Source organism: Hungatella sp., assembly GCF_046966825.1.
Genome location: NZ_JBKVCZ010000053.1, coordinates 1 through 42,961, shown reverse-complemented (window position 1 = coordinate 42,961; position 42,961 = coordinate 1). Strand labels below are relative to the sequence as shown.

Below are 42,961 nucleotides of genomic sequence, written 5' to 3'. Positions count from 1 at the left end.
AGACAAAGAAAATCGCGGATAAAAAGGTCGCGGCGGAGAAGCTCGAAGATAAGAAGCCAGAGACAAAGAAAATCGCGGATAAAAAGGTCGCGGCGGAGAAGCTCGAAGATAAGAAACCAGATACAAAGAAAATCGCGGATAAGAAGGTCGTGGCAGAAAAGATCGAGGATAAGAAGCCAGAGACAAAGAAAATCGCGGATAAGAAGGTCGTGGCGGATAAGATCGAGGATAAGAAGCCAGAGACAAAGAAAATTGCGGATAAGAAGGTTGTGGCGGAGAAGCTCGAGGATAAGAAACCAGAGACAAAGAAAATCGCGGATAAGAAGGTCGTGGCGGAAAAGATAGAAGACAAGAAGCCTGCGGCAAAGAAAATCGTGGATAAAAAACCAGAGGTGGAAAAGATCGAGGATAAGAAGCCTGTGGCAAAGAAGATGACCGAGAATGAGGCAAAAAATAAAGGATTAGAAGTCTGAAGCTTATGAAATTACCTGAATGAAGCCCAGGGCGAAAACGGCTGAGGGACGGTAACATGAGAATTGATTTGATTGGAGAGATATAAGAATATGATCACTGGCAGTTCGAGCGCGAGTATTCCGGAAGAATCTCTGGCGGCCCTGCAGCAGGAGGTCCAGCAGAATTTAGAACAGCTGAAGCCTAACGTTATGCTGGAGACGATGAAAGGCTGGATTCCGGGACTGATCGCATTTGGAATCAAGCTGTTGATTGCACTGGCGATTTTTGCCGTTGGTTCCAGAGTTATTAAAATTATTTACCACATGCTGAACCGTTCTTTTACAAGGATGGATATGGAGATCAGCTTAAGGAAGTTTTTGCTGTCCGTGCTGAATGCGACCATGTACTGCCTGCTGGGCTTCATCATTGCCGGGCAGATCGGTGTGAATTCCGCTTCCATTGTGGCACTGCTGGGATCGGCCAGTATCGCCGTAGGCCTTGCCGTCCAGGGAAGCCTGGCGAACTTTGCCGGCGGGGTATTGATCCTGATGATGAAACCATTCCGGGTTGGTGACTATATTGTCTCCAAAGATGGTGAGGGAACGGTGCATACCATTGGTCTTGTCTATACGGTATTGAATACGGTTGACAACAAGCAGGTTGTAATTCCCAACGGAACGCTGTCCAACTCGCCCTTAACCAATGTGACAGCTATGGACAAGCGGCGTGTCGATATTAAAATCGGCATTGGTTACAGTTCGGATTTGAAGCGGGCAAAGGAGATTCTGGAGCAGATTTATGTAAATCATCCTTCCATCTTAAAAGAGGAATCTATTGATGTCTATGTGGACGAGCTGGGAGCCAGTTCTGTCACGATCGGCGGCCGCGGCTGGGTTGCCACGGAGGACTATTGGTCAACGAGATGGAATATGATGGAACAGATTAAGCTTCGTTTTGATGAAGCGGGAATCGAGATTCCGTTTAATCAGCTTGATGTGCATATAAAAAACGGAGATGCAGGATAGTTAAATGCGGAATCCGGATGTTAAAAAAGTAACAGGAGGGGCGCTTCCCAACGGTTCAGAACCGGCGGGCGGTGGCCCTTTCCTGCATTTACCATAGTGCGGGTGGGGAGACCGGCCTTCAAAAGATTGCTTTTTCCAATGCGCTTTGTTATACTCAGAAGAGCATACTTTTTAATGAAAAAATAATTACAGATACTGGCCGGAAAGGAATTCCGGCGAAGGAGTGCGGATGATGAAACGAGCATCGGTCGTAAAACGGTTCGGGCTTTGGGCTGCGGTAAGTTTGGTGATCATGATGATGTCAGTGCTTTGCATCACCTCGATGGCTGCGGAGAGTCAGCCGCGTGTGCTTCGTGTAGCATTTTGTGAAGCAAAAGGGATTACAGAAAAAAATCCGGATGGGAGCCGCCATGGGCTGGTGATGGATTACCTCAATGAGATAGCCAAATATACCGGATGGGAGTATGAATTTATCGATACAACACCGGATGCTATGCTCAAAGGCTTTGCTGAGGGAGAGTATGAACTGATGGGAGGCAATTATTATCTTCCTGGCCTGGAAGCGTATTATGCCTATCCGGACTATAATATTGGTTACAGCAAGTCGGTTATTTTTGCGCGCGAGAACGATGATACTGTGCAGAGCCATAATCTGAAATCATTGAATGGAAAAACCATAGGAGTTTATGACCGCGCTGTTGAAAATGTCCGCCGTTTAAAAGAATATCTGTCCATGAACGATTTGGACTGTACACTGAAATACTATTCTTACGAGCAGCTGGTGGACGGGAACCTCTATTCGTATTTACAAGAGGGAGATGTAGATTTGCTGCTGGGAAACAGTGTGGAACACAAACAGGGTATTCGGGCGGTTGTTTCTTATGATTCGCAGCCGTACTATATCGTGACGAATGTGGGAAATCAGGAAGTCCTGGACGGCCTTAATATGGCTATGGCAAAAATTGCGGATTCCAATCCTGATTTTGCATCAGAACGCTACGCCGCCAATTTTCTGAATGCATCATCTGTCGATATTCGTCTCACAAAAGAAGAAAAGGACTATATCCGGCAGAAGGGCAGCGTAACGGTGGCCATGCCTTATAATTTTCATCCGCTGACCTGCGAAGATCCGGACGATATGCATGATGGATTGACGTATGATATTTTAAAAGAGGTCGCTGAGTTTACCGGGCTGGAGTTTAACTATGTTTCCACCGACTCTTATGTTAAAGCAATGGAACTGGTGCGCCAGGGAAAGGTGGATATACTCGGATTTTATCTGGGGGATGAAGTGGATTCACTGAAACAGAAGATGGTGCTGACGGCTCCGTTTGCCAGTATGAACAGTATTATCGTACGCAACAAGGCGTCCGGCTTTCCGGGAAGCGAGCTTGTGGGAGCAGTGATTGAAGGAAGAGAGCTGCCAAAGAGCATACGGGCTGCCGAAGTGAAGAGTTATCGCAACATCAATGAGGCTTTGAAGGCGGTGAACCGTGGAGAGGCAGATTTTGCATACGGTCTGGCCACATACATGGAACACGAAATTCAGAAAAGTCATTTTGCCAACGTCGTACCTGTGACGCTGATTAATGACCGCATGGATATCTGTTTGGCAATGGCAAGACCGGCAGATCCGGAGCTGCTGACGATTATGAATAAGGCAATCAACAGCATACCCAGCGACAGAAGTGCGGAGCTTCTGGATCACAATATGGTTTCCGCGGGTACGGGCGTGCTTTCCATAACAGAGCTGATTTATGCCAACCCCATGATGTTTGTGGGGGGGTTAACTGCGATTCTTCTGATTCTGGTTACTGTGATTCTGTGGGTCAATCGTGTCCGGGTGAAGGCCGCAGTTATGCAGAGCGATTTAAAAAAGGCTGAGGCGGAGAGCCGGGCGAAGGGCGAGTTCCTCTCACGCATGAGCCATGAACTCCGGACCCCTATGAATGCTGTAGTAGGTCTGGCGGATCTGGCCGGGATGACAGAGGGGGTGCCGGAGAATATCCGGGAAATGCTTGTGAAGCTCCGGGCCTCTTCCCATTATCTGTTGGATCTGATCAATGATATTCTGGACATGAGCCGCCTGGACAGCGGGATGCTGACAATCGCCAGCGAGCCCTTCTCTCTGGAACGTATGCTGAATGAGCTGCGGACAATGATGGAGACAGACGCGAACAGGCGCGGCCTGAATTACCGGATTGAGACAGATATTTCTCATGGTGGAGTGACCGGTGATGTCATTCGTCTGAGACAGGTTCTGACAAATCTGCTTTCCAATGCGTTCAAATTCACCCCGGAGGGAGGCACTGTGATTCTTCGGGTGACGGAGAAGCCGGGCCCCGGTGAGAATGCGGTCGGTGAGAGTGCGGTCGGTGAACAGGTAGTCTGTGAGAACGCGCCCTGTAGAAGTGTGGTCTATGAATTCCAGGTGATTGATACTGGCGTGGGCATTGATCTGAAAGACCAGACGCGTATTTTCGATACCTTTGAACAGGTGGGGACAAATTATGCCAAGAGCCAGGGAACCGGACTTGGTCTGCCGATCAGCTACAGTATTGTGCAGCTGATGGGCGGAGAACTGCGGGTGAAGAGCGAACCGGGTCACGGCAGTGAATTTTATTTTACGCTTACGCTGCCTGTTGGCAGCCCTGTATTCGATGGAGGGAGCGTGAACGAATCCCATGTCGGAGAAGAGATGTTAAAGGAAGTCAGGATTCTGCTTGCGGAAGACAATGATTTAAACGCCGAGATCGCTCTTCAGCTTCTGGAACTGAAGGGCGCGGTGGTGAGCCGGTGTGAAAACGGCAGGCTTGCGGTGGAACGGTTTAAAGAGAGTGATCCGGGAGAATTCCAGGTGATTCTCATGGACATTCAGATGCCGGAGATGAACGGCCTGGAGGCGACGCGGGCCATACGGGCCATGGACAGGCCGGACGCGGCCGCCATACCCATCATAGCCATGACAGCAAATGTATTCAAAGAGGATGTGGACGCGGCAATGGAAGCCGGTATGAGTGGATTTGAAGGCAAACCATTGGATGTGGAACATCTTTATCTCCAGATTTGCCGGCTGCTGGGACTCGAGGCAGACGGATTGAAGAGTGAATAGAAGAAAGAACTGAGGCTTAAAAACAGTAAAAACCCCCGTTTTGGAATGTTAAATTCCCAAACGGGGGTTTTGTTGATTGGATCGTGAGACGGTATCCCCTCTTTACGGACGGGATTTCCCGCCTATTCGGCGGAGATTCCGCTTTCTTTCTGCATCTTTTTGTAAAAAAACAGCAGGTGGTTCATGTGAGCTGTGCTTCTCTGGAATCCGCCGCTTCGATTTCTGGCTGTCCAGAGAGAGTAATGAATCTTCAGTATTTCGTCCAGGTCATCGAAGAGTACCGCCATCTCCCGGGAAAATGCTTCCGGATCGTCCCGGAGTACGGTCATCGTATGATACAGATGCAGTCCATGGCGAACCATACGCAGGCCATTTGTCATCTCTGCGCGAATCAGTGCGGCATCGGCGCAGGATAGGGATATATCGGAAATTTCCGTCTCCACCCGGTCCAAATACTCTTTCATAGCTGTAAAATCAATTCGAATAGCCGGTTCTCTCGGCGGAATGGAGTTCGTCCGCGCAATGTTGGCGGAAAGTGTCAGGAGCCGCTCCATTTTTGCATCAAATTCCTCTATGGATTCAAAGGTGTATTTGCTGGACATGACTGCGAACGCCAGCGTCGTGTTGTACAGCGGCGCATGTTCCAGGTGGTAATAATTGCCCAGATCCCAGGCGGTCTGGAAGGCGTTTTCAGCGGGGCTCTCATAGATGAAACGGTTGCAGAACCAGGCAGTTAAATCGGAATCACTTTCAGGGCCAGTCCAGGAGCAGGCAGCAGTATAGGCGAATCCTGGATAGCTGGCACTCAAGTACTGCCAGTGGCCGAGATCGCCCCAGTCAGTTGTGATAATACCGCGCCCGCCATATTGGATGGCACAGGAGGCAGCATCCCGGATATTTTTCGCCATATTGTCGGAGCGGCCTGTTAAGGAACCCCAGGAGCTGGTTCCGGGGCAGAGGCAGTAGTTTAAGCCAGTTTTCTGCATCAGTTTGGCATGGTCCTCAAAATGGGCGTCACCCTCATAGATCCAGTCCAACAGGACCGCATCCTTTGGAAAACGGGATACACAGTCCGGGTGATGCAGAATCTCATCGCCCCACATGAGCATCTTCCTGCCCTGTGAGGTGCAGTAATCATGAAGCTTTTCCACATATTCAAAGTACAGGCTCAGACGGCCTTCCTTTTCTGCGGCCTCCTTATTCTTTCCCATGCCCAGTTCGAAGGGCTCATCCATGTTGACGTTGATGTAGCTGGAGACGGAGGCCTCCATCAGCGTGCCCAGGAGCGTTTCCGCCAGTTCAAAGCTTCGGCTGTCGCGGACATCCAGAGTCATCGGCGGCCGCCAGAAGAGATTTTCAAAGATATAGCCGTCCTCGCATTCAGCCAGGCTGCGAAACTGCGGTTTCTCCAGCCATTTCTCCATGTGTCCCAGAACATTCTGATTGGGGACGAGATCGATAAAATGTGCCCTGGCATACAGGGAAAGTTCACGGAATTCCGCTGGAGTCATGGGCGTTTCGTTGGTGAAGAGGTAGTGGAAATCCTCGTAATCGAAGCTGAATCCCTCCATATACATCTGAAGATGGTTGATTCTCATGGAGGCAAATAAATCAATCAATCTACGAAGTGTCTCCATGGAAGGTATCTTGTCACGACCAATATCCAGCATGATACCCCGGACAGAAAGGACCGGCTCATCTGCAATCTCTGCACATGGAAGGGTACCGCCTGCCTGGGCAGCCAGCTGAACCAGCACACCCAGTGCGTAGAAGAATCCGGCGCCGTCCCCGCAGGAGATCCGTATACCGGAAGGAGCGATGTTCAGCTGAAAGCCTTCCGGCGCACACGATACGTACTCGGCTGTCAGCGTGATCCCTTCCGGCGAAAAACCACCTGGAAATACAGAAGCCAGAAGCGGGGCTGGATCGAAGCCGGCAGCCCGGCAGGATTCCTCAATCTCAGGCGCTGTTGTCACGGAGCCGTAGCTGGTGCAGGACAGCGTATTGTGATAAAACGTGCATTGTTTCGGTGATGGGAAAATTCGGTACATTGTAAATACCTCCTAACATTTATCAAGGTGAGAGACGGATAGCGGCAGCGGGAACCAGTTTACGGAAAAAAGTGGGGAGGACGGATCTCGGCCATAGAATGAGGCCGGAGAAAACAGGAGGTCCACCGCTTCCACATCGTTCAAACAGAGATCCGGCGTGTCACAGCATGGCTCTATGGTGATAACTCCGGAAGAGACTGCTATGGCAAATGTGGGCCTGCCGCCGATTTTCAGCGCGAGACGGCCGTCAGTTAAAGGCTCTGTCTCGGATTTGATGGAAAGGAAGAACCGAATCGCGTCGCTGTAGTTGATAATCCGGTAATTATCTTCTTCCCGCACCGAAAAACGCTCATAGAAACCGGATACTCCCCGGATTCGTTCCGTATCATAGGAAGGGACCGCCAGCGTAAATGATTCGCAGCCGTGGAGTGCGGACCATGCTTTCAGAGTCGAGAAGAGCAGCGTTTCATCCGATAGAACCAGTTCGTAGACATGGTCCTTTGTGCCGCAGATGTAACCGGCTGCGGGCGCTGCGGGCTGTGCGGATTTTTGCGGATCCGAGGTACTTGCTGTCTCTGGGTTTTTTTGGAGAACCGGGGAACCTGCCGGGTTCACAGTTTCTTCCAACTCCACTGCGTACAGGTTACTGCCCCAGCTGGTGCAGATATCAAAGAAATCCTGAACGGAGCGGACTGTGTGTACGGGAAGCTCGGAATACATGCGGCTCATTTCCCTGATCCGTTCGGTATCTTCGGCCGCGACCAGGCGCAGTGTGAGCGGGATGTCAGGATAACGGGCCGCACAGTGGCGGAAGTTATCCTCATTGAAACGGTATTCCAGATAGTGGCCGCCGGGCTCGTAGCCGTAATACTGATAGCGGTGGCGCCTGCCGTCCAGAATGCTTAAGGTGATACCCTGGCGTTCCATATCTTCGGCAGCCATGACCATCAGCTTCTTCATATAGCCTTTTCCGCGGCTGTAAGGATGTACGGAGACACTGCCCACGGTGGCGCAGGTGATCGTATGGCCGCCATGCTCCAGGGCGATAGGGAGAACACAGACGACGGCGCTTATCTTGCCGTCCTCTTTCGCCAGATAGTGGCACCATTCGGTCTGGCGGTCCGCACCGTAAAGTTTGGGTAAGAGGGTCCGGAAGTTATGAGGGACCCGGTGCATGCTGAATACCATGTTGATAAAGTCCAGAATCTCCGGAAGTTCTCCAGGCTGGCCCTTGCAATAGACGGTCATGAGGCAAATCTCCTTTCTGTTTCGAAGCTGTTATCCTGTTGCTGTTATCAGGTTGCACCAAAAGAATAAAATATTCCTAAAAGTATGAAAAAGACATAAAAACAGATTAAAATTTAGATATCATCCATGTTAGCACAATTTGGGATGTAACACAATATAAAAGTAAAAAAATCAAAAATATTAGGAATGTTCCATAAGATGTAGCGGGTAAATACGGCATATTGACTATATTGACAGAAGCTGAAGAAACGTGTACGATAAAGAAAAATATTAAAAAAAGTATGAAAAAGGAGATGCAATATGTCAAAGATTGTATTTATCCCTTTGGATGAGCGGCCCTGCAATTACATTTATCCGGACTATATCGGGAGAATGAGCGGGCTGGAGCTGAGTATGCCGCCAAAGGAGATTCTGGGAGACTTTAAAAAGGAGGCTGACGTAGAGGCTGTCTGGGAATGGACAAAAGGACAGTTAAAAGGAGCTTCCCATCTCGTGGTATCCATGGATATGCTGCTGTACGGAGGGATTGTGCCGTCGAGGCTCCATCACCTGCCGGACGCGGTCTGTGCCAAACGGCTGGAGCGTTTAAAGGAGATCAAGAAGCTGGAGCCGGGGATTCAGATATACGGCTTTCAACTGATTACCCGGGCACCGGCAAGGGACGGCAGCGGGGAAGAACCGGATTATTATGAGGATTATGGCTACCGCATTTTCCGTTACGGCGTGATCCGGGATAAGGAGTCGGTGAAGGCGGCGTCTCTGGAGGAACTGGAAGAACTGGAGACCATCTGCCGGGAAGTGCCGGAGGAATACTTAAACGACTTCTTAGAACGGCGCCGTATCAACTTTAACAACCATATCCGTTCCATCGAATTGGTGGAGGAGGGTGTCATCGACTATATGATTATTCCTCTGGACGACTGCCGGGAGTACGGTTATGCTCCCTCTGAACGGAAAAAACTCAGCTCCGTTATGGCAAAGAAAAATCTGCTTTCCCGTATTGCCATGTATCCGGGGGCTGATGAGATCGGCTGTACACTGCTTGCCCGGGCGGTCAACGGGCAGAGCGGTCTGGCGCCTGCCGTTTACGTCGATTACTCCTCCCTGCGCGGAAAGACACAGATTCCATCGTATGAGGACCGCAGTATCGGTGAGACGGTTTTGTCCCACCTGCTGGCAGCCGGATGCGGCGAGGCAGAGACGTCTGCGGAGGCGGATTTCGTACTGGCGGTCAATCCGCCTACACCGTTCAGCTTAAAGCTGGAAAAGGAAATCCTCACCGACGACATTATTCTGGAGAGTGAGCGGAACCTGTCTGCATTTCTTGCAAGAATCAGGAAATACAGGAAAAAAGGGCTGGCAGTGGGAATTGCCGACTGCGCGATTCCCAATGGGGCCGACCGGGCGCTGATGCAGTTTCTATACGAGCAGGACATGCTGAAGGAGCTGGCCGCCTACGGCGGATGGAACACATCATCCAATACCCTTGGAACGGTACTGTCCCATCTGTGCGCGTGGAACGCGGCGGAGAAGCTGGGGCGCTTATCAGAGGCGGTGCGGGATGCGTCCGAAGAATTCCTGTTTTTCCGATATCTGGAGGACTGGGGCTATATGGCTGAGGTGCGCAGAGACGTGACCGATCATCTGACGGATATTGATCCGGCTCTGAACCGTCTCGATTTAAGAGATAAGGAGCCGGTCGTTCGGGAGATTGTGAAGAAGCGGCTGGAAGAGTTTCAGGCGAAGTATTTTCCGCAGGAACCGTACCGGTTTGACCTCTGGATGCCGTGGAACCGGATGTTTGAGGTTGAGATTCATTTAGACTATATAGATGAGTTGTGAAAAAACAAAAATATCATGTATAATTGATGGGATAAGAAGATGCGGTATTTAAGAGAGAACTGCCCTGGCAGCCAAATCGCTAAAATACGCATCTTCCATCATTTGCAAAGAACCCTCAATGGAACTGATGCTTAGGGACGGGCACAGCTCCCGGATATCCTGCTTATGAAATCTTCCGATTTTGCTTTGAGTTGCTTTTCTTACCATATCAATCGCAGGTAATTTGGTCTCAACAATGGAAAATCTATCTTCAAAATCCTTATATGCCGCCAGTATAGTACCAAGCAGGGATTTGCCCCGAGAATCATAAACGGATTCATTCAGGGGGGCTTATGAAAGAAAAATCAGGACAGCCCGAGGCGCGGTTTGATTTTTTTGCGGTAGTAGATTCCCATACAGACCGCGGCGGTTCCCCAGGTAACGGGATAGCCGAGATACAGTGTGTAGATGGATGGGAAGAGGGGTATCATGATGGTCAGCCACAGGATTCTGAGTCCGCATAAGTTCAGGATAGACAGAAGCATGGTGCTTAACGTGTCCCCTGCGCCTCTGGCGGTTCCGATCAGGATCTGGCAAGTAATCAGCAGAATATAACCCGGTCCGAGAACCTGTCCCATCATGGCTCCGAAATGGACGACCTCCGGGTCGGAGGTGAAGAGCCGGAGCGGGCCTGCGCTGAAGAAGCAGAGCAGGATTCCCATGGCGACTGCGTAGACGTTGCCAAGCCACAGAAAGCTTTTAAAGCCCTTCTTTACACGGTTAAACTTTCTCGCCCCCATGTTCTGAGCGATGTAGGTGGTCGTGGTCAGGGACAGGCAGTTGGCCGGGAGCAGAGCAAAGCTGTCTACCTTCCCGTAAATGTTGCTGCCAGCCATGGCCAGGGAACCGAAGCCGTTCAAATAGCTCTGTACAATGACATTGGACAGGGAGGTAATGGCGGTCTGAAGCCCGGTGGGAATGCCGAATTTTAATATCTTTACCAGCATGGCCCGATCGGAACGTATCTGTGAAGGTACCAGACGGTATATGTCATCGGTATGAGTCAGCTTCCATAACACACAGACAGCCGAGACCAGCTGGGCGATTAAAGTGGCCAGCGCAACCCCCAGCACGGCCATGTGGAAGACGGTGACAAAGAGTATGTCCAGCACCACGTTGACTACAGAGGAAAGGCAGAGATAGTAGAGCGGATGCTTCGTATCTCCCGTCGCCTGCAGCGTACCGGCTCCCATATTGTAAAGGATATTGAACAGTGCCCCGAGGAAATAGACGCGCAGATAGAGCGCCGCGTCGGGAATGACCTCGGCCGGGGTGTTCATGGCGGTTAAAATAAGGGGGGAGAGAAGACAGCCTGCGATAGAAACCAGAATTCCTCCCAGGATACAGAACCAGAAGGACGTATGGACGGCTGAGTGAAGACGGGTGCCATCCCCTGCGCCGTAATACTGTGCGATGATGATTCCCGCACCGGTGGTCAGGCCGATGATGAAACCGATGAACAGATTGATAATCTGGGCGCTGGCGCCGATGGCGGCCAGCGCACCGCTGCCTACGAAATTGCCTACGATAAAGGAATCCGTGGTGTTGTAAAGCTGCTGGAACAGGTTCCCGATGATGAGGGGGCCTGTAAACAGCAGAATCGACCGGGTGATGGGCCCTTCAGTCAGTGAAGTTGATGAGCGCTCCTTCATAATACTGTCTCCCGCGTGCCCTGTCAGGTCTGGTCGCTGTCAGAAGAATCGGACTGGCTGCGGCTGATTTCGAGGTAATTATAAAAGGTGAATTTGCTGATTCCCAAAAGTTCGCAGATCTGTTCCCCGGATTTTGTGATGAGGAACGCGCCCTTCTGGTCGAGAAAACGGATAAATTCGATCTTCTCGTTTTTGTTCATCTCCAGGGCAGGCTTTCCGACCTGTTCCTGTCCCATCTGAATCAGATGGCTGAGAAGATTGTTCACGTCGGGAGCGAAAATCTCCTCGTCGTTGGATGTAAAGTTATCAAATTGGTTGAACTGGCGTAAATAGCCTTCAAACTGAAGCGTCTCCGTGATATCCAGATTCACACAGATCGATCCGATGACGTCTCCCTGATCATTTTTAAGATAAATGGATGAGGAGCGCAGGATCTTTCCATCCTGTGTAGTGGTAACGTAGTTAAAACGGTCCCCATCCAGCACGGTGCCCCGAAGGACCTCCAGTCCTAAGTTGCTTCCGCAGCCGCCTATGGAACGGTGCGTAATGTCTCCGTTGCGGATATCGACAATGGTATGGTTGTAATCCTTCGTGAGATCGTGGAGCACGACTTCACATTTGTTTCCAAAGTGCTGTTCCACTAATGTGAGGAGCTGCTGAAGTACGGGCATAATTTCATCAAGGGTTTTCATCGTATCACCTCTCAAATATGAAAAAAAATAAGAATATAGTTCCAAATACTGTTTGTAAATTCAGTATATCATATGAAAAGTTTTCTAACAACAGAAAAATCAGAAAAAAAGTATGAAGATTACACCGGAATCTAATGGTGCAGATGTGTCCCGCAGCTTTCACCGATAATCAGTTCCGGGGGGAAGGTGATGCGGGCGTTCTCGGTGGAGCCCTGGACGGCCTGGATCAGGGTGCGGACGACCATCTGTCCCCAGCGGCGGCTGTGGTGATGGATGCTGGTGAGGCGGGGGATCGTATAGTCGGCGAAGTAGAAACGGTCGCAGCTGATGAGGGCCACGTCGCGCGGGACTGAGAGACCGTGGTCGGCGAATGCGCGGATGGCGCCGAGGGCCACATTGTCGTTCATGGTGATTACGGCGGTAAATGGCGCATTTCTGGATATAAGGGCTTCGGCGGCCTGGTATCCATCCGGGAGATAGTAGTCGGAGAGGGATATCAAATCCTCACGTATCTCGCGGCCTGATGCGGCGGCAGCTTTTTTGTATGATTCCAGGCGGGTCTCTGTAATGGTGACGCCGGGCTGGCCTCCGACGAAGGCGATATCTTTATGTCCCAGTGAGGAGAGATAGTTGTAGGCAGTTGTGACGCCGCTTCCGTTCTCTGAGTCTATAAAAATGCAGCCGGCGCCGGAAATCTCGCGGCCCGCCGCCACGACGGGGAGCGAGGCTGAAAGCCTGTTCAGCGCCTCTTTATAGGCGGGAGTGATTTCGACCATGTCCAGCTGTCCGCCGATGATCAGAATTCCATCCACCTTTTTATCCATCATCATACGGAAATATCCGGTCTCGTCGATCGGGGCATCTCCGTGGTGAAAACGGGTGTTGCACAGATAGACGGAGTATCCCTCCTCAGCGGCGCATCTCTGGACTTCCTGAAAAATGGTCGCAAAATAAGGATTGGTGATATCCGGCAAAATGACACCCAGCGTCATGGTTCTCTTCGATATTAACCCGCGTGCGAGTGCGTTGGGCGTAAAATCATATTTCCTGACAACCGCCTCGATCCGGGCTTTTTTATCAGCGGAGACCGGTACTTTTCCATTTAAAAAACGGGAGACGGTGGCGACCGAGACGCCGCTTTCCTGGGCGATCTGGGTAATTGTAATTGTTGATTTCATAATCTGCCCCTCCTAAAGATCTGATTGTTTCCCACGAATAAAGAACCGGGGGTCCTCCCAGTATATCACGAACGAAATGAAATTGCAATGAAACCCTTTTCACAAAAATGCAGGGTCAAATTTATGGAATATCACGAATTGACAAGCGGATAACCGGATGGTATTGTAAAAATATGAAAACCTTTTCATAAAATTCAAGTGTAGAAAGGGAATAAAGGTCATGAATACGTATCTGGGAATGGATTATGGAGGAACGAAGCTCATCATCGGAGAGGTCCGGGAGGATGGCGAGCTTCTGCGCTACAGGAGATATCCGACCGGGCTGACCGGGCAGGAGGAAATAGCGGCTCATCTGCTTCAGTGTCTCGATAACTATGTGGCAGAGGAAGCCCCGGGGGACAGAATCCGGGGAGCGGGTATCGGCATTGTAGGGATCAGCGATTTCAGAAATGGAATCTGGCATTCTGTGAATCATGAAAAAGGAATTCCAATTCCTTTGGCGCAAATGGCTGCCGATCGGCTGGGAGTGCCGGCGGGTATTGATAACGATGTCAGGAGTGCGGCGACGGCGGAGCTTCTGTGGGGCGAGGGAAAGAACTGTTCCGATTTTATCTATGTGAATGCGGGAACGGGGCTGGCTGCCGGATTCGTGATAGACGGAAAGGTGCTGCATGGGGCCCACTGTGATGCGGGGGAAATCGGCCACATGGTTGTGGATTACAGGAGCAGCAGAGAGTGTGTCTGTGGACGAAGGGGCTGCTGTGAACTCACAGCTTCCGGAATCGGAATTCATAAAATGGTCAAAGAGAGGCAGGCGGAGGCTCCGGCGGAACTCCTGGAGCTGGGACGGAACGGAAGATATCCGGCGGCGGCCGTATTCCGGATGGCCAGGGAGGGCAATGATTTCTGCCTTTCCATTGCGGAGGAAGCCGCTGCGGTGCTCAGCTGTACCATTATGAATCTGGTGCGCATGTCAGATCCCGATATGGTGGTGGCCGGAGGCGGCCTGATGTCAGATCTGTGGTTTTTCCAGCAAGTGGAAAATCTCCTGGAGAAAGTGACCATGCGCCACGTATCAAAAGGATTCCGGGTATCCGGCTTCGATGCAGCCTTTTCCGGTGTAATCGGTGCGGCGGCCGTAGGGTGCCTGAAGGCAGAACAGTTGGAAAAGGGAACGAATAAACAGCATTTAATGACAGGAGAATAAATCATGAAGATAACTATTGCAGAAAATGAAAAACAATTTGACGAAATCGCTGCCTGGAGAATTATCGGGCAGATTCTGGAGAAGAAGAATTCCGTAATCGGCCTTTCCACAGGGCAGACGACTACAAATATGCACAGAATTGTCAGCGAGCTGTATGAGCTCCATCCCTTTGACGTCTCGGAAGCCGTGTTCTTTAACGTAGATGAACTGACGAATCTCCCGCGGAGCTATGCGGGCAGCTGCTATGCCATGATACGCAGCCAGCTGCTGGACCATTTGGGCGTGCCGGATGAGCGTTTTTTAATGCCGCTCACAGAGAGTGATGATTTTGAACTGGAAAGCAGAAAATTTGAGGACAGTATCAGAGAACACGGCGGTGCGGATCTGCAGATACTGGGCATAGGCTGGAATGGCCATATCGGGATCAATCAGCCGGGAACACCGTTTGGCAGCGATACCTGGGTATCTCCTATGGACGAGATATTCGAGGCAAGGGTAAGAAGAGAGACGGGAGTGCCCGACGGACACGAGCTGGGCGGCCTGACACTGGGGATCAGGACGATCATGCAAAGCAGGCGGATCGTTCTGGCGGCAAAGGGAGCGCATAAGGCGGAGATAATAAGACAGGCCCTGCAAGGACCTGTGACTGAAGCGGTACCGGCCTCCATTCTTCAACTGCATCCGAACTGCGAGGTGCTTTTGGATCGTGAGGCAGCCAGTATCATGTATCATAAGTCCTTGTGCATATAGCACCTGCTATCCACACGATTGTAAGCTTTACAGAAATATAAATCCCGGACTCCCGGCGAATTGCGGAGTGATGACAGAAAGGATGGAATATGCGGATGAATGCAGAGTTTCAGCAGGAACTGATGGAGAGCGGTTACATACACAGACCGCTGCCTCTCCACGAGGAAGTATCTCTGGAACAGACGGAGAGAGAAAAAAAGGTGACGGCGAGGCGGGCCGTGTGGAGCGGAGACGGGGAGGGCTGCTGCGGCAATCCTGTGTCCATGGAGCGCGGAACGGTGGAAACTGTCCTGATAGAAGCGGAAAATATGCTGGCTATGGAGGCCCCTCTCCTGTGCCCGTGCTGGCCCGAAGGGATGCCGCAGGATGGCGACTGCTCATATTACGGCCATATTCATGCGGCATTTCCGGTGAAGGAGGCGGACTGGACGTCGTTTCACCGCGTACGCGCCCTGATCAGGCCGGAGTGCGACGGATCGAGAACGGTCAGTCTCTCCATGTATCTGGAAAATGACGGAGAGCGCAAAGTGCCGGATCGGTACCGTCGACAGGGTTTTCACATGATGAACCTGAGTAATCACCAGTGGAACGACTGTATCTGGGAGTTCCCATCTCTGCCCAGGGACTGCGTGAGCGGATTTGGATTTCGCTACCGGATCAATGGCCGGGATACCGCCAGCGGCGAGAACGCCGTCTTCTATGTAAAGGAAATCTGGCTGGAGGCCGTGGAAAATCCGGGAAAGGAAAGCGGATGGCTCCCGGAGTCAAATCAATTCTGCTATTCCACCTGCGGCTATGAGCCTGATGCGTCTAAGAAGGCGGTGCTGGCTGCGGGGACGGAGACGGATACATTTACAATTGAGGACCGAAAGGGACAGATTTGTCTGGAGAAACGTCTGGAAAATGTGGCCTGGAGGGGAGAAAACTTCCAGATCGCGGACTTTTCAGAGCTGACGCAGGAGGGGGAATACCGAATCTGTGCAGGCGGTACGGCCGGAGACTGGTTTCCGATAAGGGACGGTGTTCTGGAGGACGTAACGTGGAAAGGGATAAACTTCCTGTTCTGCGAGCGGTGCGGCTATCCGGTTCCGGGCAAGCATGGCCTCTGCCATATGGACACATACGCGGAGCATAAAGGCCTGAAGCTTCCCTACTGCGGCGGCTGGCACGACGCGGGCGACATGTCCCAGCAGACGGTCCAGTCCGCGGAGACTGTAGAGAGCCTTCTGGAACTCGCTGCTGAGCGAAGAGAGAGCACGCTGCTCTGCCAGAGACTGATGGAAGAGGCCCTGTGGGGACTTGAATTCGTCTTCCGGACGAGATTCGGAGACGGTTACCGGGCCGCCAGCCTCGGCCTGATCCGGTGGACCGATGGAAAAATAGGCAATGACGATGACGCTTCCAACGTGCGTGTTCATAACCACGCCCTTGAGAATTTTATCTGCGCCGGAGTCTTTGCGCTGGCTGCCGAGTGTCTGGGCGATTACGACCGGGAGCTGGCCTGGCGGTGTGCGGGGGCGGCAGAGGAGGACTTCGGATTTGCACAGGAACGCTACCGGACCCATGGCATGGAACTGCCGCTTCCGTGGGAGCACACATACTCTTCCTCTGCGGCGCTTTATTATGGAGAGATTGTGACCGCCGCCGCCAGAATCTGGAAAGTGACGGAGAAGGAGGAGTATGCGGAGGCGGCGGCAGAGTATGGAAGGAAACTCCTGGACTGTCAGGAAAAGGATTCCTCGAAGACGGGAATGCGCGGCTTTTTCTACAGGGACGAGACCCATCAGGATATCATCCACTACAATCACCAGGCCAGGGAACACGTTCCGGCCACGGCCCTTGTACTGCTGTGCCGCGTGCTGGAACACCATCCCGACAAGATCTTGTGGGAAGAGGGAATCCGCCTGTATGGAGAATATTTAAAGGATCTGTTTGGGTATGCCTCCCCCTATGAAATGCTTCCGGCCGGACTCTATTCGGAGACAGCGGAGGATCCGGATATTTTCCGCCTGCTTCATTTGCAGGCGGATTATGAGAAAGAGAAAGATAATCACACGCTTCAGGTAAAATCGGGAACCCGAGTGAAACCGGGCTATGGAGTGCGCCAGTTCCCGGTATGGTTTTCCTTTCGTGGAAATACAGCGGTGATGCTGTCCGCGGCCAAAGGCGCGGCTGCTGTGGGCGGATATCAAAAGGATACATTTCTGATGAAGGCCGCGGCCTCCCAGATAGACTGGCTGTTCGGCAAGAATCCGTTCGGCCGCTCTCTTATGTACGGTGCAGGCAGGGGATATCAGCAGCTTTTCTCCACATTTCCGGGTACCTGTGTGGGACAGCTGCCCGTGGGAATCGAGACGGACGGCAATTCCGATGTCCCTTACTGGCCCGGCGGCAACCAGTCTACCTACAAAGAAGTCTGGGTCACATCAGTTGCCAAATTGTTTGGAATAATTGCGGAAATATACAAAAATCAGACATAAAGTATGAAAAAACAAACTAAAAAACATATAAAAAAAGAGCGGGGATTAAAAAAAGTAAGCGGTTAATTAAAAAAAGTGATAAAAAAGCCGAACAAAAAGAAAAAAAATACTTGAAAACTAACAAAAAGTATGATATTCTAAAACTACCAAAAGAAAAAATGATTTGAAAAAGCATAAAAAAAGTTTGAAAAATATGAAGAATATTAATAACTGCTTTTATGCAAAGAAAAGGAGGAGAATTAAATGAAGAAGAGATTTATGTCCTGCCTGCTGGCAACTGCTATGGTGATTACCTCACTGACAGCATGCGGAGGCGGAAAGAGCACCACAACTGACACCACTGCGGCTGCAGGCGGAGACGCAAAAGAGACAACAGCCGGAGAGGCAGCGGGGGATACAAAGGCAGAGAGTGGTGACAGAAAGAAAGTAGTTTTCTGGTATTCCCATACAGGTGATGAGGCAGCCTGTTTTGAGAATGCGATTAAGGCTTATAACGAGAGCCAGGACAAGTACTTTGTAGAGGGCTTAAGCGTATCCGATAAGCAGAAGATCATCGTTTCCATTTCCGGCAATGAGGCGCCTGACGTTATCGAGGTATCCAACCAGGATGTTCTTTCCTACGCCACCAACGGTCTGGTAGAGTCCATCTCCGATCTGGCAGCGGCTGATAATTACGATCTGCCGGGCGTATTTTCAAACCAATCTCTGGAAGCCAACACTCTTGACGGCACCGTATACGGCGCCCCGCTGGCATCCATGATTATCCAGATGTTCTATAATAAGGACATTCTTGAGGAGATCGGCTACACAGAGCCTCCGAAGACCATGGAAGAACTGTATGAGATGGCGATAAAGGCCACTGAGGTTGACGATAAGGGAACCATTACAAGACTCGGCTATCCGTTATTCCCGCTGGCAAGTGCAAGACAGGAGCTGATCTACGCATTCGGCGGAAAGTGGTGGTCAGATGACGGATTAACCTTAACACCGGATGATCCGGCGATCCTCGACAGTCTTAAGATGAACATCGACTTCAGAAGCCAGTACGGAATTGAGAAGGTTCAGGAATTCGTAGCAACCGCCAACACCAACCGTTATACAGAGAACGACATGTTCTTCGCCGGTAAGCAGTTATTCCGTTTTGACGGAACCTGGATGGCAGCCATGATGAAAAATTTCAACTCCGACGTGAACTACGGCGTAGCGCTGATCCCTGGAACCGAAGCACATCCGGAGATCGCAGGAACCAGCCGTTATGAGACCAACTCCTTAAGCATTCCGGTTGTAGCGAATGAAAAAGAGGGAGCATGGGATTTCGTTAAGTACTTCACAAACTCTGAGGCGACAAAAGAACTGTTAATCGGTATGGCAAACCTGCCGACACAGCTTGCATTATATGATGATCCGGATATTCTGGCACAGCCGAACTTCGATATGTTTATTGAAGCGCTTAAGACAGAAAACGGCATTCAGTATGCTAAGATTGAAGATCTTGCAAAATATACTTCCTTAATTGAAGAGTATCTTGACTATGCTTACAACGGTATGCAGACGCCGGAGGAGGCCATGAAGGGCCTTGCCGACCAGGCAAAGATGCTTCAGTAACCGATAACTCAGCGGGTCACCGTGACAATCAGAATATCACATATGATGCCGCAGCACATATGTGATATTCGTATTTATTCAGCCATACAGCTGAATAAGTACTGATATCCGGATCGTTTTTGCGATCTCACACATCAGAAAGGAGTAGTCCAATGTCAAAACCGACTGCCAAGAAAATGAGCAAATCAGAACGGCGGGACAATATCAATGGATTTCTGTTTGCACTTCCATGGATTATTGGATTCGTATGTTTCAGCCTGATACCGCTGCTCACCTCGTTTTACTACAGCTTCACGTCCTTTAACCCGGTGAAGCCGCCGGAATGGATCGGCCTTGAGAACTTCAAGTATATTTTCCAGGACCCGCTGGTTTTCAAGAGCCTGAGAAATACTCTGTTCATGGCCTTTGTATCCACTCCCATCAACTTATTCATTGCAATGCTCCTTGCTTCCTTATTAAATAGTAAGTTTAAGGGCAGAGGTGTGGCGAGAACCATTTTCTTCATGCCTTCCATTATCCCGATGGTTGCGGCTACCATGGTATGGATCTGGATGTTCGACCCTACATACGGCTATATCAACCGTGTCCTGGAGATGATCGGCATCAACGGGCCGTCCTGGCTGGTTAATCCGGCCTATACGAAGTGGGCGCTGGTATTAATGGGTACCTGGTGTACCGGTACGACCATGCTGATCTGCCTTGCGGCGCTTCAGGATGTGCCGAACAGCTATTATGAAGCTGCCGAGATTGACGGAGCCAATGCCTTTGACAAGTTTTTCCGGATTACGATGCCGTGTGTGGCGCCGGTTCTGGTTTATCAGGGAATTTTGAATATCATCAACTCATTCCAGTATTTTACACAGGTATATGTTATTATTAATGCAAGCTCTGGCGGCGGCGCCAGCAATGCCAGCGGCGGACCGGCCAACTCGATCTTAATGTATCCTCTGTATCTGTTTAATACGGCTTTCTCCTATATGAAGATGGGGCGGGCTTCTGCAATGGCATGGCTGTTGTTTGTCATTGTATTTGTACTGACGCTGGTAATGACCAGGATCACGAAGAAGGTATCCGAGAATGGCGTAGGGGGTGAATAAGAATGAAAAACAATAGCGCGTATTATAAAAAACGTTTAAAACCGATTCCGAAGTATGTACTTGTCATCGTGCTGAGTATCGTCTTCTTTTCACCGTTTTTAATCATGGTGACGACGGCCCTTAAGACAAACGCGGACGCCTTTCAGCTGCCGGTCAGACTGTTCCCGAGAGAGATCATCTGGAACAATTTCCCGGAGGCCATGGCGAAGATTCCTTATGTCAGATATATGATGAATACCATTTTCATCACGCTGCTTTCCGTAGTGGGACAGATGGTAGCTACCCCTCTGGTAGCCTACTCTCTTGCCAAGATCAAATGGAAAGGCGCTCCCATTATATCCGCTCTGATTATGGGAACGATGATGATCCCCTATACGGTAACCATGATCCCGTTATATAAGATCTGGTCCAGACTGGGCTTCACCAATACATATGTACCGCTGATTCTGCCGACATTCTTTGGCAGCCCGTTCTACATCATTATTATGAGACAGTTTTTTGCGGGTCTTCCCAACTCCTTAATGGAGGCGGCAAAGATTGACGGCGCAGGCGAATTCAAACGCTACATCGCCATTGCACTTCCGCTTTCAAGACCTGCGCTGACAACCGTCGGTATCTATGCGTTTATCAATGCCTGGTCCGATTACCTGGCGCCGCTCATTTATATTAACAAGACAGAAAAACTGACGCTGTCCTTAGGTCTTCAGGGTTTCCTAAACCAGTACTCGGTTGACTGGACGCACCTTATGGCGGCGGCGACTATTTTCGTAATTCCGGTCGTGATCTTCTTCCTGTTCTTCCAGAGGAACTTCGTAGAAGGTATTGCAACGTCCGGTATCAAGGGCTAGCAGGAGCAGATTATGGAACATAGAATTACACTGAATGGCACCTGGAACTGGTGCGATATGGAATCGAAGGAATGGCATAAGGGAATTGTACCGGGAACTGTTTTGACCGATATGATGGATGGCGGACGAATGAGTATGAGACCAGGGAGCTTTCCCGCAGGGATTACCAATATGAAAGAGAATTTGAAGTGCCGGAAAGCTTTTTCCGGGAAGAAGAACAGTGCCTTGTGTTCGAGGGACTTGATACGATCGCAGACATTTATTTGAACGATGAACTGCTCCTCGCGGTAAATGATATGCACCGCACCTGGAGAATTGATGTAAAGGGAAAGTTAAAGGCTGTAAACCGGCTGGCTGTTGCATTCCATTCCCCCACCGCCTTTATCGAAAAGGCGGACCGGGAGGGAGATATCTTTTATGTTTCTACCGGCTGCATGAAAGGAAACGGAGCGCTCAGAAAGGCCCATTATATGTTTGGATGGGATTGGGGCCCTCAGCTTCCCGATGCCGGAATCTTCAGAAGTGTCTATCTGTCCGGCTTTTCCATCGCCCGTCTCGATGATGTGAGAATCCGTCAGGAACACGGAGCCGGCGGGGTGAAGCTGTCGGTTGAAAGCAGTGTAAGGAAGCTCAGCGAAAGTGACACGGCTGGAAACGGTATGCTTGTATGTAAAATCACAGCACCGGATGGAACCGTACTTACCGTGGAAAAAGAGGTCGGCATAAATGAAACCATCGAAGCCCTTATCGAAGCCCCGCAGCTGTGGTGGCCGAACGGATACGGCGCGCAGCCGCTGTACACGGTCCGTGTGGAGTTAAGGATGTCGGATTCTGTTCTCGATGTGTGGGAGAGAACGATTGGTTTAAGGACCGTTACGGTCTGCACCGATGCGGATGAGTGGGGGAACCAGTTTGCCTTTGTGGTCAATGGCCAGAAGATATTTGCCATGGGTGCCAACTATATACCGGAAGACAATCTCCTCGGCCATTTGAGTGAGGAACGCAGTGAACGGCTGATCCGTGACTGCGCCAGGGCCAATTTTAACTGTATCCGGATCTGGGGAGGCGGTTACTATCCGGAGGATTACGTATATGACGCCTGTGACCGGTACGGAATTCTGGTCTGGCAGGACTTAATGTTCGCCTGCAATGTCTATGATTTAAACGATGAATTTGAAGCTAATATTCTGGCTGAGACGGCCGATAATGTGAAACGAATCCGCCACCATGCATGCCTCGGCCTGTGGTGCGGCAACAACGAGATGGAATGGGGCTGGCGTGACTGGGGCCGTCTGGAGGGACACAGACCGAAATACAAGGCGGATTACACGAAGATTTTTGAGATGCTTCTTCCCCGTCTGGTAAAACAGGTGGATGACCAGACGTATTACTGGCTGTCTTCTCCATCGTCAGGCGGTTCATTCGATGATCCCAATGATTTCAACCGGGGCGACAACCATTACTGGGAAGTGTGGCATTCAAACAAACCGTTTACGGAGTACCGGGATTTTTATTTCCGGTTCTGCTCGGAGTTTGGCTTCCAGTCATTCCCCGGAAAGAAGACGCTGGATAGTTTCAGCCTTCCGGAGGATCAGAACATCTTCAGTGAGGTCATGGAATCTCATCAGAAGAACGGCCTTGCAAATACCAAGATATTCTCCTATATTTCCGGCTACTATAAGTATCCGAAGGATATGGAGAGCATCGCTTATATTTCCCAGATTCTCCAGCTGAAGGCGATTCAGTACGGCGTGGAGCACTGGAGAAGGAACTGGGGCCGGTGCATGGGTTCCATCTACTGGCAGCTTAATGACTGCTGGCCGGTGGCTTCCTGGGCCAGCATCGATTACTATGGCCGCTGGAAAGCGCTGCATTACGGAGCGAAACGGTTCTATGCCCGTTTCATGGCTACTGCCTGTGAGAAGGAAGAACTGAGTACAGAGATTGACTATTACATTCATAATGAATCCTTTGAGGAGAGGAAGGCCGTATTAAGGGTCCGCCTCATCGACCGGGATTTCCATACCCTGTTTGAGACGGAAAGGGAAATCACGGCGGCGGCCTTCGAAGTGAAGAACGTGCTTCCCATGGACTTCGCCCCCTTCCTGGCAGAGGCCGGGATGAAAAAGAGGGCGGTGGCGGAATACAGTCTGATCGAGGATGGCTGTATAGTAAGCCGCGGAACCACGCTGTTTGTGAAGCCGAAATACTTTGATTTCAAGACTCCGGAGTACCGGATTTCTGTGGCAGAGAAGGCAGATGTATTCTGCATTCACGCAGACGCTGATACGTATGTGAGTTATGCGGAACTGAGCCTGGATGGGTATGATGTCGTATTGGAAGACAACTTCTTCGACATAACATCGGAAGAGGGCGTGGATATAACTGTGGATAAAAAGGAATTCCCGAACCAGGTAACGGCGGAGGAAGTGGCGGCAGCGCTTCACATCAGGAGCGTGGCAGACAGCTTTTAAAGGGAGGAAGAACGTATGCAGAAAGAATTACTGGATCAGTTGGAGACACCCTGCATTGTCATCGATATGGCCAGGGCGGAGGAGAATGTGATCCGGATGCAGGCGGAAGCAGATGCGGCAGGATGCAGGCTGAGACCGCATATCAAGACACACAAGATGCCGCTTTTTACCAGAATGCAGATGGCTCACGGGGCTGCCGGCATCACCTGTGCAAAGGTCTCTGAGGCGGAGGTCATGGCAGATGGGGGAGCGGAGGACATTTTTATCGCTTACCCCATGGTTGGTGATTTCCGGATAAAAAGAGCCATCGCACTGGCCGGGCGTTTAAAACGCCTGATTCTGGCGGTAGACAGCATGGAATGCGCAATGCCGCTTAATGAGGCGGCAAAGGCCGCCGGTATTACCCTGGAGGTCCGGCTGGAAGTGGACACCGGAGCGAAGAGGACCGGCGTCCAGAGGACAAAGGCCGCCGAGCTGGCGAAGGAAGTCCATCAGCTTTCCAATTTGAATCTGACCGGTATTTATACCTTTAAGAGTCTGGTTTATCACGATGAGCCCACCGAGGATAAGGTCATCGCGGGAGCCGAGGAAGGCGATATGATGGAGGCCATAGCGGAAGAGATCAGGAAGGCCGGCGTTCCCATTGCCGAGATCAGCGCAGGCTCCACACCTACGGGCGTGGAGGTTGCGAAGACGGGAAAGGTGGATGAGATTCGCCCGGGCACCTATATTTTCAAGGATTACATGCTGTGCAAGGAGGGGGCGGCTGAGCCGGAGGACATTGCTGTCCGGATCTACGCTACAGTGGTCAGTACGCCATGCAGGGAGTATGCGGTGATCGACGGCGGCACGAAGACATTTCCCATGGATATTCTTCTCGATACGCCTCCCTACTATTACCCCGGATACGCACTGATTGCCGGAAATGATGATCTTCAGCTTCGCCGTATGAATGAGGAACACGGAATTATCACCAGTAAAAAGGGAGACACCGGACTGAAGGTCGGCGACAAGGTGGAACTGATTCCGATTCACGTCTGCACCGCCATCAATATGCAGAATAAAGTTTATCTCTATGACGGGGAGACGCTGCGTCAGGAAGTGGTGGCTGCGAGAGGGATGCTGGTATGAGAACACTGATAAAAAATGGGCTGGTCTATGACGGAAGCGGCGGTACGCCTTTCCGGAAAGATGTGCTTATAAAGGATGGATTCATCGAGGCGGTGACAGAGAGCGCGGAAGCGGCCGCAGCGGAAGTCATCGACGCGTCGGGGCTTGTCGTGACGCCGGGCTTTATCGATACCCACAGACACTGTGATATCGATGCCCTGTATAATCCTGAATTCGGCAGACTGGAGATGGCTCAGGGCCTTACGACGGTCATTGGAGGAAACTGTGGTCTGGCGCCGATTCCGGCACCGAAAAAGTACCGAAGGGATATTTATGATTTTATCGAGCCGTGTCTCGGTATTGCGCCTGAGGATATGGCCATTGAACGGTTTGGCGATTATCTGGAGGAACTGGGGAAACGGGAGCTTCCGCTTCATGTGGGCAGCTTGCTTGCGACAGGGACGTTGAAGGCAGCGATCAGGGGATATGGGAAAGGTCCGTTTACCAGACCGGAGATGGATCAGGCAAAAGCCTATATCCGTGAAGGGCTTGAGGCTGGAGCCGCGGGCCTTTCCATGGGCATCATGTACCAGCCGGAATGCTATTCCGCCCGGGCTGAAATGCAGGAGCTGATTAGCGCAGCCGCACCGTTCGGACGCCCTTTGTCCTGTCACATTCGAGGCGAGGGGGATAACCTGGTCTCTTCCGTGAAGGAGATTATCGAGGTCACGAAGGAAGCCGGGGTCCCCTTGAATATCAGCCATTTCAAGGCAACCGGAGTGAAAAACTGGGGCAAAGAGATCTATCAGGCGATCGAACTGATTGACGCGGCCAGAGCGGCCGGCCAGGATGTGACTGTGGATTTCTATCCCTACTGCGGCGGTTCCACCACGCTGATCAGCCTTCTGCCTCCTTCCGTGATGGAAGACAGCGTGGAGCTGACCTTAAAGAAGCTTAAGACAAAAAGCGGAAAGGAAGAACTGAGGCGGGAGATCTACCGGGAACATACAGGCTGGGACAATATGGTGACTGCCATAGGCTGGGAGCGTATTCTGCTTAGCTCCGTCACGAAGGAGGCGAACCGAAGATTCACAGGAAAGAATTTCCGGGAAGCCGCATCCCAGGCCGGATATGAAGAGCCGGCTGATTTCTGCAGCGACCTGCTGGCAGAGGAACAGGGAAAGGTGGGAATTATCGTTCTCTCCATGTCCCAGGAGGATGTGGATACGGTAGCCCGGCTTCCATACTCCATGGTAATCTCGGATTCCCTGTACGGCGTGAGCGACTGCCCGCATCCCAGACTTTACGGTTCCTTTCCGAAGATTATCCGGGAATACGTCAGAGAACGCGGCGTTCTGACAATGGAGGAAGCAGTTAAAAAGATGACGCTTCTGCCTGCGAAGAGGCTTTCCCTCGATGGCCGGGGTATGATAAAAGAAGGTTACCATGCGGATATTAACGTGTTTGACCCTGCAAAGGTAAGGGATTACGCGGTTTACGAAAATCCAAAACAGCTGTGCAGCGGATTTCAGATGATTATGGTTGATGGAACGGTTGCCGTTTCAGACGATAGGATATTGAAAAGAAACTGCGGCAGTGTTATAAAATTATAGTATAACGAAAAATCAGAAGAATGAGGGAATGAATCATGAGTGATGTATATGCAAAGTTAAAAGAATTAGGTCTGGAACTGCCGAAGGCACCTGCAAAAGGAGGCGTTTACTCATCCTCCAGAATGTTTGCAGGCAATCTCGTTTATATCTCCGGCTGCGGCCCGGTAATCGACGGTCAGGTGGCTGGCAAGGTTGGCAGGGAATTTACAAAGGAAGAGGCGTACGTATTCTCCAGGAATTCCATGTTAAATGTTCTGGCTGTTTTACAGGACCGCATCGGTGATTTAAACAAGGTAAAACAGGTTGTGAAGATCCTGGTTTATGTGGCAAGCGATGATGATTTTTATGAGCAGCCATACGTTGCAAACGGCGGTTCCCAGCTTCTGGTGGATTTATTTGGCGAGGAAGCGGGAGCGCCTACCAGATCTGCAGTAGGCATGAACGTGCTGCCGGGGAATATTCCGGTGGAGACAGAGGCTATTTTCGAAATCGAAGAATAGGTCACAGGAGTACGAGATGGAAGCGGTATATTTGGATGAGAGCAGGACAGATGAAGAGAGGGTGCGGGATCTGGTGTCAAAGATGACGCTGGAGGAAAAGGTATCGCAGCTTCGTTACGATGCCCCGGCGGTAAAACGTCTGGGGATTCCCAGCTATAACTGGTGGAACGAGGCGCTGCACGGAGTGGCCAGAGCCGGAGCGGCTACGGTATTTCCGCAGGCCATCGGATTAGCGGCAATGTTTGATGAGGCGCTTCTGGAGAAAATCGGTGATGTGACCGCTCTCGAGGGGCGGGCAAAATATAACGAGGCGGTGAAGAACGAGGACAGGGGACTCTATAAGGGGATCACCTTCTGGTCTCCCAATATCAATATTTTCCGTGATCCGAGATGGGGGCGTGGACATGAGACGTACGGGGAGGACCCGTGCCTGACAGGACGCATGGGAACAGCCTACATTAAAGGGCTTCAGGGAAATGGGAAGAGGTTTAAGGCGGCTGCCTGCGTGAAGCATTTTGCCGCCCATTCGGGACCGGAAAAGGGACGTCATTCCTTTAACAGTGTGGTGAGTAAAAAGGATCTGGCAGAGACGTATTTTCCGGCGTTTGAGCGTTGCGTGAAGGAGGCCGGAGTCGAAGGCGTGATGGGAGGCTACAACCGTTTGAACGGCGAGGCGGCCTGCGGGAGCCATCATCTGATCACAGAGATTCTGAGGGAAAAATGGGGCTTCGACGGTTATTACGTTTCGGACTGCGGGGCGATCAAAGATTTCCATATGCATCACGGGCTGACGGACACGCCCCAGGAATCGGCGGCTCTGGCGCTTAAGAGCGGCTGTGATTTAAACTGCGGCGCCGTCTATCTTCATGTGATGAGTGCCTATAACCAGGGGCTGGTGTCTGAGGACGATATCGACAGAGCAGTCACCCACTTAATGATGACGAGGATGAGGCTGGGAATGTTTGACCAGCATACGGAATTCGATGAGATTCCGTATGAGGTCAATGACTGTGCCGAGCATCACAGTCTGTCCCTGAAAGCGGCGGAGGAATCCATGGTACTTTTAAAGAATGACGGAATTCTCCCTCTCGATAAGGCGAAGCTTAAGACTGTGGCGGTAATCGGACCCAACAGCGACAGCGAGGAGATTCTGAAGGGCAATTACAACGGCACAGCAACGGAGAAATACACGCTTCTGGAAGGAATACGGGCCGTACTGGGGAAAGATACCAGGATTTTCTGCTCGGAGGGTGCTCATCTTTACCGCGACAATGTGGAAAATCTCGCTGAGGCGGATGACAGGATCAAAGAGGCTGTTTCCATGGCAATGCGGAGTGACGTGGTATTCTTATGCCTGGGCTTAAACGGCACACTGGAGGGGGAAGAAGGCGACGCCAACAACAGCTATGCCGGTGCGGACAAGGTGGATTTAAATCTTCCTGAGTCCCAGATGAGACTCTTAAAGGCGGTCTGTGAGACGGGAACTCCGGTGATTCTGCTCCTGTCTACAGGCAGTGCCATGGCGATAAACGAGGCTGATGAACACTGCAGTGCGATTCTGCATGTATGGTATCCCGGACAGATGGGCGGTCTGGCGGCGGCAAGGCTGTTGATGGGAGAAGCGGTGCCTTCGGGCAGACTGCCGGTCACGTTTTACCGGACAACGGAGGAACTGCCGGACTTCACAGACTACAGCATGAAGGGCAGGACATACCGCTACATGGAACATGAGGCGTTGTATCCGTTCGGATATGGCTTGAGCTACGGCGATTTTGAATACAGCAATTTGAAGGCGGAGCAGCTCGAAACGGGACAGATCAAGCTCTCTGTGGAAATTACGAACCATTCGATGTTTGAATGCGACGAGGTGGCGGAGGTTTACGTCCGGATTACGGATTCGGAACTGGCGGCGCCTGGGGGATCCCTGGCGGACTTTAAGCGGATTCATTTGAAAGCCGGGGAGTCTGCGGCTGCTGCGTTTATCCTTTCTGCCAAAGCGTTTATGGTGGTGAATGAGGAGGGGGAGTTTGTATTTGACGGAAGTGCGGCGGTTGTCACCTGTGGAGGGAGCCAGCCGGACGGCCGCAGTGTTGAACTGACTGGAAAGACTCCTTTAAAATTGGACTTAAAGTTGGAGGACTTGAAATGGTAGAGCAGTACCAGGCCATATTGGCGGCGGAGGCGGCAGAACTGAAAAAACGTCTGCCCGAGGGTAAGCTTGCGGACATGTTCGAACGGTGCTATTTGAATACGATCGACGAGGCGGTAAAAGAACTGGAGGATGGCAGCCTGTTTGTCATAACCGGCGATATTGAGGCCATGTGGCTGAGAGATTCGGCGGCGCAGGTGCATCATTACTTACCCGCCGCGGCCCGGCATGAGGAGATCTATGATCTGATCAGACGGGTCCTTCAAAAACAGGTCTATTATATGAATAAAGATCCTTATGCAAATGCATTTAACGTCACCGCCAACGGACGTCACTATGCGCCGGACCGGTCTGGCCAGACAGACTGGACCTGGGAACGAAAATACGAGGTGGATTCTCTCTGCTTTCCGATTGCGCTGGCCCTTGAACTGTGGAAGACAACAGGGCGTACAGACCATCTGGATCATGCTTTGAAGGGCGCCTGTGAGAAGGTCACAGACCAGTGGGCCGCAGAACAGAACCATGAGGCAGAATCCCATTACCGGTTTGAAAGGGATACGGATAAAGAGACAGAGACTTTAAAACGCTCCGGACTGGGAACGCCGGTTGCCTATACAGGCATGACCTGGTCCGGATTCCGGCCCAGTGATGATGCCTGTACTTATGGATATCTGATTCCATCCAACATGTATGCGGCTGTGGCTCTGGAACAGATGTCTGAGATTGCAGAAACGGTATGGCAGGATTATGCACTGGCCGGCCGGGCAAAGCTTCTTAGCCGGGAGATTCGGGGCGGAATTGAGCGGTACGGAGTCGTGGAGCACGGAAAATATGGGCGTGTCTACGCTTACGAGGCGGACGGATTGGGAAATACACTTTTAATGGATGATGCAGGAATCCCGGGGCTTTTGTCTATGCCGTATTTTGGATACTGTGATGCATCCGATCCGGTATATCAGAATACCAGGAGACTGGCACTCAGCAGTGAAAATCCGTACTACTTTGAAGGAACCAGGCTCACCGGAATTGGAAGCCCCCACACGAAACCAGGTCACGTATGGCCGATGGCTCTGATTATTCAGGCCCTTACAACGGATGACAACGCAGAAATTGACCGCTTGATTCATATGCTGGTGGAGAATGATGCGGGCACGGGATATATTCATGAGAGCATTCATAAGGACGATGAGATGATTTATACAAGGCCCTGGTTTGCATGGGTGAATTCGCTGTTCAGTGAGATGCTGATGAAGAAGGTTATGAAGAAGGTTATGAGATAAAAGGGGATTTGAGGCAGGAAAAGATATAAATATAAATAACAGAGATTGGTATAGAAGAAACAGGCTTGCCTGTCTGGTTGACTGAAAGAAGTCTTCCAGGCGGACAAGCCTGTTTTTATTTATTGGAGTAATCGATAACTCCTGCTTATAATTAAAAATGAGAGAAGGAACGTATGCACACTGATTAATCTAAGTTCTCGCCGTTGGATTCTATTACATTTTTATACCAGAAAAAGGAGTCTTTTTTTAATCGGTCTAGATCACCAGCGCCATCATCATATTTTTTTACGTATACGAATCCATAACGCTTAGCCATTTCACCTGTTGATGCGGAGACAACATCAATCCATCCCCAGGGGGTATACCCCATCAGATCCACACCATCTTTTACTGCTTCTGCCATCTGTCTGATATGCTGTCGTAAATAGTCTATTCTGTAGGTATCATGGATTGATCCGTCTTCTTCCAGCCGATCAAAAGCGCCTAATCCGTTTTCGACTACCATCAATGGTATTTGGTATCGATCATAAATTTCATTCAATGAATAGCGTAATCCTTTCGAGTCTATCTGCCATCCCCAGTCGCTTGATTTTAAGTATGGATTTCTGATACCACCTATTATATTGCCGCCTGCCTGTTCAACTATAGCAGGGTCTGCGGATTCACAAGCACTCATATAGTAGCTGAAGGTATAGAAATCAACTTTACCATCCCTCAAAATTTTATCATCTCCGCTATCTTTTACAATTTGAATATTATTTTCTTCAAAGAAGCGTTTGGCATAACATGGATAATAACCCCGAACCTGAATGTCCGAGCAAAACCAGTTCATATCTCTCATTCGCTTCTGACATAACAAGACATCATCTGGATTACAGGTATTGGGATATTTTGCGGCAAAAATGCTCATATTGCCAATCTTGAAATGAGGATATTTGTCATGAGCGATCTTAACAGCTTTAGCGCTTGCGACAAATTGATGATGGAGTCCCTGATAGCGAATTTGTTTTTCATCCGGAACGTCAGCAATCGGACCGCAATAGCCTTTGACTGTTCCTAATGATAACACGGCTCCCAGCGGCAGTGTACCAGAGTTTATTTCATTGAAGGTCAGCCAATATTTAACTTTGTCCTGATATCGTGCAAATATTGTTTTACAATATCTGATATAGCAGTCAATGACTTCTCTGGAATACCAGCCGTTATATTTTTCGACCAATGCGTATGGAATCTCATAATGAGAGATGGTTACCAGTGGCTCGATGCCTGCATTATTTAACTCATGAAAAACATTATCATAAAATTTTAATCCTTCCTCATTAGGCACTGTTTCAAGGCCTGTAGGATAAATGCGTGACCAGTTAATGGACATACGAAAAACGCGGAATCCCATTTCTTTCGCTAAAGCGATATCTTCTTTAAAATGGTGATAAAAATCAGTGGCTTCCCAGCTTGGATACAATGTTCCTTTTTCCAACACGGGTGTAATTCGTTTGGGACTTGACTGTGATCCACAGGTGCAGTGATCTGAAATAGAAGCTCCTTTGCCACCGATATTCCATGCGCCTTCATACTGGTTGGCAGCAGTTGCACCGCCCCATAAAAATTCATTTTTAAATGTCATGATATATTCACTCCTGATTTTTTATGCATCCTCGTTATATTTCATCAAGTAGGTAACGGCAACTGATACTATGAAAGTAATTAGTAAAATTGCATTTCCAATGACTGCATTGCGAGGATCCTCCTGATTCATCCAACAGGCCCAGATTCCGAGCACAGAAGTAGAGGTATAAACATATAGTTTGGGAACAAAGATACCACACAGGAAGCCGCCTATCGCACAGGAAGAGATCAGACCTAAAATAGATTTTTTATACTTGATTAATACTCCATATAGGATTGGCTCCGTAACGCCGCCTAAAATACATGTAAAAAAATAATTAAGAGTTAGACTCTTATTTTCTTTGCTTTTTAATTTCAACGCCACGCCTAAAGCGATACCAAATACGGCTACATTAGCAACATAGGCCGTATTAAAAAGGAATGGATCATAACCATAGTCATTCATCATGCTCATGGCAAATGCCGATAAACCGCCGTGCATACCCAGAAGAATAATGAATGGCCAGGCAATTGTAATAAGAGTAGCTCCGATAATTCTCGAAAATGAATTAGCAGAAGACAGATACATGAAGAAATTTCCCAGGTAATTGCCAATATAAGTACCCAAAGGGGCACAGATACCTAACATGACAGGAGCCATAATCAGTACTGTCAATAATGGTATTAGTAATGCCTTGGCAGATGAAGGAATATGGTCTTCCAGGAACCCGAGAATATATTTACATACTAATCCTCCCAAGAGTACCGGCAGGAATGAGTTGGAGTAACTGATTATAGGGAAAGACATACCCAGTACATCTAAACTATTCTGAACACCCACCAAGTTGATAAATCCGGGAACGATTATCAGAGTACCCAGATAAATACCGTATATTGGATTGTAGTTAAGTACCTTGCCTGCAACATACCCCAGAAATACCGGAAGGAAATAGAAGAAAGCATCATACATCAGATTGAGCATAACATATAGTCCATTATCCGCTGCTATTACTTTTAAGAAGTCCGGTCCGAGCAAATATGCGATGACTTTACATAGACTGCCTGCTACCATCAGAGGGATAACAGATGTCATCATTGGACTTAGGTAATTCAGCGCCTTATAGCCCAGACTTTTCCAATTCCATTTTCCTCTTTTTTCTAAATCCTGGTCTAAATTTGTATTTATTTTTGCGCTATTTTCAAAATTTCCAATCTTACATAAAGTAGAATATAGTTTATCACTTTCGGCCCCAACGATAACCTGGAATTGTTCCCCCTGCCACTGACTTCCCATTACTCCCTTTATTTTATTGATATCTTCTGCTTTAACAATACTTTTATCCTTTACATTAAACCTTAGTCTTGTAATACAATGCGTGAAATTAGAGACATTTTTTTCACCGCCTACAAGTATCAGGATTTCTTTAGAAAATTCTACATGGTTCATATGTAATCCCCTTCCCAAATATATGAAACCTCACACACAAAACAGCGATCTGCTTTGTGTATGAGGTTTCCGCCCGATTGGTTACAGACCTCTTACTTACACTGATAAATATCATCATTAAATTAATCAATTACATGGAATCCATAAGCTTTAATCACATGATCGTAGGCACCTGTATGTTCGCCCCAGGCAAAAAATAACTTATGCTCATATGGCATCTTTCCTTCATACCAGCTTCCGTATATTTGAGACTGGCCATGCCTTTCAATACGCGGTTCTTTTGTAAAACCTTTCGTTCCCCATTTACCACAGAAATGAATTTCCTTTGGCCCTATATGAAAAATAGCATCTTTATAGACAACAGTACCGTCATCTACATAGGGAAGGTGTACCCAGTCTGCCTCAATTTCTGCATTACTGACGATAATAGGTTCCTCCCCCTCAATCCAGTAGTAACCATTGTTGATACCATTAGATTTATCGTCATATAGGCCTTTTGTAATCATGTAAGCTTCTTCTCTACCGTCTTCTCTGATTCCGTGTCCAACGACATAAATATATGCAGATCCGGCCATTACATCGTCGACGACAGTAGAGGGGGCATAAATTCGGTCGTAGCTGCCTAAGCCCATTACAGGCCGGTTCTCATAAAAACCTGTTAGCATACAGGGCTGCTGAACCTGAAAACGCCCCTTAAACATGTTTCCATAGTCCACGTTAGCGTATTTGAAAGGCTTAAAAGTTAAATCGAGAAAATCTGCTTCTTTTACTGTAAGGGTTCCATCATCGTAATATCGTATTTCCGAATAGGGAAAATCTGTCTGCTGTACATAGCCACCGCAGGGAGTATCTTCAAATCTAACATATTGCTTAGTCACAGGGGTAGTGGGCTGTGCCATCTCATCGTGATGTTTTCCTGATTTTTGATGTGACAGGTAATCATCTCCCAATTCTGTTATTCCGTTGAACCTGATTTTATTTATGTAGGCATGGTGAAAATATACCGGCGGTTTTTGGCTCGTATCCCCATAAGGGAATAAAAATCCATATGGATCCAACATAATTAGCTTTGCTCCCTCATCTAATCTATCTGGATCTAATTCTCTTGGAAAATCAGGTGATGTACCAATTTCACTGAATTTTTTTAACTTAAAGTATTCTGCAGCCATGTTCCTGTTCCTTTCTTAAGTTTTATATTTACAACACTTCGCGCGTTAGTATTGTTAAAATTATTATAAATAAAACCCCACGTACAAAACAGCGATCTGTTTTGTGCATGAGGTTTCTGCCCTATTGGTTACAGTCCTCTCTGGTACACAGACGATTAATGTGCAGCATTAGATATAGTTTTTCCTCATCGGTAAGTTGGATGCCTGTTTCATTTACAAAGTATTTGCTTACTTTTTCCGTACAGACATAGGTAAGAGGTTGGTCTTCCTTTAAAATATGGTACAATTTTCTATTATCAGTAGAAAGAAGTTCTTTGCATTTCCCACGTTTTAAAAGGTAATGCATATGTGAAACAAACCGGGAGTAATTGAAATTTTCTTTATTGATCCTCAATTGATACTCTTCTTCAATGAGTTCAGTTATTTTTTCGATAATCTCGTCATCATTGATTTCTTCCTTACTTTTGAAGTTTTCTTCGGCGTTAATAATGTGTAGTGCAATGTAAGCGGCTTCTTCTTTAGGGAGATAGACATGTAACTGTTTCTTAATCAGCTTTAGCCCATACTTTCCAATTTTCATTTCCTTTTCGAAAAAGAATTCAATATCATTCGTAATTGGAAGCTTTATATTCATATGTTTCTGATAACGCTGTATACAAAAATTTATGTGATCCGCCAATGTAAAGACAATATTGGAACTAATGGAATTATCAATTACAAGTCTCGTATAATCAATGATTTTTGATGAAACATCAATAATTTCCTCTGGAAAGTCATTGATCATTGCTATATAAGCTGAATCTACATCATAATATGTGCGGTTAATCACACCTAAGTCAGTAACCTCTCTGGGAACAGTACCAAAGCCTATTCCTTTCCCTGAGACGATACATTGATTCCCGGCGCTGTCCTCCGCTACAGCAAAATTGTTATTAATGCTTTTTATGATTTTCATAACTATCCTCTAACAATAATATCTCTGGTTTAACAGTCGCTTTAATATGTTCTTTTCTGCTTTTTCTTTTATAAGTATAACCATTACGGGTGGTTCAATTCCTTCAGCGTTTTCTCGTTTGCATTCATACCGAATCGCAGGTTCTAAAGTGAACTAAATTTTCGGTCTGTTATCTGTTTTTTTTCCAAAGTTATGTTTATTGGATAAATTATTGTAATTATATTATCGATGTTTTAATACTTAAAAGCCTGCTGTGATTTGGGAAAATCATTTTCTTACCATTTTTTGTAACAAATATAGCAAACCTCTTTATCAATAAAAAAACTCGCGGGAAATAACCGATAGGTTATGCCTCCGCGAGAGTTACATGCTATTCATTAATTACTTTATACCAGAAGTTGGTTTTATTGTCAATTGTTTTTATGATAATTGTACAAAAATATTTCTAAGCCTAAGTCTTACTGAATTTCAAACTCCACCGTCACACGCGCTTCGACGCTTAACTGTCCCGGTTCGACGCTCATGGATGCCGCGCCTGCGGCCATATCTTCAGTGGCTGCATTCTTATAGGTGGAGTAGCGGGCGATCTGGTTGTCGTTATATTCTTCCACATGGACGACCGGCCCCAGTGTGCAGCCGCCCGCTTCCGCGATGGCTTCTGCCTTGACTTTGGCAGAGGCGATGGCGTTCTTAAGCGCCTGCTGGTACGTCTCGTCATACTTGCTGGAAAGGTAGGTGACCTGGCTGATGCTGTTAATTCCGGCTTCGACGCTGGAAGATATCAGGGTTCCTGCCTGATCGATCGGAATATCGGACACGGTAATGGTGGTATTCATCTCGTAACCTGTGATCGTTCTGCCTGAATTCCAGTCGTAAATCGGATCAAGCCCATAGTTGGAGGTCTGAATCGAAGTTTCCGCAATGCCGGTACCCTTTAAAAAGCTGATTACATGATCCAAATCTTTGCTGTTCTGTTCCTGGCACGCCTTCGCGTCTGCCGCCTGAGTGGTCACTGAGAAGACCAGCTCCGCCATGTCGGGGACGACCTTTACCTCCTCCGTACTCTGTACGGTGATTACATTATCTTTTACATTTTCTACTTTAATTGTGTCTGGAATGGGAGCGGAAGCGCTGCCCTGTGTGCAGGCCGTAAGGCCTATGGCCGAAACCGCGGCCAGAATAACTGCTGTCTGTGTGAAATGTTTTCTCATAATAAATCTCCTCCTAATTCTGTCGTACCTTCATTTTACACTAAATTCAAGAGTTTACTATTTCTTTTCTCTTAACATTACAGGTCGAATTCTTGAATTATTTCGTCGGTGTGGCACAACCGGATGAACTCCCTGGCAGACGGCGTTAAATACTTATGTTTGTGGTAAATGATAGAAAATTTACGGGAGAGTGAGATACCTTCCACCTTTTTTTCCAGGATAACACCGTTTCTGATGTCATCGGCGACCAGGAGATAGGGGAGAATGGAGATGCCAAGCCCCTCGGCCACCGCCTTGACAATGGCCTGCGTGCTGACGCTCTCCCAGACGGCATTCAAATGAATCTGAAAGCCGGTTAAGAGACTCTCCAATATCTCGCGTCCTCCGCTTCCCGGCTCTCTTAAGATAAAATTGTGCTGCTCCAGTTCCGCCAATGGAACCGCGTCTCTCGATGCAAGAGGATGAGCTTTGCCGCAGATCAGGCAGAGACGGTCGTTCATGAAGGGGTCCCTTACAATTTGAGGAGATTCCGGAATTCCTTCGATCAGTGCAAAATCGATCCTGTTGTTCAAAATACAGTCCTCAATATAAGAAGAGTTATGAACCGATACATTTACATTCATCTCCGGGTGTGTGGTCGTAAACTTCTTTACGAGGCCGGGGAGAAGGAAGTTGCCAATGGTGATGCTGGAACCGATGCGAAGCGTACCCATGTGTTCCCAGTTACGGATTCCCAGCTCCATCTCATCGAACAGAGAGACGATGTGGAGCGCGTAATCGTAGAACATCCTTCCCTGTTCTGTGACGTAGAGCCTTCGTGAGATCCGGTCAAACAGGCGGATTCCGTAGTAATCCTCCAGCTCCCGGATAGCCAGGCTGACGGATGGCTGGGCCAGGTGGAGTTCTTCGGAAGCCCTGGTAATTCCATTGTTCTGATAGACTGATACAAAGATTTTCATATGGCGGAGTGTCATAAAAATACCTCCTTTCGATCTGGCAAATTTGCAATTCATAAGATAAACATTATATATCTGATATAATAATACTATTTTACTTATTAATCAAGTGGAAATATACTGTTGGTAAGAGGAGGGAAGCAAAATATGAAACGAGAAAAAGGAATTTTATTAAAGCTGTTTATATCCATGATATCGCTTGGAACTTTTACTTTTGGAGGCGGCTACGTTATCGTGACTCTGATGAAAAAGAAATTTGCCGATGAATATCACTGGATTGACGAAAAGGAAATGCTGGATCTGATTGCTATTGCACAGTCCGCACCTGGAGCCATCGCGGTCAACGGTTCCATCGTAGTCGGCTATAAGCTGGCAGGCATACCAGGGATGCTGGTGTCCATACTGGGAACGATTCTTCCACCGTTCGTGATCCTGTCCCTGGTCTCGATGTTTTATATCGCATTCCGCGATAACGTCTGGGTCCATTCCATGCTGACGGGAATGCAGGCAGGTGTCGCGGCAGTCATTATCGCCGTGGTAATCGAGATGGGACATGGAATTCTGGTGGAAAAAAACAGGGTGTCCGTACTAATTATGGTAGCGGCCTTCATTCTTACGTTTTTCCTGAACATCAATGTGGTATATGTAGTAATCGGCTGCATCGTATTTGGAGCGGTCAGAACCTGGAGAGCGATGAAGAAGGGGGCGGTACAATGAGTTACATTCAGTTGTTTTTAAGCTTTTTGCAGATTGGAGCATTCAGTTTTGGCGGAGGCTACGCGGCAATGCCGCTGATTCAGAATCAGGTGGTTACGCTGCACCACTGGCTGACGGCGGGGGAATTTAATGATCTGGTTACAATCTCCCAGATGACACCGGGACCGATTGCAGTCAATTCTGCTACCTTTGTGGGGCTTCGTATTGCCGGACTTCCGGGAGCGGTTATAGCAACCGCCGGGTGCATTCTGCCGTCCTGTATTCTGGTGTCGGCTCTGGCATACGTCTATACGAAGTATAAGAAACTCACAATGCTTCAGGGGATTCTGAATACCTTAAGGCCGGCTGTGGTGGCAATGATTGCGACTGCAGGAATGAGCATCATTATCACCTCTTTCTGGGGGGAGGCCGGATTTTCTCTTCCGGCGGTTATATCCGGACTGAAGGTGGACGCGGTACTGATCTTTGCGGCGGCACTGTTTGTGCTTCGCCGGTTTGATATCAATCCCATTTATGTCATGGTACTGGCAGGTGTCTGTCAGACCGTTATTACAGCAGCAGGAGGTATGGTAGGATGAAAATCAGGATTAAAGAATGTGTGGGAAATTCCAGAATTTACGGAGAAGATGGAAGTATGGCAGGAACCATAGAGGGATGGCCCAAGAACGGCCCTGCCCGTGAAATATGTGGGACAGACGGCAATGTCCTTTACCGTGTAAGAAAGGAAAAGGGCGGCTGTCTCATAGAAAACAGGACAAAGCCGCAGATAAAACAGGAAGTTCCAATCTCTTTTCAATATGAGGAGAGGGCGGAGAACAGCGGAAGCGGTAAGGGATATGGAGCAGCGGTTCTGTTTCGTGCGCCGCTGGCCGTGAAGGCGGTGATTCCCCTGGCGGCAGTTGATGTGATGGTACGGCAGAACCGGAAACGGGAAATAGTTCTGGAAGATCAGAACGGACGGATCGGGCGCATTACCCAGATCGCCTCCTTGACAGGACATGAGGTGGAATGGGAGAAAACACTTGATGTATACGAAGCGGCTGTGGTCTTTGTGGTGGCGGAATATATGTATCATGATGATGATATTGACGTGGTGTAGAATCGGGATTCGTGTTTATTAAAAAAACGAGATGAAGCAGTGGTATGGTTTCATTAAAAAAGCTCCTCCGAAGAGTTGTGGCTCTTTGGGGGAGCTTTTGCTCCCTGTGAAGTGAGTTTCTTCCCTACGGCAGATTTTTCCTATTCAGAACGCGCCTCCCCCAGTCTGGCTGCCGGTGCTTGTGCTGTGTCTGACCATTAACCTGCACAGGAACAAGCCACACCGGCCTCGACAGAAATGGAACATGAAACAACTCTTAACTTCAAGCTTTTTCTCAACGTCTCCCTAATCATACAATTCGACGCTTTTACCAACAATCTCCTCTGCGTTTTTAAATAAAAGGAATAATAATTGTGACATGTGCATAAAATTATAAAATATTATTGTGGTATAGTGACAAAAATAGAAAGGGAATTAAAAAAACTCTTGCATCTCCTCGTACACTGTGCTATAGTGAAACCAAGGTTATTGGAAACGTTACCGATACCGTTACCGAGAAGGTTCCCGGTAACAGTTCCAAACGTAACGCAACACATAATATGGTAAGTACCTGCGGCAGAGAACGCAGATACGGAAGGAGGATATATATTATGAAACTAAGAAAACTGGCAGCACTTTCACTGGCAGCCGCTATGGCGGCTGGAACACTGGCTGGATGCTCTTCCAAACCGGCGGAGACGAAACCGGCAGAGACCACAGCGGCTCCGGCTGGCGAGACCACCGAGGCGGCAAAGGCGGAGGACACTACTGCAGCAGCATCCGATGCGAAGGGACAGATCTATTACTTAAACTTTAAGCCTGAGGTTGCGGATGTATGGGTAGAGCTGGCTGAGAAGTACACGGCTGAGACCGGAGTACCGATGAAGGTTCAGACAGCAGCAGCCGGAACGTATGAGCAGACATTAAAATCCGAAGTAGCAAAGAAAGAACCGCCGACACTGTTCCAGATCAATGGACCGATCGGATATAAGTCATGGGCTAAGTACTGCCGTGATTTAAAGGATTCGGATATTTACAGCCATCTGGTTGATAAGAGCATGGCAGTGACAGACGGCGACGGCGTATACGGTATCCCGTATGTAGTAGAAGGCTACGGCATTATTTATAACGATGCGGTTATGCAGAAGTATTTCGCACTGGACGGTGCAAAAGCAAAATCCATGGACGAAATCAAGAATTTCGATACATTGAAGGCAGTTGCCGAGGATATGCAGGCAAGAAAGGCTGATCTGGGCATTGAAGGCGTATTCGCTTCCACATCCTTTGCACCTGGTGAAGACTGGAGATGGCAGACCCACCTTGCAAACCTTCCGATTTATTACGAATACAAAGATGACAATGTAAGCGATAAAGATGCGATCGACTTCAAGTATTCCGATAATTTCAAGAACATTTTCGACTTATATTTAAATAATTCCTGCACAGATCCGAAGATGGTAGGCGCCAAGACCGTAGAGGACTCCATGGCTGAGTTCGCACTGGGCAAGGTTGCCATGGTTCAGAACGGTAACTGGGGATGGAGCCAGGTAGCAGGCGTAGAAGGTAATACCGTGAAGGAAGAAGATGTTAAGTTCCTTCCGATCTATACAGGCGTAGCAGGCGAAGAGAAACAGGGCTTATGTATCGGTACAGAGAACTTCTTCTCCATCAACAGCCAGGCCAAGGAAGAAGATCAGCAGGCATCTCTTGACTTCTTAACATGGCTCTTCAGCTCTGATACAGGAAAAGACTATGTGACAAACAAGTTAGGCTTTATCGCTCCGTTTGATACATTCACAGCAGACGAGAAGCCAACCGACCCGCTGGCAAAAGAAGTTGACAGATACATGAGCAATACCGATTTATACTCCGTATCCTGGAACTTCACATCATTCCCGAGCCAGACCTTTAAGGATAACTTTGGCGCATCCCTGTTACAGTACGCTCAGGGCGGAAAAGAATGGCAGGCCGTTGTGGACGACATGAAGGTCGACTGGGCTAATGAAAAAGCGATGACCAAATAAGACTAAGGCAACAGACATGAGATGGGTGAGCGTAAGGGAACTTCCTCACCCATTTCTTTACTTATCACGGTGACTCGTGCGCGAAGCGTGCGGGTGATCGTCAATAGCTAAGAATCAGTATGAATGTTCAAGGAGGGTGCGCCATGCAAAAATCCATCAAACGGTATTTTCCGATTTTTGTGCTGCCGACGCTGATTGCATTTATCATTGCATTCCTGTATCCGTTTATCATGGGTATTTATCTTTCATTTACGGAATTTACCACGGTAAAGGATGCGACGTGGGTAGGCATTAGCAACTATAAAAAGATATTTCTGGACCAGAACTTTTTAAACGCATTGGTATTCACTGTGAAATTTACCATAGTGTCCGTTGTTACCATTAATGTGTTTGGATTTTTGATGGCGTATGCTCTGACAAGAGGAATCAAGGGGACGAATTTATTCAGAACCGTGTTCTTCATGCCTAACTTAATCGGCGGTATCGTTCTGGGCTATATCTGGCAGCTGTTATTAAACGGCATTTTGGCGAAGTTCGGTGTTACGCTGTCCTTCGATGCGAAATACGGCTTCTGGGGTCTTGTTATCCTGATGAACTGGCAGCTCATCGGATATATGATGATCATCTATATCGCTGGCCTTCAGAACGTTTCTCCGGACCTGATCGAAGCGGCCAAGATTGACGGAGCTACGAAGACACAGACGCTGCGGCGTATTATTATCCCGATGGTTATGCCATCTCTTACGATCTGTCTCTTCTTAACCCTGACCAATTCCTTTAAGCTGTTTGACCAGAACCTGGCTCTTACTGCGGGAGGACCGGGCAGACAGACCAGTATGCTGGCACTGGATATCTACAGCACGTTTTACGGCAGAGTCGGCTGGGAAGGCGTCGGTCAGGCGAAGGCGGTTGTCTTCTTCCTGATGGTGGCGATTATCTCTCTGACACAGCTGTATCTGACAAGACGTAAGGAGGTGGAAAACTGATGAGCGGGAAAGCTAAAACAGTGGAAAATCAGCAGATGGAAGTCAGCAAATCGACTGGCGCTGTGATGACGGCGTTCTTCGGCGTACTTTCACTCGCATTTCTGTTTCCCATTTTCCTGGTACTGGTGAACTCCTTTAAGAGCAAGCTCTACATCAGCGATGCGCCGTTCCAGTTTCCCAAAGTGGGAACGTATGTGGGCCTTACAAACTATTTTGAAGGCGTAAGGAAGACCGGATTTTTCCCGGCGTTCGGACGGTCTCTGTTTATTACGGTGTGTTCCGTGGCGGTAATTGTGCTGTTCACCTCCATGACCGCGTGGTACATTACGAGAGTAAAATCGAAATTTAACAGTATTCTCTATTATGTATTAGAGTTTGCCAAGATCGTGCCTTTCCAGATGGTAAAGT

Annotated in this window: 33 protein-coding genes and 3 pseudogenes; 24 read left to right on the top strand and 12 right to left on the bottom strand. The window is 48.8% G+C overall.

Features of this window, described 5'->3' with window-relative positions:
* The 3 genes from ACLTD4_RS17050 to ACLTD4_RS17040 all read left to right on the top strand — a co-directional run.
* The coding region (locus tag ACLTD4_RS17050) for a histone H1-like repetitive region-containing protein (RefSeq protein WP_412331435.1) at positions 1 to 473 on the top strand (473 nt) is incomplete at its 5' end.
* 72 nt (positions 474 to 545) lie between these two features.
* Positions 546 to 1,478: a mechanosensitive ion channel family protein gene (locus tag ACLTD4_RS17045; RefSeq protein ID WP_333490820.1), complete on the top strand. Its 933-nt coding sequence runs from the start codon at positions 546 to 548 to the stop codon at positions 1,476 to 1,478.
* Positions 1,479 to 1,707: 229 nt separating this feature from the next.
* A complete protein-coding gene (locus ACLTD4_RS17040) occupies positions 1,708 to 4,590 on the top strand; it encodes an ATP-binding protein (RefSeq protein WP_117622049.1) in 2,883 nt (960 codons plus the stop codon).
* Between the two features lie 122 nt (positions 4,591 to 4,712).
* On the opposite strand, the gene ACLTD4_RS17035 is transcribed toward ACLTD4_RS17040, so the two are convergent.
* Both ACLTD4_RS17035 and ACLTD4_RS17030 read right to left on the bottom strand, forming a co-directional pair.
* On the bottom strand, positions 4,713 to 6,641 hold the full coding sequence (locus tag ACLTD4_RS17035; protein ID WP_117622050.1) for a family 20 glycosylhydrolase: 1,929 nt from the start codon (positions 6,639 to 6,641) through the stop codon (positions 4,713 to 4,715).
* A 12-nt stretch (positions 6,642 to 6,653) separates the two neighbouring features.
* Positions 6,654 to 7,889 carry a GNAT family N-acetyltransferase gene (locus ACLTD4_RS17030; protein ID WP_117622051.1) on the bottom strand — a complete coding sequence of 412 codons (1,236 nt, stop codon included), beginning with the start codon at positions 7,887 to 7,889 and terminating at the stop codon, positions 6,654 to 6,656.
* Positions 7,890 to 8,189: 300 nt separating this feature from the next.
* Between ACLTD4_RS17030 and ACLTD4_RS17025 the strand changes: the two genes are divergently transcribed.
* The gene (locus tag ACLTD4_RS17025; RefSeq protein WP_117622052.1) at positions 8,190 to 9,731 is read left to right on the top strand and encodes a DUF4127 family protein; all 1,542 of its coding nucleotides are present in this window, start codon (positions 8,190 to 8,192) and stop codon (positions 9,729 to 9,731) included.
* Positions 9,732 to 9,827: 96 nt separating this feature from the next.
* Here ACLTD4_RS17025 and ACLTD4_RS17020 read toward each other — a convergent pair.
* The 4 genes and pseudogenes from ACLTD4_RS17020 to ACLTD4_RS17005 all read right to left on the bottom strand — a co-directional run.
* Positions 9,828 to 10,025: pseudogene (locus ACLTD4_RS17020) on the bottom strand (Fic family protein); the annotation flags it as partial.
* Between the two features lie 50 nt (positions 10,026 to 10,075).
* The gene (locus tag ACLTD4_RS17015) at positions 10,076 to 11,422 is read right to left on the bottom strand and encodes an MATE family efflux transporter (protein WP_055653337.1); all 1,347 of its coding nucleotides are present in this window, start codon (positions 11,420 to 11,422) and stop codon (positions 10,076 to 10,078) included.
* A 23-nt stretch (positions 11,423 to 11,445) separates the two neighbouring features.
* Complete coding sequence (locus ACLTD4_RS17010; protein WP_055653338.1) at positions 11,446 to 12,114, bottom strand: transcriptional regulator; 669 nt, start codon at positions 12,112 to 12,114, stop codon at positions 11,446 to 11,448.
* A 131-nt stretch (positions 12,115 to 12,245) separates the two neighbouring features.
* On the bottom strand, positions 12,246 to 13,292 hold the full coding sequence (locus ACLTD4_RS17005) for a LacI family DNA-binding transcriptional regulator (protein WP_117622053.1): 1,047 nt from the start codon (positions 13,290 to 13,292) through the stop codon (positions 12,246 to 12,248).
* 220 nt (positions 13,293 to 13,512) lie between these two features.
* Between ACLTD4_RS17005 and ACLTD4_RS17000 the strand changes: the two genes are divergently transcribed.
* The 14 genes and pseudogenes from ACLTD4_RS17000 (at position 13,513) to ACLTD4_RS16935 (ending at position 30,405) form a co-directional block, all read left to right on the top strand.
* Positions 13,513 to 14,499, top strand: a complete 987-nt coding sequence (locus ACLTD4_RS17000) for an ROK family protein (RefSeq protein WP_117622054.1) — start codon at positions 13,513 to 13,515, stop codon at positions 14,497 to 14,499.
* A gap of 3 nt (positions 14,500 to 14,502) precedes the next feature.
* Positions 14,503 to 15,249, top strand: coding sequence for a 6-phosphogluconolactonase (locus ACLTD4_RS16995; RefSeq protein ID WP_055653341.1), 747 nt, complete (start codon positions 14,503 to 14,505; stop codon positions 15,247 to 15,249).
* A 95-nt stretch (positions 15,250 to 15,344) separates the two neighbouring features.
* Positions 15,345 to 17,729 (top strand): glycoside hydrolase family 9 protein, encoded by a 2,385-nt coding sequence (locus tag ACLTD4_RS16990; RefSeq protein ID WP_243008235.1) that lies wholly within the window; start codon positions 15,345 to 15,347, stop codon positions 17,727 to 17,729.
* A 243-nt stretch (positions 17,730 to 17,972) separates the two neighbouring features.
* Positions 17,973 to 19,334: an ABC transporter substrate-binding protein gene (locus tag ACLTD4_RS16985; RefSeq protein WP_055653343.1), complete on the top strand. Its 1,362-nt coding sequence runs from the start codon at positions 17,973 to 17,975 to the stop codon at positions 19,332 to 19,334.
* 152 nt (positions 19,335 to 19,486) lie between these two features.
* Entirely contained in the window at positions 19,487 to 20,431 is a 945-nt protein-coding gene (locus ACLTD4_RS16980; RefSeq protein ID WP_055653344.1) for a carbohydrate ABC transporter permease, read from the top strand.
* 2 nt (positions 20,432 to 20,433) lie between these two features.
* Complete coding sequence (locus ACLTD4_RS16975) at positions 20,434 to 21,279, top strand: carbohydrate ABC transporter permease (protein ID WP_055653345.1); 846 nt, start codon at positions 20,434 to 20,436, stop codon at positions 21,277 to 21,279.
* Positions 21,280 to 21,291: 12 nt separating this feature from the next.
* On the top strand, positions 21,292 to 21,546 hold the full coding sequence (locus tag ACLTD4_RS16970) for a hypothetical protein (protein ID WP_412331434.1): 255 nt from the start codon (positions 21,292 to 21,294) through the stop codon (positions 21,544 to 21,546).
* Positions 21,459 to 21,740, top strand: a pseudogene (locus tag ACLTD4_RS16965) (glycosyl hydrolase 2 galactose-binding domain-containing protein); the annotation flags it as partial. The gene ACLTD4_RS16970 and the pseudogene ACLTD4_RS16965, both read left to right, overlap by 88 nt.
* Positions 21,714 to 23,753, top strand: coding sequence for a beta-mannosidase (locus tag ACLTD4_RS16960; protein ID WP_412331436.1), 2,040 nt, complete (start codon positions 21,714 to 21,716; stop codon positions 23,751 to 23,753). The pseudogene ACLTD4_RS16965 and the gene ACLTD4_RS16960, both read left to right, overlap by 27 nt.
* 15 nt (positions 23,754 to 23,768) lie before the next feature.
* Positions 23,769 to 24,884, top strand: a complete 1,116-nt coding sequence (locus tag ACLTD4_RS16955; RefSeq protein ID WP_117622057.1) for an alanine racemase — start codon at positions 23,769 to 23,771, stop codon at positions 24,882 to 24,884.
* Positions 24,881 to 26,476: an N-acyl-D-amino-acid deacylase family protein gene (locus ACLTD4_RS16950; protein ID WP_117622058.1), complete on the top strand. Its 1,596-nt coding sequence runs from the start codon at positions 24,881 to 24,883 to the stop codon at positions 26,474 to 26,476. Before ACLTD4_RS16955 ends, ACLTD4_RS16950 begins: the two co-directional genes overlap by 4 nt.
* 35 nt (positions 26,477 to 26,511) lie before the next feature.
* Positions 26,512 to 26,976, top strand: coding sequence for a RidA family protein (locus tag ACLTD4_RS16945; protein ID WP_055653349.1), 465 nt, complete (start codon positions 26,512 to 26,514; stop codon positions 26,974 to 26,976).
* 16 nt (positions 26,977 to 26,992) lie between these two features.
* Positions 26,993 to 29,128, top strand: a complete 2,136-nt coding sequence (locus tag ACLTD4_RS16940) for a glycoside hydrolase family 3 C-terminal domain-containing protein (protein WP_117622059.1) — start codon at positions 26,993 to 26,995, stop codon at positions 29,126 to 29,128.
* Positions 29,122 to 30,405, top strand: a complete 1,284-nt coding sequence (locus tag ACLTD4_RS16935; protein ID WP_117622060.1) for a glycoside hydrolase family 125 protein — start codon at positions 29,122 to 29,124, stop codon at positions 30,403 to 30,405. Before ACLTD4_RS16940 ends, ACLTD4_RS16935 begins: the two co-directional genes overlap by 7 nt.
* Before the next feature lie 184 nt (positions 30,406 to 30,589).
* On the opposite strand, the gene ACLTD4_RS16930 is transcribed toward ACLTD4_RS16935, so the two are convergent.
* The 6 genes from ACLTD4_RS16930 to ACLTD4_RS16905 all read right to left on the bottom strand — a co-directional run bounded on the left by ACLTD4_RS16930 (position 30,590) and on the right by ACLTD4_RS16905 (position 37,766).
* Positions 30,590 to 32,029 carry a glycoside hydrolase family 1 protein gene (locus ACLTD4_RS16930; RefSeq protein ID WP_117622061.1) on the bottom strand — a complete coding sequence of 480 codons (1,440 nt, stop codon included), beginning with the start codon at positions 32,027 to 32,029 and terminating at the stop codon, positions 30,590 to 30,592.
* 21 nt (positions 32,030 to 32,050) lie between these two features.
* Complete coding sequence (locus ACLTD4_RS16925) at positions 32,051 to 33,457, bottom strand: PTS transporter subunit EIIC (protein ID WP_117622062.1); 1,407 nt, start codon at positions 33,455 to 33,457, stop codon at positions 32,051 to 32,053.
* 122 nt (positions 33,458 to 33,579) lie between these two features.
* A complete protein-coding gene (locus ACLTD4_RS16920) occupies positions 33,580 to 34,626 on the bottom strand; it encodes a hypothetical protein (RefSeq protein WP_117622063.1) in 1,047 nt (348 codons plus the stop codon).
* A gap of 121 nt (positions 34,627 to 34,747) precedes the next feature.
* Entirely contained in the window at positions 34,748 to 35,581 is an 834-nt protein-coding gene (locus ACLTD4_RS16915) for a PRD domain-containing protein (protein WP_117622064.1), read from the bottom strand.
* A 458-nt stretch (positions 35,582 to 36,039) separates the two neighbouring features.
* Positions 36,040 to 36,792, bottom strand: coding sequence for an SIMPL domain-containing protein (locus tag ACLTD4_RS16910; protein WP_055653356.1), 753 nt, complete (start codon positions 36,790 to 36,792; stop codon positions 36,040 to 36,042).
* A 77-nt stretch (positions 36,793 to 36,869) separates the two neighbouring features.
* Positions 36,870 to 37,766, bottom strand: a complete 897-nt coding sequence (locus ACLTD4_RS16905) for a LysR family transcriptional regulator (RefSeq protein WP_055653357.1) — start codon at positions 37,764 to 37,766, stop codon at positions 36,870 to 36,872.
* 129 nt (positions 37,767 to 37,895) lie between these two features.
* On the opposite strand from ACLTD4_RS16905, the gene ACLTD4_RS16900 reads away from it, so the two are divergent.
* The 6 genes and pseudogenes from ACLTD4_RS16900 to ACLTD4_RS16875 form a co-directional block, all read left to right on the top strand.
* Positions 37,896 to 38,465, top strand: a complete 570-nt coding sequence (locus ACLTD4_RS16900) for a chromate transporter (protein WP_055653358.1) — start codon at positions 37,896 to 37,898, stop codon at positions 38,463 to 38,465.
* On the top strand, positions 38,462 to 39,043 hold the full coding sequence (locus tag ACLTD4_RS16895) for a chromate transporter (protein WP_055653359.1): 582 nt from the start codon (positions 38,462 to 38,464) through the stop codon (positions 39,041 to 39,043). The genes ACLTD4_RS16900 and ACLTD4_RS16895 overlap by 4 nt, the downstream gene beginning before the upstream one ends.
* Entirely contained in the window at positions 39,040 to 39,564 is a 525-nt protein-coding gene (locus ACLTD4_RS16890) for a hypothetical protein (protein WP_055653360.1), read from the top strand. Before ACLTD4_RS16895 ends, ACLTD4_RS16890 begins: the two co-directional genes overlap by 4 nt.
* A 590-nt stretch (positions 39,565 to 40,154) precedes the next feature.
* On the top strand, positions 40,155 to 41,567 hold the full coding sequence (locus ACLTD4_RS16885; RefSeq protein ID WP_117622065.1) for an ABC transporter substrate-binding protein: 1,413 nt from the start codon (positions 40,155 to 40,157) through the stop codon (positions 41,565 to 41,567).
* Between the two features lie 143 nt (positions 41,568 to 41,710).
* Complete coding sequence (locus tag ACLTD4_RS16880; protein ID WP_002604844.1) at positions 41,711 to 42,553, top strand: carbohydrate ABC transporter permease; 843 nt, start codon at positions 41,711 to 41,713, stop codon at positions 42,551 to 42,553.
* Positions 42,553 to 42,961: pseudogene (locus tag ACLTD4_RS16875) on the top strand (carbohydrate ABC transporter permease); the annotation flags it as partial. The gene ACLTD4_RS16880 and the pseudogene ACLTD4_RS16875, both read left to right, overlap by 1 nt.

Bases quoted from the DNA above. Each gene is read 5' to 3' on its own strand.
- ACLTD4_RS17040 (WP_117622049.1), top strand. From the start codon at position 1,708: ATGATGAAACGAGCATCGGTCGTAAAACGGTTCGGGCTTTGGGCTGCG.
- ACLTD4_RS17035 (WP_117622050.1), bottom strand. From the start codon at position 6,641: ATGTACCGAATTTTCCCATCACCGAAACAATGCACGTTTTATCACAAT.
- ACLTD4_RS17030 (WP_117622051.1), bottom strand. From the start codon at position 7,889: ATGACCGTCTATTGCAAGGGCCAGCCTGGAGAACTTCCGGAGATTCTG.
- ACLTD4_RS17025 (WP_117622052.1), top strand. From the start codon at position 8,190: ATGTCAAAGATTGTATTTATCCCTTTGGATGAGCGGCCCTGCAATTAC.
- ACLTD4_RS17015 (WP_055653337.1), bottom strand. From the start codon at position 11,422: ATGAAGGAGCGCTCATCAACTTCACTGACTGAAGGGCCCATCACCCGG.
- ACLTD4_RS17010 (WP_055653338.1), bottom strand. From the start codon at position 12,114: ATGAAAACCCTTGATGAAATTATGCCCGTACTTCAGCAGCTCCTCACA.
- ACLTD4_RS17005 (WP_117622053.1), bottom strand. From the start codon at position 13,292: ATGAAATCAACAATTACAATTACCCAGATCGCCCAGGAAAGCGGCGTC.
- ACLTD4_RS17000 (WP_117622054.1), top strand. From the start codon at position 13,513: ATGAATACGTATCTGGGAATGGATTATGGAGGAACGAAGCTCATCATC.
- ACLTD4_RS16995 (WP_055653341.1), top strand. From the start codon at position 14,503: ATGAAGATAACTATTGCAGAAAATGAAAAACAATTTGACGAAATCGCT.
- ACLTD4_RS16990 (WP_243008235.1), top strand. From the start codon at position 15,345: ATGAATGCAGAGTTTCAGCAGGAACTGATGGAGAGCGGTTACATACAC.
- ACLTD4_RS16985 (WP_055653343.1), top strand. From the start codon at position 17,973: ATGAAGAAGAGATTTATGTCCTGCCTGCTGGCAACTGCTATGGTGATT.
- ACLTD4_RS16980 (WP_055653344.1), top strand. From the start codon at position 19,487: ATGTCAAAACCGACTGCCAAGAAAATGAGCAAATCAGAACGGCGGGAC.
- ACLTD4_RS16975 (WP_055653345.1), top strand. From the start codon at position 20,434: ATGAAAAACAATAGCGCGTATTATAAAAAACGTTTAAAACCGATTCCG.
- ACLTD4_RS16970 (WP_412331434.1), top strand. From the start codon at position 21,292: ATGGAACATAGAATTACACTGAATGGCACCTGGAACTGGTGCGATATG.
- ACLTD4_RS16960 (WP_412331436.1), top strand. From the start codon at position 21,714: ATGAAAGGAAACGGAGCGCTCAGAAAGGCCCATTATATGTTTGGATGG.
- ACLTD4_RS16955 (WP_117622057.1), top strand. From the start codon at position 23,769: ATGCAGAAAGAATTACTGGATCAGTTGGAGACACCCTGCATTGTCATC.
- ACLTD4_RS16950 (WP_117622058.1), top strand. From the start codon at position 24,881: ATGAGAACACTGATAAAAAATGGGCTGGTCTATGACGGAAGCGGCGGT.
- ACLTD4_RS16945 (WP_055653349.1), top strand. From the start codon at position 26,512: ATGAGTGATGTATATGCAAAGTTAAAAGAATTAGGTCTGGAACTGCCG.
- ACLTD4_RS16940 (WP_117622059.1), top strand. From the start codon at position 26,993: ATGGAAGCGGTATATTTGGATGAGAGCAGGACAGATGAAGAGAGGGTG.
- ACLTD4_RS16935 (WP_117622060.1), top strand. From the start codon at position 29,122: ATGGTAGAGCAGTACCAGGCCATATTGGCGGCGGAGGCGGCAGAACTG.
- ACLTD4_RS16930 (WP_117622061.1), bottom strand. From the start codon at position 32,029: ATGACATTTAAAAATGAATTTTTATGGGGCGGTGCAACTGCTGCCAAC.
- ACLTD4_RS16925 (WP_117622062.1), bottom strand. From the start codon at position 33,457: ATGAACCATGTAGAATTTTCTAAAGAAATCCTGATACTTGTAGGCGGT.
- ACLTD4_RS16920 (WP_117622063.1), bottom strand. From the start codon at position 34,626: ATGGCTGCAGAATACTTTAAGTTAAAAAAATTCAGTGAAATTGGTACA.
- ACLTD4_RS16915 (WP_117622064.1), bottom strand. From the start codon at position 35,581: ATGAAAATCATAAAAAGCATTAATAACAATTTTGCTGTAGCGGAGGAC.
- ACLTD4_RS16910 (WP_055653356.1), bottom strand. From the start codon at position 36,792: ATGAGAAAACATTTCACACAGACAGCAGTTATTCTGGCCGCGGTTTCG.
- ACLTD4_RS16905 (WP_055653357.1), bottom strand. From the start codon at position 37,766: ATGACACTCCGCCATATGAAAATCTTTGTATCAGTCTATCAGAACAAT.
- ACLTD4_RS16900 (WP_055653358.1), top strand. From the start codon at position 37,896: ATGAAACGAGAAAAAGGAATTTTATTAAAGCTGTTTATATCCATGATA.
- ACLTD4_RS16895 (WP_055653359.1), top strand. From the start codon at position 38,462: ATGAGTTACATTCAGTTGTTTTTAAGCTTTTTGCAGATTGGAGCATTC.
- ACLTD4_RS16890 (WP_055653360.1), top strand. From the start codon at position 39,040: ATGAAAATCAGGATTAAAGAATGTGTGGGAAATTCCAGAATTTACGGA.
- ACLTD4_RS16885 (WP_117622065.1), top strand. From the start codon at position 40,155: ATGAAACTAAGAAAACTGGCAGCACTTTCACTGGCAGCCGCTATGGCG.
- ACLTD4_RS16880 (WP_002604844.1), top strand. From the start codon at position 41,711: ATGCAAAAATCCATCAAACGGTATTTTCCGATTTTTGTGCTGCCGACG.